A 57671-nucleotide genomic window follows, 5' to 3' on the forward strand; every position below is an offset into this window, starting at 1 on the left:
CGGTGCGGTCCCGCACACAGGGGGTGACAAGCATGGGACGACTGTAATCGGCCCGAATGACCGCGTTGCGATCGGCCCCGGACCAGCCCGGACCGGTTCACCGACCAGTTCCCGACCGGTTCATCACGCAACGTACGCTGCGCCCCATGAAGATCACCGCTGACGCGCTGCTGTTCGACAACGACGGAACCCTCGTCTCCTCCATGGAGTCCGTGGTCCGCTGCTGGACCCGCTGGGCCGAGGAGTACGGAGTGACGGAGGAGTTCGCCCGGGTCGAGCTGCACGGCCGCCCGGCGACCGACATCATCGGCGATCTGCTCCCGGCCGACCGCGTCGCGGAGGCCCGTCGGCGCATCGACGAGCTGGAGGTCGAGGACGTCCCGGGCGGGGTGCGGCTGCTGCCCGGCACCCTCGACCTGCTGGCCGGGCTGCCGCAGGAGCGCTGGGCCGTGGTGACCTCCGCGGGCCGCGCGCTGGCCGGGGCCCGCCTCGCCGAGGCCGGGATACGCCCGGGGCTGCTGATCACCGCGGACGACGTCACCCGCGGCAAGCCGGACCCCGAGCCGTTCCTGCTGGCCGCCGGGAAGCTGGGCGCCGACCCGGCCCGCTGCGTGGTCTTCGAGGACGCCCCGGCCGGGCTCGCCGCCGCCCGGGCCGCCGGGATGCGGACCGTGGCGTTGGCCACAACGACCAGCCGGGAGGAGCTGGACGCCGACATCGTGGTGGCGGACCTGTCGGCCGTGTCGGCACGGGCCGTCGACGGGGGAGTGGAGATCGTCGCGGGGGAGTGACACCCGACCGGAAACGACCCCTATTGTCCACGGACTGGTCTTCTCTGTCCGTCATACGGACAGGGTTGATCGGCCCGTCAGGGTCTCTGGTTTACTGGCGGCCATGACCACGACGAGCTGCCGCACCCCTGCGACCGAGGCGATGATGACGCCCGGTGCTCGTTGTCGGTGCCGAATGTGTGACCGCTGAGGGCCCCCGCCTGAGCCTCGCGCCCCGAAGCGAGACCCGCTGAGCCATGTCCGCGCGCCCGCGTGCGGACCGGCCTGCCCCGCGTCACCGGATCCCGAGCCGCGCCCACACACGCGCACGCCCTCGGCCCGCCCACGCCGCTTCCGTAAGGAATGAACCGTGCCCGGCGGCACAACCGCCCTGCACTCAACAGTGACGGAAACCCTGTGATCACCACTACGGACCTGACAAAGGTCTACCGCTCACGAGGCCGCGAGGTCACCGCCCTCGACGGCGTCGATCTGCATGTCCGCGAGGGTGAGGTGTACGGCGTCGTCGGTCAGAGCGGCGCCGGGAAGTCCACCCTCATCCGCTGCGTCAACCTCCTGGAGCGCCCCACCTCCGGCACGGTCACCGTGGCCGGTCAGGACCTCACCGCGCTCGGCGGGCGGGGGCAGCGAGCCGGTTCCGCGCTGCGCCAGGCGCGCAGCCGCATCGGCATGGTCTTCCAGCACTTCAACCTGCTCTCCTCGCGCACGGTGCGCGACAACGTCGAGCTGCCGCTGGAGATCCTCGGCGTCTCCGGCAAGGAGCGCACCCGCAAGGCCCTGGAGCTGCTGGACCTGGTCGGCCTCGCCGACAAGGCCAAGGCGTACCCGGCGCAGCTCTCCGGCGGCCAGAAGCAGCGCGTCGGCATCGCCCGCGCGCTCGCGGGCGACCCGAAGGTGCTGCTGTCCGACGAGGCGACCTCCGCGCTCGACCCCGAGACCACCCGCTCGATCCTCCAGTTGCTGCGCGACCTCAACCGGCAGCTGGGTCTCACCGTGCTGCTGATCACGCACGAGATGGACGTCGTGAAGACCATCTGCGACTCGGCCGCGCTGATGAGCGGCGGCCGGATCGTGGAGTCCGGCAAGGTCACCGAGCTGCTGGCCACCCCCGGCTCCCAGCTGGCCCAGGAGCTGTTCCCGGTCGGCGGGGTGCCCTCGGCCGAGGACCGCACGGTCGTGGACGTGACGTTCCAGGGCGAGGCCGCGGCGAAGCCGGTGATCTCCCAGCTGTCGCGTACGTACAACATCGACATATCGATCCTCGGCGCCGCGATGGACACCGTCAGCGGCAACCAGGTCGGCCGGATGCGCATCGAGCTGCCCGGCCCGTTCGAGGAGAACGTCGTGCCGATCGGCTTCCTGCGCGAGCAGGGCCTCCAGGTCGACGTGGCCGATGTGGACGCGTCGAAGACCGCCGTGCTCAAGGAGGGCGCCAAGTGACCTGGTCCGAGATGCAGCCCCTGTTGCAGCAGGCGTGTCTGGAGACGCTCTGGATGGTCGGCTGGTCGGCGGCCATCGCGATCCTCGGCGGGCTGCCGCTCGGTGTGCTGCTGGTGCTCACCGACCGGGGCGGTGTGCTGCCGAACGTGGTCGTGAACAAGGTCGTCGGCCAGGTGGTCAACATCGCGCGCTCGATGCCGTTCATCATCCTCATGGTCGCGCTGATCTCCTTCACCCGCGCGATCGTGGGCACCACCATCGGCCCCGCGGCCGCGATTGTGCCGCTCGCGATCGGCGCCATCCCCTTCTACGCCCGCCTCGTGGAGACCTCGGTGCGCGAGGTCGACGGCGGGCTGGTGGAGGCCGTGCAGTCGATGGGCGGCTCCACCTGGACCGTCGTACGCAAGGTCCTGCTGCCCGAGTCGCTGCCGTCGCTGATTTCCAGCGCGACCACGACGATCGTCGCGCTCATCGGCTACTCGGCGATGGCCGGAACGGTCGGCGCGGGTGGTCTGGGCGACCTCGCCGTCCGCTACGGCTACCAGCGGTTCGAGACCGAGCTGATGTGGATCACCGTGGCCATCCTCGCGGTGGTCATCTCCGTCATCCAGTTCGCCGGTGACCTCGCGGCCCGCGCGCTCTCCCACCGCAGCCCCGCCTCGGCCGCGCCCCGGCTGGTGCTGCTGCGCTCCCGGCAGACCCGGAGCGCCGAGACCGCCGGGACCCCGGCCGCCGACCCGGCCGAGAAGGCCGGGACCGACGAGCCGGACGAGCCCGCCCAGCTGACCAAGACTCCCTGAACCCCGTCCCCCGAAAGGCACTTTTCGTGCGTAACACCCTCAAGACCACCGCCACCCTGCTCGCTGCCGCCGTGCTCGCCGCGGGTGCCTCCGCCTGCTCCCCGCCGAGCAAGGGCGGCACCGACAAGAACGGCCCCCTGCTCGTCGGCGCGAACCCCGTCCCGCACGCCGAGATACTGAACTACGTCAAGGACCATCTGGCGAAGAAGGAGGGGCTCAAGCTGGAGGTGAAGGAGTTCACCGACTACAACTCGCTGAACCCCGCCACCCAGGACGGCTCGGTCGACGCCAACTACTTCCAGAACAAGCCGTTCCTCGACGACTACAAGAAGAAGCGCGGCGGCGACATCGTGCCCGTGGTCACCGTGCACCTGGAGCCGCTCGGCCTCTTCTCGCACAAGGCGAAGAAGGCCGACGACCTCAAGAAGGGCGCCACCGTCGCCGTCCCCAACGACGCGGTGAACGAGGCCCGGGCCCTCCAGCTGCTGGACACCCACGGCATCATCAAGCTCAAGAAGGGCGCCGGCACCGAGGCCACCCCCAAGGACATCGCGGACAACCCCAAGGGCCTGAAGTTCAAGGAGCTGGAGGCGCCCCAGCTGCCGAGGTCCCTGGACGATGTGGACGCCGCCGTCATCAACGGCAATTACGCCATCCAGGCCAAGCTCAACCCGGCCAAGGAGGCGCTGATCCTGGAGTCCCCGGACAACAGCCCCTACGGCAACTTCCTCGCCGTGAAGAAGGGCAACGAGGACGACCCGCGGGTCAAGAAGCTCGCCAAGCTCCTCACCTCCCCGCAGGTGAAGAAGTTCATCAAGGACAAGTACGACGGATCCGTCCTCGCGTCGTTCTGACACATACCATTCTGAAAAGCGACCGACCGAACACGCAAGGCTCCGCATCCGGGCGACAATCGGATGCGGAGCCTTCCGTTTCCGCACCCCGTGCTGCATTTAGCAGGAGCGATGCTGCATGCTGGGCTCTTCGCCACGACTTTGAAACGACCCCGGTTACGGAGCGGCGCATGACATCCACTTTCCCGGACATCTCCATCAGCACCGAACGGCTGGTGCTGCGCCCGTTCGAGGAAGCGGACCTGCCCGCGCTCACGGACATGATGAACGACGAACTCGTCATCACCTGGAGCCGGGCCCCCTACCCGTACACCCACCGCGACGCACGCGACCAGGCGATGCGGCTCGCCCCCGCCGAACGCACCACGGGGCGCGGAATCGTCTTCGCGGTCGCCGAATTCCTCACCCAGCGGCTCGTCGGAATCATCCATCTGCGCAACACCGACTGGAAGGTCCTGGCCACCGAGGCCAGCTATATCACCGCCCCCTGGGCGCGCGGCGAGGGCTATGCCGTGGAGTCGGTGCTGGCCGTCGCCCGCTGGCTGTTCCAGGACCAGAAGTTCGAGCGGATGGAGCTGCGCACCGCCGCCGGGAACACCGCCGGCCAGCAGGTCGCCCAGAAGGTCGGCTGTATCAGCGAAGGAGTGCTCCGCAACGCCTACATAGCGCGCACCCAGATGGAGGACGGCGGCTGGACCGATCTGCGCACCGACCTCATCGTCTGGAGCCTGCTCCCCGAGGACCTGGAGGGCGCGCCCGAGCAACGGGACGAGACCGAGGGCATCAGCGTCTTCCCCACGTACTCCGAGTACACCGACTGGCGCTGAACCCCGGCGCGCCGCGCCTCCGGTGCGCCCCCGGCGCACCACCTCCGCCCCTGCCCCCGGTCCGGCGGCGCGGGCCGGGCGGGGTAACCTCTCCGGGCTGAGCACCTGCGGGCCGGCCCGCCCACAACCGCGATACGTGCGTCCACGGCACGCGCACCGCGGCGCACCCGCCACGGCCGCCGCGGCACGCCACCCGCGGTACGCCACCCGCGGCACCGCCCGCGCGCACCACGCACCGCGAGCGCGTGCACCAACCGCGACCGACTGCGACACATTGGGGAGACAGACGACGATGGCCGACCGCGTCACGGTGATCGGTTGGGACGGCTCCCCGCTCATGGACGTGGCCCGATCCGCCCTCGGCGCGGCCACCCTCGTGGCCGGTGCCGCCCACCACCTGGCGCTGCCCGAAGTCCCGCCCGGCGCCGAACGCATCCGGCTCGGCAGCGTGGACCTCGCCGCCCGCCGCATCGCCCAGCACCGCGGCTCGGCCGTGGTCCTGGCCGACGGCGACCCCGGCTTCTTCGGCGTCGTACGCGCCCTGCGCGCCCCCGAGCACGGCCTGGAGGTCGAGGTCGTGCCCGCCGTCTCCTCCGTCGCCGCCGCCTTCGCCCGGGCCGGGATGCCCTGGGACGACGCCCAGGTCGTCGTCGCCCACAGCCGCGACCTGCGGCGCGCCGTCAACGTCTGCCGCGCCCACACCAAAGTCGCCGTCCTCACCTCACCGGGCGCCGGTCCCGCCGAACTCGCCCTGCTCCTCGGCCCGGTGCACCGCACCTTCGTCATCTGCGAGGCCCTGGGCACCGAACGCGAGCAGGTCACCGTGCTGACCTCCGACAAGGCCGCCGACCACACCTGGCGCGACCCCAACGTCGTCATCGTCATCGGCGGCTCCGGCGTCGCCGCCCGCACCGGCACACCCACCGGCGCCGCCCGCGGCGCCCTCCAGAGCGGCGGCTGGATCGCCGGGCGCGACCCCGGCTACCCCGGCTCCGTACGCGGCTGGGCGCTGCCCGCCCCCGCGTACGCGACCGTGCTCGGCGAGCACGAGTCGCAGCAACTGCGCTCCTTCCAACTCGCCCGCCTCGGCCCCCGCGTCGGCGACCTGGTCTGGGACATCGGCGCGGGCAGCGGCGCCGCCGCCGTCGAAACCGCCGGGTTCGGCGCCGCCGTCATCGCCGTCGACCGCGACCAGGACGCCTGCGAACGCGCCGGAACCCTCGCCCGCCGCTTCGGCGTCCAGCTCCAGGTCGTCCACGGCACCGCGCCGGAAGTCCTCGAGGACCTGCCCGAGCCGGACGTCGTCCGCGTCGGCGGCGGGGGCGCACCCGTCGTCGCCGCGTGCGCCGCGCGCCGCCCCGAGCGCATCGTCACCCACGCCACCACCCGCGACGAGGCGGAGGCCATCGGCGCCGCCCTGGAGGACGGCGGCTACGGGGTCGAGTGCCTGCTGCTGCAATCCGTCGAGTTGGACACCCGGGTGTGGGCCGAACGCGAACGCGCGGTGGCCTTCCTCCTCTGCGGACACCGCCCGCACCAGTGATTTTGTCCCTGTGACGTTCGCCCCGAGCTTCGCCCCGGTGACCTTCCGGAAGCGTCGCGCGGGGTAGGCTGGCGGATCGTTGTACTGCCTGTGCCGCTGCCCGGTGTTCGGCGCTTTATCGGCCAAAGGCCGGAATGTGCCCCTTTCTTACCGGGCCGCGGTGGGCAAGCCTCGGGCGTGCTACGTGCCGCGCACGGCGCACGCTCGTTCTTGCTCACGGGGGCTTGCTCCCGGCGGTAGGCGGTTGGAAGGAGCACTAGCGATGGGCGAGGGGTACGCATGACCGACACCGGCCAGGTCCCGGGCGAGGGACTGCCGGAGAACGCAGGCGGACGACTCGGACAACCGCACCCGGCGGATGTCCACGCCCCGCCTGCCGACGCCGGTTACACCGAACAGCCGCAGCCCGGTGTTCCGCCCGGCGCCGGATACACCTTCCTCGACGGCCCCGAAACCGGCGGCGAGGAGGACGACCTGCTGCTGATGCCGGGCGCGCAGGGCGCGTGGAGCGAGCAGCAGGCCCAGTACGACCCGCAGGCCCCGTACGACCCGCAGAACCCGTACGACCAGCAGGCGCAGTACGAGCAGCAGATGATGCAGGCCCCGATGCAGCAGCCGTACCCGCAGCAGCAGGGCCACGGGCTGTACGAGGGCGGGGTGCTGGACCCCGGCATGGCCGCGTACGCCGACGCGCAGATGCCCGAGCCGCAGCCGGTGGCCGAGCCCCTGGCCGGGCCGGTCGAGCACCCGGCGCCGGAGCAGCCCGTCCAGCAGCAGCCCGCGCCGCAGCCGCCCCAAGCCCCCGCCGCACCCCCCACGCCGCCCCGCCGCCCCCTGCACATGGGCCCGCCCGTGCCCGACCACACCTCCGGCAGCGGCATCGTCCGTTCCCTCGCCGACCGCGGCCCGGCCGCCGCCCGGAACACCGCGCCGCCCGTCCAGCAGCCCCAGCAGGCGCCCCCGCCCGAGCCCGAGTACACCGGTGGCGTCGACTACGCCAGCGCCCCCGAGTACGCCGCCGGGCCGCAGTACTTCGCCACCCAGCCCCAGCCTGACGACCCCGGGCCGCTCCCGGGACCGCAGCTCGCCGACCTCCCGCAGATCGGCGACGCCCCGCCGCCCGGCGACGCCTGGGACCCCCAGCCGCCCGCGCCCATGCCCGCACCAGCAGAAACGGTCGGTCTCGGCGACCAGCCGCTGCCGCCGGAGGGCGCCCAGCCCGCGGCGATGGACCTGGGCTACGCCGACCCCGGCTACGCCGACCAGGGGTACGCCGACCAGGGGTACGCCGACCCCCAGGGCGGGACGCCCGCCCCGGAACCCGGGCAACCGGTCGTCGACATCCCGGCCCAGATCCAGCCGGGCATCGCCCCGGACCAACTCCACGCGGGCCCGCAGGCCGTCATCCCGGCCCAGATCCCCCACGATGACGCGGAGGCCCCACAGCCCTACGCCGACCCGACCGCCGTGGACCCGGGCCACGCGATAGTCGCCGACACGGAGGAGCAGCCCCCACCCGCCGATGCGGCCGCCGCCGAGGCGCAGGCCCTGCCGCCGGAGGCGGCGCCCGCTGACGCGCAGGCTCCGGCGGACCCGGCTGCGCCCGGCGAGGCTCCGGTGCCGGAAGCCGACGTGCACGCGGAGCCCGCCGACGGGCAGCTCCCGGCCGAGGCCGAGGTGCCGGAGGCCGATGGGCAGGCGCTGGCGGAGGCGCAGGCCCCGGCCGCCGAGGCACAGGTCCCGGCGGACCCGGCTGCGCCTGGCGAGGCTCCGGTGCCGGAGGACGTGCAGGTGGCGCCCGTCGACGGGCAGGTCCCGGCCGACGGGCAGGCCCAGGCTGGTCCGGTCGCCCCCGATGCGGTTCCGGCGGAGGCCGACGCGCAGGACCCGTCCGCCCCCGGCGAGGCTCAGGCCCCGGAGGCCGATGCTCAGGCTGCGCCCACCGAGGCGCAGGCCCCGATGGCCCCGGTTGCGCCGGGCGAGGTTCCGGTGCCGGAGGCCACCGAGCAGGCGGCGCCCGCGGGGGCACCGGCTGAGCCTGCCCCTGCCGAGATGCCCGTGGCAGAGGCCCCGGCTGAGGTCGACCCGGCTGCCGCTGACGTGGATTCGGTGCCGGAGGATGCCGACGGGCAGGCCCAGGCTGCCCCCGATGCGGCTCCGGCGGAGGCCGACGCTCAGGCCCCGACTGCCCCCACGGAGGCCCAGGTCCCGGCGGACCCGGGTGCGTCGGCCGAGGCCGAGGTGCCGGAGGCTGCCACGCAGGTGGCGCCCGCCGAGGCGCCTGGTGAGCCTGCCCCCGCCGAGATGTCCGCGGAAGAGGTCCCGGCCGCGACCGACCCCGCTGCCGCCGACGGGCAGGCCCCGGCCGACCCGGCTGCGCCGGGTGAGGTTCCGGTGCCGGAGGCCGACGCCCAGGGGACGTCTGCGGAGGCGCAGGCCCCGGCTGCCTCGGTCGCCCCCGATGCGGCTCCGGCGGAGGCCGACGCGCAGGACCCGTCTGCCCCCGGCGAGGCCCAGGTCCCGGCGGACCCGGGTGCGTCGGCCGAGGCCGAGGTGCCGGAGGCTGCCGCGCAGGCGGCGCCCTCCGAGGCGCCTGCCGAGCCGTCCGCGGCAGAGGCCCCGGCCGTGGCCGACCCGGCTGCGCCGGGTGAGGCTCCGGTGCCGGAGGCCGAGGGGCAGGCCGTGCCCGCCGAGGCGCCTGCCGAGCCCGCGGCCCCGGCCGAAGAGGGCGACCCCGAGGCCGAGGCTGCCGCCGACGCACAGGCTCCGGCACCGGAGGCCGACGCAGCCGCCGAGGAAGCCTCCGGCGAGGCCGACGCAGCCTCTGACGAGCCCGAGGGCGAGACGGCGGAGGCTCAGGACGAAGCCGTCGGCCAGGAGGCGCCCGACGCCGAAGCCACGGAACCCGAAGCGGCCGCTGACTCCGAGGCCACCGCGTCCGAGGACGACCCGTCCGACGCATCGGAGGCTCAGGACGAAGCCGCCGAAGGCGAGGCAACCACCGAGGCCCCCGACGCGGGCACCCCCGCCGAAGAGCCCGAGCAGGCCGAGCAGTCCGAACAGGCCGACGCCGCGGACCACAACAACCCCGAGGCGGACCCCACGGACCAGGAGCCAGCCAACCCGGAAGCCGCAGACCGCGAAGCCGCAGACCCCGAAGCCGCAGACCCGGAAGCCGCAGAAGACCCGGCGGCCGCCCCCGGGCCCCTCGCCAACCCCTTCGGCCCCCGCGCCGACGCCGGGTACGACGACGCCGAGCGCGCCGCCGTCCACCGCGTGATGCGCGAGCGCCGGGACATCCGTAACGGCTTCCGGCCCGACCCCATCCCGCACGAGGTGCTGCTGCGCGTGCTGGAGGCCGCGCACACCGCGCCCAGCGTGGGGCAGTCCCAGCCGTGGGACTTCGTCGTCATCCGCTCCGAGGAGACCCGGCGCACCATGCACGAGCTGGCGGCGCGCCAGCGCGACGCGTACGCCAAGTCCCTCCCCAAGGGCCGGGCCAAGCAGTTCAAGGAACTGAAGATCGAGGCGATCCTCGAGACGCCGATCAACATCGTCGTCACTGCCGACCCGACCCGCGGTGGCCGCCACACCCTCGGGCGGCACACCCAGCCGCAGATGGCGCCGTACTCCTCGGCGCTCGCCGTGGAGAACCTGTGGCTCGCCGCCCGCGCCGAAGGGCTCGGCGTCGGCTGGGTCAGCTTCTTCGACGAGCGCGAGATGGTCCGTACGCTCGGACTGCCGGATCACCTGGAGGCCGTGGCGTACCTGTGCGTCGGGTACGTGGACGAGTTCCCGGAGGAGCCGGAGCTGCTGCGGGCCGGGTGGTCCAAGCGCCGCCCGCTGTCGTGGGTCGTCCACGAGGAGACGTACGGGCGGCGCGCGCTGCCCGGTGAGGACCCGCACAACCTGCTGACGGAGACCCTCCAGGGCATCCGTCCGCTGGACGCCAAGGCGCTCGGCGAGGCGTGGGAGCGGCAGAAGCGGATGACCAAGCCGTCCGGGGCGCTCGGCATGCTGGAGATCATCTCCGCGCAGCTCAGCGGACTGTCCCGGCAGTGCCCGCCGCCGATTCCGGAGCCCGCCGCGGTCGCGATCTTCGCGGGCGACCACGGGGTGCACGCCCAGGGCGTCACCGCGTGGCCGCAGGAAGTCACCGGCCAGATGGTCGCCAACTTCCTGGGCGGCGGCGCGGTCTGCAACGCCTTCGCGAGCCAGGTCGGCGCCGAGGTGTGCGTCGTGGACGTGGGCGTGACGAGCGAACTGCCCTCCACCCCCGGCCTGCTGCCGCGCAAGGTCCGCGCGGGCACCGGCGACTTCACCACCGGCCCCGCCCTCACCCGCGAAGAGGTGCTGCGCGCCCTCGAAGTGGGCATCGAGACCGCCCGCGACCTGGTCGCCGCCGGGAACAAGGCGCTGCTCACCGGCGAGATGGGCATCGCCAACACCACCACCTCGGCCGCCCTGGTCTCCGTGTACACCGGCGCCGACCCTGCCGAGGTGACCGGCCGCGGCACCGGCATCAACGACGAGATGCACGCGCGCAAGATCGACGTCGTACGGCGCGGTCTGGAGCTGCACCAGCCCGATCCCGCCGACCCCATCGGCGTCCTCTGCGCCTTCGGCGGCCTGGAGCACGCCGCCATGGCCGGGCTGCTGCTGGGCGGCGCCTCCCTGCGTACCCCCGTCATCCTGGACGGGGTCAGCGCGGGCGCCGCCGCCCTCGTCGCCCGCGCCATCGCCCCCGAGGTGCTGGCGGCGTGCATCGCGGGCCACCGCAGCGCCGAGCCGGGCCACGTCGCGGCCCTCAACAAGCTGGGCCTGCGCCCCCTGGTCGACCTGGACCTCCGCCTCGGCGAGGGCACGGGCGCCCTGCTCGCCCTCCCCGTGGTGCAGAGCGCCGCACGGGCGATGCACGAGGTGGCCACGTTCGACTCCGCGGGAGTCACGGAGAAGAACTGACGTGCGCCCCCGCCACGTAGGGTGTCGGCGGGGGCCACGCCCCACCACTAGATCAGCCGCTCCAGCGCCGCAGCGGCAGGCATTCTGTACGAGGAGAGCCGCACCGCCATGTCCGAGAACTTCGCATACCCCGTCGGACTGCGCCTCACGGGGCGGCGCGTCGTCGTCCTCGGAGCGGGCCAGGTCGCCCAGCGTCGGCTGCCCGCGCTGATCGCCGCGGGCGCGGACATCCTGCTGATCTCGCCCTCCGCGACGCCCTCCGTCGAGGCCATGGCCGAGGCGGGGGAGGTGCGCTGGGAGCGCCGCCGCTACCAGGACGGAGACTTCGAGGGCGCCTGGTACGCGCTGATCACCACCGACGACCCGGCCGCCAACGCCGCCGCCTCCGCCGAGGCCGAGGCGCGCCGGGTGTGGTGCGTACGCAGCGACGACGCCGAGGCCGCCTCCGCGTGGACCCCGGCCACCGGGCGCAGCGAGGGCGTCACCGTCGCCGTGCTCACCGGGCAGGACCCGCGCCGCTCCGCCGCCGTGCGCGACGCCGTGGTCGAGGGCCTGCGCGACGGCACCCTCGCCGCGCCCCGCCACCGCACCCGCGGCCCGCAGGTCGCCCTGGTGGGCGGCGGCCCCGGCGACCCGGACCTGATCACCGTCCGCGGCCGCCGCCTGCTCGCCGAGGCCGACGTCGTGGTGGCCGACCGGCTCGGCCCCCGCGACCTCCTCGACGAACTCCCGCCGCACGTCGAGGTCATCGACGCCGCGAAGATCCCGTACGGCCGCTTCATGGCCCAGGAAGCGATCAACAACGCGCTGATCGAGCACGCCAAGGCGGGCAAGTCGGTCGTCCGGCTCAAGGGCGGCGACCCCTTCGTCTTCGGCCGCGGCATGGAAGAGGCCGAGGCGCTCGCCGAGGCCGGTATCCCCTGCACCGTCGTCCCCGGCATCTCCAGCTCCATCAGCGTCCCCGCCACCGCCGGGATCCCGGTCACCCACCGCGGGGTCGCCCATGAGTTCACCGTCGTCAGCGGCCATGTCGCCCCCGACGACCCGCGCTCCCTCGTCGACTGGTCCGCGCTCGCCCGCCTGCGCGGCACGCTCGTCCTCCTGATGGCCGTCGAGAAGATCGGCGCCATCGCCGCCGCCCTCGTCCACCACGGCCGGGGAGCGGACACCCCCGTCGCCGTCATCCAGGAGGGCACCACCGCCGCCCAGCGCCGCGTGGACGCCACCCTCGCCACCGTCGGGGACACGGTCGCCGCCGAGGGCGTCCGGCCGCCCGCGGTCATCGTCATCGGCGAGGTGGTCGCCGTCGGCTCCCGTCGGGCGTAACCACCGGTAACTTCCTCACGTCGCCGCATTGGCACGGCATCCAGGACAAGGCAGTATCACTCAAGTGGCTGATCTCATCACCGTCGATGATCCCGACGACCCGCGGCTGCGCGACTACACGGGTCTGACCGATGTGGAGCTACGACGCAAGCGCGAGCCCGCCGAAGGTTTGTTCATCGCCGAGGGCGAGAAGGTGATCCGACGGGCCCGCCTCGCCGGTTACGAGATGCGCTCGATGCTGCTGTCGTCCAAGTGGGTCGACGTCATGCGCGACGTCATCGAGGACGTCCCCGCCCCCGTCTACGCCGTCAGCCCCGAACTGGCCGAACGCGTGACGGGCTACCACGTCCACCGCGGCGCCCTCGCCTCCATGCAGCGCAAACCGCTGCCCGAAGCCGAGGAACTCCTCACGCACGCCCGACGCGTCGTGATCATGGAGTCCGTCAACGACCACACCAACATCGGTGCCATCTTCCGCAGCGCCGCCGCGCTCGGCATGGACGCCGTCCTCCTCTCCCCGGACTGCGCCGACCCCCTCTACCGCCGCTCCGTGAAGGTCTCCATGGGCGCCGTCTTCTCCGTCCCGTACGCCCGCCTGGAGACCTGGCCGCGCGGTCTCGAAGCGGTCCGGCACGCGGGCTTCAAGATCCTCGCCCTCACCCCCGACGAAAAGGCCACCTCCCTCGACGACGCCGCCCCCCACCGCCTCGACCGCGTCGCCCTGATGCTGGGCGCCGAGGGCGACGGCCTCTCCACCCAGGCCCTGATGTCCGCGGACGAATGGGTCCGCATCCCCATGGCCCACGGCGTCGACTCCCTCAACGTGGGCGCGGCGGCGGCGGTGGCCTTCTACGCCGTAACAACGGGCCGCCCAGAGGCGTAGGGGGGCTCCGCCCCCCGAACCCCCCGCCGGGGCTCCGCCCCGGCCCCCGCGTTCCGCCCGGTGGGCGGGTGCGCGGTCGGTGCGGTGGGTGGTGCCGGTGCGGGGCCTCCGGGGCGGGGTCCCGGACCGTATATTTACGGCGCCGCTGCCGTAGAACGTGGGGTGGGCCGGAAGTCCACGGCGCCACAAATACACGTCAGCGTCCGGAACCCCACCCCTGCGACCCCGCCCCTCCGCATCGCCGGCGCCCGCCCCCCGGTGGCAACGGGCCCACGGCGGCCCGGAGCCGGAGGGGCGCCAGGGGCGGGCGGCACCGACGGTCGGGGGAGGGGACCCACCCCGCCCAACGCCCGCCACCGGGCGGGCCGGAAACGGAGGAGGCTGGGGTCCGCCCCGCCGGGCGAACCGGAATCGGGCCGGAGCCCGGGCCCACCCGTCGGTAGTCGCCGATGAGGCAGGAGGAGGCGGGGGTGCCCAGCGCCCGCCCCGGCGGGCGAACCGGATCCGGCCGGAGCCTGGGGTCACCCGCCGGTGGTCGCCGATGATGCGGGCGCTGGGCGAACCGGAGCCGCGGGGCACTCGCCGGTGGTCGCCGACGATGCGGAGGGGGCGGGGTCGCAGGGGCAGGGTCCTGGACGCTGACGTGTATTTGTGGCGCCAATCGCCCGACGTTCACTCCGCGCTCTACGTCAGCGGCGCCGTAAATATACGGTCCAGGGCCCTGCCCCGGAGGCGCCGCACCCGGCACCCACCACCGCACCGACCGCGCAGCCCGCCGGGTCAGAGCCCGCCCTCAGGGCCTGCCTCAGCCGCTCCCGGCGCCCCCGGCGCCCCCGCCGGTCCCGCCGCACCCGACGCTCCCGCCGCCCCCGGCGCCGTAGGCGCCGTCGGTACGCCCAGGCCGCGCGGCGGCCCCTGGCAGCCCTGGGCCGCCGCGATGCCCAGCGCGACCAGCAGCGTCACCACCACGAAGACCGTCAGCCGCTGCCGCAGCAGCCGGACCCGGTCCGGGCTGCCGGGGCGGCGGCCGTTCGGGGAGGTGCGGACCGTACGGGCCGGGGGGCGCTGGCCGCCGCGGCGCGGCGCCGGGGGCCGCGCCGGGGTGTTGCGCCCCGCCGTACGCGCCGCCCCCGCACCGGGCGGCCCCGACCGCGGCGACGACGCCCGCGGTGCCGCCGCGCCCCGGGGCGGCGTACCCGCTCCGGGGCGGCGCTCCGTGTGCTGGTCCGCGTACGCGTCGGCGCGCCGCCCCGCGGGACGCCCGTCCGCGGCATGCCCATGCTGCGCACCGTGCCCATGGGGAGCCCCGGGCCCGTGCGGCGCATGCCCCTGCGGCGCATGCCCCTGCGGCGCATGCCCCTGCGGCGCATGCCCATGGGCCTCACGCGCCGCGATCTCCTTGAGCCGCAGCGAGAGCTGAAGCGTGGACGGCCGGTCCTCCGGGTCCTTCGCGAGGCACGCGTGCAGCAGCGGAGCCAGCGCATCCGGCACCCCCAGCAGCTGCGGCTCCTCGTGTACGACGCGGTACAGCATCACCTCGGAACTCCCGTGCCCGAACGGCGAATCCGCCGTCGAGGCGTACGCGAGCGTGGCGCCCAGCGCGAAGACGTCCGTCGCCGGGGTGACGGCCGCGCCCCGCACCTGCTCGGGCGCGAGGAAGCCGGGGGAGCCGACGGCCGTACCGACGTGGGTCAGCGTGCTGGCACCGGTGGCCCAGGCGATGCCGAAGTCGATGATGCGGGGGCCCTTGGGGGAGAGCAGGATGTTCGACGGCTTGAGGTCGCGGTGGACGACCCCCGCCTCGTGCACCGCCAACAGCCCCTCGGCCAGCGCGGACCCGATGGACGCGACGTGCGCGGCCGGCAGCGGGCCCTCCTCGTTCACCTTGTCGTGCAGGGAGGGGCCGGGCACGTACTGGGTGGCGAACCACGGCCGGTCGGCCTCCAGGTCCGCGGCCACCAGCCGCGCCGTACAGCCGCCGCGGATCCGCCGCGCGGCGGACACCTCGCGGGCGAACCGCGACCGGAACTCCCGGTCCTCCGCCAGATCCGGCCGGATGACCTTCAGCGCCACCCGCTGCCCGCGCCGGTCGGACCCGAGGTAGACGACCCCCATACCGCCCGCGCCGAGCCGCCGGTGAAGCCTGAAGGAGCCGACGACACGCGGGTCCTCGCGCCGGAGCCGCATCATCGCCATGTCCGTCCCCTACCTCCGGTGGGGAGCCCTTCTACCCCTTGGTGGGGAGCCCCATCCGCTGCCGTCTGCTGCCGATCCACTGCCGTCCGTCTGACGTGCACAGCTTACGGATTGACGGCCCCGCGCGCTGAGAGGCCGCGCATGCGTCGGCCTACGGATTGTCAGTGGTGCCTGGGATCCTGGAGAAGTGGGCCGGAATCGTGGCAATCCGTGCTCCGGTCTGCGCGTGCGTGATCTCAAAAGACCGTCTCAGAAGGGGGATTGAGGCCGTGAAGGGTGATCGTGTGGAGATAGTGGTGGACGCGGGCGACACGACGCGGACGTACGAAGTGGTGGCCGAGAGGGCGGGGCGGCGGGTCGAGACGGCGGTGCGTCGCGGGGTGGTGGAAGTGAGCGAAGTCACCCGAAACGGGTCCGTGGTGCGGACGGCCCGCTTCATGGCGAACCGGGTCCTGGCGCTGGTGGAGCAGCCGGTGCCGCGGGGCGCGGACGGGGACGGTGAGTAGGGGCCGTTCCGCCCCCGGAGGGGCCCGCTCCGGCGGACCCCTCCGGGAAGACCCCAAGTCCCGGGCGGATTTCTCCACCCAGGGGAGTACGAGGCCCGGTCCGGCGTCATCCTCCGGGAGGCCCGGCAAGCGGTACGAGGGCATGACGCCGGGGACCGGGGCGCGCGCCTAATGTTGAGGTCAAGCGGCGGGCGCAGCACTCGTCCCCCGAGGTCAGACGCTCGCCGCTCCAGATGTGACGGAGGAAGGACGATGGCGGACACGGTGGGACGCACGGTCGTCAGGGCGCGCAGGCGCGGGGCCCTCGACGCGTTCGGCAGCCCGCAGACCGGGACCCGCCATCCTCTGGTCGCGGCAGCGATAGTGCTGCCGCTGGCCGTCCTGCTGAGCATCGCGTTCGGCGGCTGGGAAGCCGTCGTCACACAGGCGTCGTCCGTGGCGGGAATGCTGGGGCGCTGAGCGCTCCAGGCCCGGGAGAGCGGCCCGGGCCGGGGACTTCCCGGCCATCAGCCCCGTGGGGACGGGGGTGCGGCGGACGGCACGAAGCCCGGACAGCTGGGGAGCTGTCCGGGCTCGCGCCGTTCCGGACACGCTGAACACCACGCAGACCACCAAGCTGAACGCAGACCACCAAGCTGAACAGGGCATACGACAAAGGGCCGGAGCGTCTCGCTCCGGCCCTCGGCCGGTCGGTGTGGACGATACTGGGATTGAACCAGTGACCTCTTCCGTGTCAGGGAAGCGCTCTCCCGCTGAGCTAATCGTCCCGGGACTGCGTGCGCGATACTGGGATTGAACCAGTGACCTCTTCCGTGTCAGGGAAGCGCTCTCCCGCTGAGCTAATCGCGCGGGTGTGGGGCCGCGAGGACCCCGGTGGGTGGGACCCGAGGGTCCCGAGTGGACGATACTGGGATTGAACCAGTGACCTCTTCCGTGTCAGGGAAGCGCTCTCCCGCTGAGCTAATCGTCCGAGGTGGAGACGGGATTTGAACCCGTGTAGACGGCTTTGCAGGCCGTTGCCTCGCCTCTCGGCCACTCCACCAGACGCAGGGGCGTGAACCCCCACTCCGAGCGGACGACGAGATTCGAACTCGCGACCCTCACCTTGGCAAGGTGATGCTCTACCAACTGAGCCACGTCCGCAGGTGTCGTTTCCCGGGGCGCTTCCGCGTCCCGGCGACGTGTTGAACTCTAGCGGATTCCGGAGCCAGCTCAAATTCCGTTTCCGCAGCGTGCTGCCCTGCTCACCTGGCAGCCACCTCGCCGCGGTCCCTCCCGCGACCCCCGTGACCAGGCGCCATAGACTCGCAAGCGTGCACGACCTGCCCCCTCTCGCCCGCTTCGGTGGCCTGCTCGCCACCGATCTTCGCGATGTGACCAGCGACCCCTCGGCTCTCGACACCGAGGGTTTCTGGGCCGTTGTCGCGGACTTCGAGGGGCGTGTGGTCTGTGCCCGCTTCGGTGACGTACGCCGCGAGCCGGTGCCCGCCCCTGTGCCCGCCCCCGCGCCGGGCGCCTGGCGCGGTCCCCGGCCCACCGACTGGACCTCCTCGCTGGACCGGGCCGGGTACACCGAGGGCGTGCGCCGCGTCCGCCGTCACATCGCGGCGGGCGAGGTCTACCAGGCCAATCTGTGCCGCGTGCTCTCCGCGCCGCTGCCCGACCCGTACGCGGCGGACGTGGACGCGCTGATCGCCCTGCTGGCCCGCGGCAACCCGGCCCCGTACGCGGGCACCGTGCGGCTGCCGGAACACGGTGTGGAGGTCGCCACGGCCTCGCCCGAGCTGTTTCTGCGCCGCTCCGGACGGACCGTCGAGTCCGGGCCGATCAAGGGCACCGGCCGCCACGCGGAGGACCTGCTGGAGAAGGACCACGCCGAGAACGTGATGATCGTGGACCTGGTCCGCAACGACCTGGGGCGGGTCTGCGCCACCGGCTCGGTGACCGTTCCCGCGCTCTGCGCGGTCGAGCCGCACCCCGGACTGGTGCACCTGGTCTCCACGGTCCGCGGCGAGCTGGCGCCGGGGGCGGGATGGGCGGAGCTGTTCGCGGCGGCCTTCCCGCCCGGGTCGGTGACGGGGGCGCCCAAGTCCAGCGCCCTGCGCATCATCGGGGAGCTGGAGACCGCGCCCCGCGGTCCGTACTGCGGTGGCATCGGCTGGGTGGACGCGGACCGCGGCACCGGCGAGCTGGCCGTGGGGATACGCACCTTCTGGATCGACCGGCCGTCGCCCGCCGACGCCGTGCTGCGGTTCGGCACCGGAGCCGGGATCACCTGGGGCTCCGACCCGGACCGCGAATGGGACGAAACCGAACTCAAGGCGGCGCGACTGCTCGCGGTAGCGTCGGAAGTACAGCAGCCGACGGGAAGGACCATGCGGTGACGATCTGGCTCGACGGATCCCTGCACGAAGCCGACAGCGCCCAGGTGTCGGTCTTCGACCACGGGCTGACGGTCGGCGACGGCGTCTTCGAGACGGTCAAGGCGGTGGACGGCCGCGCCTTCGCGCTCACCCGCCATCTCCACCGGCTGGCCCGCTCCGCACACGGCCTCGGCCTGCCGGAACCCGACCTCGACGAGGTGCGGCGGGCCTGCGAGGCGGTCCTCGCCGACAACCCCGTGCCGCTGGGGCGGCTGCGGATCACCTACACCGGCGGGTTCTCGCCCCTCGGCTCCGACCGTGGCACGGCGGACCCCACGCTCGTCGTCGCGCTCGTCGAGACCCACCGCCGGGCGGACACCACGACCGTGGTCACCGTCCCCTGGACCCGCAACGAGCGCGGCGCGCTGGCCGGGCTCAAGACCACCTCGTACGGCGAGAACGTGGTCGCACTCGCCCGCGCCCGGGAACACGACGCCACCGAGGCCCTGTTCGCGAACACCGTCGGCGGACTCTGCGAGGGCACCGGGACCAACGTCTTCGTCGTCCTCGACGGCGAACTCCACACCCCGCCGCTCGCCTCGGGCTGCCTCGCGGGCATCACCCGCGCCCTCGTGCTGGAGTGGGTGGGGGCGCGGGAGACCGAGCTGCCGTTCGACGTCCTGGAGCAGGCCGACGAGGTCTTCCTGACCTCCACCACCCGGGACGTCCAGGCCGTACGGCAGGTGGACGACCGGATCGTGCCCGGTACGCCAGGACCGGTCACCGCCAAGGCCATGCGGATCTTCACCGAGCGGGCGGCCGCCGACATCGACCCGTGACGCCCGCCGACCCGTGACGCCACGCCCGCCGGCCCCGGGCAAACGGAACGAAAGCCTCCCGCCGTAAACGTGATGACGTGCGCCCCGGGCCCGGGTACAACACCATCGTGACCACCACCCTGCGGCCCACCACGCCCGAGCGGCACACCGACGACGGCGGGCGCGCGCGCTCGTACGAGGTGTGCGTCAACAGCCGCCCCGTCGGCAGCGTCCGGCTCACCACCGACGCCCAGCTGGGCCCGTCCGTCGGCCGGATCGAGCACCTCCACATCGACACCGCGGACCGGCACCGCGGCCGCGGCACGGTCGCCGCGCTCGCCGCCGAGGAGGTGCTGCGCGGCTGGCGCTGCACCCGGCTGGTGGCGAGCGTCCCCGCGCAGGCGGCGACCGCCCTCGGGCTGGCGGCCGCGCTCGGCTACCGCGAGCGCGGGCGTGACCTGATGAAGCAGCTGAGCGAGCCGCCCGCGCTGCCCCCGGGCAGCGCGATACGGACCCTGACGGAGGCCGAGTACCCGGCCTGGCGGGCCCGTGGGCGCATCGACGTCGTCAACAGCCTCCTGGGCAGCGGGCTCGGTCAGGAGGCGGCCGAGGCCATGGCCGACGCGGGCTACGCGACGCTGCTGCCGCACGGCCCGGCGACCCTTGGAGCCGTCCTGCGGGTCCTCTCCCACGCCGAACGGGACGTGGGCACCGTCTGGGTCGCGCTGCCCGCGGAGGAGCCCGACGCCCGGGAGCGGGGCGCGGCGTTCGTCTACTCCCTCGACGTCGCCGAGGAGCACCGCGGCCACGGCCACGGCCGGACCCTGATGCTGGCCGCCGAGCGCGACAGCCTGGCCGCCGGGGCGCGCCGCCTCGGTCTGCACGTCGTCAGCGGGAACACCCCGGCGCGGCGGCTGTACGAGTCGCTGGGCTACGAGGCGGTCGAGTACCACCTCATGAAAGAGCTGCTCTGACCGCTGATCTATCCGCGCTCGGCCAGCAGCCGGGCCGCGATCTCCTCGATCCGTTCCCGCAGCCCCTCCTGGCTCTTGCCGCCGTCCAGCCGCTCGCCGCCGATCACATACGTCGGGGTGCCGGTCACCCCGATCGCCTTGCCCTCGGCCTGGTCCGCGTCGACGATCAGGATGTGCCGGCCGTCGATCAGCGCGGTGTCCATCTCCTCGGCGTCCAGGCCCAGTTCCCGCGCCACGTCGACGAGCAGCAGCTCACCCCGGGCGCCCAGCTCGTCGGTGCGCTCCAGCACGGCTTCGACGTACGGCCAGCCCTGCCCCTGCGCCACGGCCTCCTCGGCGGCCTGCGCCGCCGCGTGGGCGTGCCGGTGGCGCTCCAGCGGGAAGTGCCGCAGCCGGATCTCCAGGGCGCCGCCGAAGCGCTCGCGCAGGGCGCGCACGTCCGTCAGCGCGGTACGGCAGTCGGGGCACTGGAGTTCGCACCACACGTCGAGTACGGGTCGGGCGGGATCGGTGTCGCTCATGGAGGTCAGTCTTCCAGCCCCCGCGGACTCCTCCGAACCCGGAGATGACCCTGATCCCGCGCCCCGGCTGTGGCCCTTGCCGCCCTGTGGGGTGCACGATGGACATATTGACCCATCGGCGGGAGGAACCGATGCTGACCGACACCATCTGCGCCGCGCTGTCCGCGGCCGGTCTGGGCATCGCCGGTCTGACCGCGTACCGCAAGCGCTTCCGGACCGCGGCCCGGATAGCGGCCTACGCGCTGCTGCCGGTGGGCCTGGCGATGACCGGAATCCTGGACTGGCTGACCGATCTGGTCTTCAACCCGACCGTCTGGGCGGGCTTCGGCCTGCTCGGGCTCTCCTGGCTGCTGTTCATGGTGAGCCGGGCGGCCGAGCGCCGGGCGGGCGGCACCCGCAAGGAGCGGCGTGCGGCCGCCGCCGCGGAGCGGGACGGGGCGCTGGCTCCGGGAGCCTCGGAACCCGCCCTGGGGCCCGGTCGCGGGGCCACCGGAGCGAAGGCGGCGGGCAAGGGAAAGCCGACCACGGCAAGCAGCTCCGGTACAGAAGATTTCTCAGACATCGAGGCCATTCTCAAAAAGCACGGGATCTGACAAGCTCCCGATCAAAAATCGCTCGTCGGTCGCAGCGGGGGTTCGGGCTGCGCCATGATCTCCGGCGAGATGCTGCAATCACCCGGGGAGCAATCCCCTATCGAAGGACCCCCTGTTCCACCGAGCGACGAGCCGCGCGGCTGCCTGTTCGCCCTCTCCCAGCCGCCGCTGATGCTTTTCCTCGCCTTCATAGGCATGCTGCTCTTCGGTACCGCGCTCCATGACCTCTACCGATGGTGACGGGACCCGGCGGCACGGCGCCCCGCCGCGCACCCCTGGGCTCAGCCCGCGGCCTCCTTGCGCCGCGCGCGATACGCGGCGACGTGCAGCCGGTTTCCGCAGGTGCGGCTGTCGCAGTAGCGCCGGGAGCGGTTGCGCGACAGGTCCACGAAGGCGAACCGGCAGTCCGGGGCCTCACAGCGCCGCAGCCGCTCGTGTTCGCCCGCCACGACGAGGAACGCCAGCGCCATGCCGCCGTCGGCCGCGAGATGGTCGGCCAGGGACGCTCCCGGGGCGAAGTAGTGCACATGCCAGTCGTAGCCGTCGTGGTCGGTGAGCCGGGGCGTGGTCCCGGCCGCCGCGATCATCGTGTTGAGCAGTTCGGCGGTGTGCCGGGTGCCGTTACCGGCGGTGGCGAAGACCTCGGTGAACCGGGCCCGTACGGACCGTACGGCGGTCAGGTCGCGCTCACCGAGCGTGCCGATGTCGCTGATGGCGTTGCGCTCGACGAACCGGCGCAGCGCGGCGACGTCCGCGAGGCGATCCTCGCTCTCGTCCCCGGGTGGCGCGGTGTTCACCAGGTCGACGACCGCGTCGAGCGCGCACTGGGTGTCGTGGTTGATCAGCACGATTGGCTCCCTGGCCCGCTGGGTCGGCGGTGCTCCTCGACTGCCCCTCCGATGCGCTCGACTCTAGCGGCGCCGGGCCCGGAACGTGACACGGCCGTGTCCGCTCCGGAGCGTGACACGGAGCGTGACGCGGCGGTGCCGCCGCCGCGGACGGTTCCGCGGCGGCGGCACCGCCGCCTGCCTCTGCCACTTTTTCGGGATGTCACTGCCGGGATGTTCACTACCGGAATCTCGCGTACCGGCTCGCGCCGTCTCCCCGAGTCGGACGGCCGCGCTCAGCTCTCGTCGGGTCTCAGCTCTCCGCCAGGATGTGGGAGAGCTCTGTGTCGAGGTCGAAATGGCGGTGTTCGGTGCCGGGTGGCACAGCGGCGTCGGTCCGCTTCAGGAACGACTCCAGGGCCCGCGCCGGGGCCTCGAGCAGAGCCTCCCCCTCCGGGGAGCTCAGGGCGATGCAGACGACGCCCTGGCCGTGGCTACGGGATGGCCACACTCTGACGTCGCCGGTGCCGGTGGGCCGGTGCAGGCCCTCGGCGAGAAGGTCGCGGGCGAAAACCCATTCGACCGTCTCTTCGGCTCCGGTGTGGAAGGTGGCGTGCACGGCGTAAGGGTCGGCCGTGTCATACCGCAGTCCCGCGGGTACAGGCAGTGAGGACTCGCTCGACACAACGAGGCGCAGGTGCAGCTCGCAGCTGACCGTGGTGTTCATAAGCGCCAGGGCCTTTCGCTCAGTGTGCGCTCGGGGATTCGCACGTCGGCGAAATCGACATGCCACCTACGGTGCCGTTGTAAACCCCTCTGACCGTTTTGCGGGTCTTCCGATAGCTCCAGCGGCCGAGTCGCGGGCCCGCCGGTGCCGCCATTACGGTGACTTCGGCGTATCGGGTAGGTTGGGTCACATGAATGCGGAGAGTGACGAGCGACGGGCGGGTGCCGTGCCACCGGCGCCCGAGGTCGCGACGGGGGGCAGTGCGTCGGAGGAGCCGGTTTTCGGCTCCCGGGCGCCGCAGTTCATCAAGCGGTCGCGCACGCTGCACCTGAGCTGGCAGGTCGGGGTCTTCATCGTGGGCCTCGCGGTCGTGGTGGCGGGCATCATCATGCTGCCGCTGCCCGGTCCCGGCTGGCTGGTGATCTTCGGCGGAATGGCGATCTGGGCGACCGAGTTCGTCTGGGCGCAGTTGGTGCTGCGCTGGACGAAACGCAAGGTGACCGAGGCGGCCCATCGCGCCCTGGATCCGAAGGTGCGCAAGCGGAACATCATCCTGACCACGATCGGGCTGGTGATCTGTGCCGTGGCGCTGACCGTGTACGTGTGGAAGTTCGGCCTCGTCATGCCCTGGAAGATCAAGGAGTGACCGGTGGCCGTCGGTCGGCCCGGTGCCCGGGCCGACCGTGATGGTCATGAGCACGGTCCGGCATGCGCTAATGTTGGGCGTGCGCCCGGGCGATTAGCTCAGCGGGAGAGCGCTTCGTTCACACCGAAGAGGTCACTGGTTCGAACCCAGTATCGCCCACCCCGGACCGAGGGCCCGGAGGCTTCACGCCTCCGGGCCCTCGGTGTTTTCGTACGCGTGAAGTGCCCGGTGAGGCGTCGTGGGTGCCCCGTGGTTGAAGCGCTTCCGCATCGATCCTGTCCGAACCGTTGACGTACGCGGCATCGATCCCTAACTTGGCCCGGCAAGCGCTTACCTAAAACGTTTCAAGCTTGGTTCTGGGGGCAGCTCGGACAGACCTGCCCGGGGAGGGGCGTGTCATGAGTGCTCGGCGATGGACGGCCAGGGCGAGAGGGCTTCGGGGGGCCGCGGCGGGGCTGGTCGCGCTGGGGCTGCTGGCCACCGGCTGCGGCGGCGACGGCGGCAGCTCGTCCGGAGGGAAGGTGACCATCCGTTACGCCTGGTGGGGCGCCAAGGACCGGTCCGTCATGATCAAGAAGACGGTGAAGCTCTTCGAGAAGAAGCACCCGAACATCACCGTGAAGACGGACTTCGCCGAATACGCCGACTTCTGGAGCAAGTTCAATACCCAGGCCGCCGGCGGCAATGCGCCGGACGTCTTCCAGAACTCGTACGCCTTCCTGCGCAAGTACGGTGACAAGAATCTTCTCCTCGATCTCAACAAGCAGGTCAAGGAGGGCAATCTCAACCTGAAGGGTTTCCGGGACGGCCTGGAGAAATCCGGGGACATCGACGGAAAGCTCTACGGGGTGCCGGTCGGCGCCAATACCTTCGGCTTCTTCTACAACCCGGCCGCCTTCAAGAAGGCGGGCGTCACCGTCAAGGACGGATGGACGTGGGACGACTTCTTCGCCGCCGCCAAGAAGGTGCGGAAGTCCGACGGCACGCTCTACGGCGCCAGCGACAACGCCGGTGTGATGTACCTGTACGACCTGTATCTGCGTCAGCACGGCAAGGCGTTCTTCACCGAGGACAAGAAGCTCGGCTTCACCAAGGGCGACCTCAAGCAGTGGTGGAACACCTGGCAGCAGCACTCCAAGGTGGGTGAGCTGGTGCCGGGCAAGAAGACCGAACAGGCCAAGCCCAAGGCGACGATCAGCGCCAACCTGTCGGCCGCCGAGTTCACCTGGGACAACTTCATGGTCCGCTTCGCGGCCGAGACCGACACCCCGCTCGAACTCGGTCCGCTGCCGACCACGGACGGCAAGAAGACCGGCCAGTACCTCTCCTCGCTGATGCTCAGCGGCTCGGCCCGCACCCAGCACCCCAAGGAAGTCGCCCAGCTCATCGACTTCATGACGCACGATCCCGAGGTCGGCAAGATCATGGGCTACAACCGAGGCATCCCGGCGACCACCGCGCAGTACGAGGCGTACAAGCCCACCGGCGTCGACGCCAAGATCGCCGCGTATGAGAAGAGCGTGGCCGGGAAGCTGGAGCCGATCACTCCGCATCCGGCCGGCACCGATGTCGCAGAGGCCGCCTTCCTGCGCACCTACACCGATGTCACGGTCGGCCAGAGCTCCGTGGACAAGGCCGTGGACCAGTTCTTCGACGAGGCGGAATCCGCGCTCGGCTCGTGAGGAGAGCATCCGTGACACGAACCACGACGCGCGCGGCGGAGAAGGGGGCGGAGCGGTCGGCCGCCCCGCCCCGGCCCGAGGCCCGCAAGGGTGCCGCGCCGGACGCTCCGGGCGCGGCGGCCGGACGGCGGTCCGGCCGCCGGGAAACCCTGGCGGGCTACCTCTTCCTGACGCCCTGGTGCATCGGGATCCTGCTGCTCACGCTCGGCCCGATGCTGGTCTCGCTCTATCTGGCGTTCACCGACTACACCCTCTTCGACTCGCCCCGCTGGGTCGGGTTCAAGAACTTCCGGGAGATGTTCCAGGACGACCGGTGGTGGACGTCGGTCGAGGTGACGCTGAAGTACGTCCTGATCGGCACCCCGCTGAAGCTGCTGGCCGCGCTGGGTGTGGCGCTGCTGCTGGTCAAGCCGCGCAAGGGACAGGGCTTCTACCGCTCGGCGTTCTACGCGCCCTCGCTCATCGGTGCGAGCGTGAGCATCGGCATCGTCTGGCGGGCGATCTTCAACGACGACGCGATCGTCGACAAGTCGATGAGTCTGTTCGGCTGGGACGTCGGCGGCTGGATCGGGGATCCCGACTGGGCCCTGCCCACGCTGATCACGCTGACCGTCTGGCAGTTCGGCGCCCCGATGGTGATCTTCCTCGCCGGGCTGAAGCAGGTGCCGCGCGAGCTGTACGAGGCGGCCGAGATGGACGGCGCGGGGGCGTGGCGGCGCTTCCGCTCCATCACCCTGCCGATGATCTCCCCGGTGCTCTTCTTCAATCTGCTGCTGGAACTCATCCACTCCTTCCAGGTCTTCACCTCGGCGGTCGTGCTCGCGGGCTCCGGCACCAACACCGGCGGCCCGGGCGACTCGCTGCTGGTCTACGGCTGGTACCTGTACGAACAGGGCTTCCGGAACCTGCGCATGGGCTACGCCGCCGCGATGGCCTGGATGCTGATGCTCGGCATCGGCCTGGTGACCGCGGTGCTGTTCAAGACCCAGCGCGGCTGGGTGCATTACGAGGAGGACGCCCGGTGACCACTCCCTCGACCTCCCTGACGTCTTCGAAGTCCCTGACCGGCTCGGGGCGGGCGCGAATCCGCTCGGTGGCCTGGCACGTGGGCGCGCTCGCCGTGCTGGCCGTGATCCTGTACCCCGTGGTGTGGGTGATCGGTGGTTCGTTCAAGCCCGGCGACAAGATCATCGGCAGTCTTCAGCTGCTGCCCACCGATCCGATCACCGAGAACTACCGGAGGCTCGGCGACGGCATCGCCGACGTCCCCGTCACGACCTTCTTCACCAACTCGCTGTTGCTGGCGGTCGGTTCGGTGATCGGGGTGCTGTTCTCCTGCTCGCTGGCGGCGTACGCGTTCGCCAGGATCCGGTTCGCGGGGCGGAACGCGCTGTTCACGCTCATGATCTCCACCCTGCTGCTGCCCTTCCAGATCTTGATCATTCCGCAGTACATCCTGTTCCAGAAGATGGAACTGATCAACACCTATGTCCCGCTGCTGCTCGGCAAGTACCTGGCGGCGGATGCCTTCTTCGTCTTCCTGATGGTGCAGTTCATGCGGGGCCTGCCCCGCGAGCTGGACGAGGCGGCGCGGCTCGACGGCTGCGGTCATCTGCGCATCTACTGGAACATCGTGCTGCCGCTGTGCCGTCCGGCCCTGATCACCAGCGCGATCTTCACCTTCATCTGGTCCTGGAACGACTTCATCGGCCCGCTGCTGTATCTCAACGAGCCCGACAAGTACACGGTCTCGATGGGGCTGAAGCTCTTCATCGACCAGGACAGCGTCGCCGACTACGGAGGCATGGTCGCCATGTCGCTGGTGGCCCTGCTGCCGGTGCTGCTGTTCTTCCTCGCCTTCCAGCGCTATCTGGTCGAGGGCGCCTCGACCTCCGGGCTGAAGGGCTGAGGGGTCCGCCGTGGAGCGAGCGATACGGAAGCCAGAGCGGCCCTCGCGGCGGCCAGGCCCTGTCCGGCGGATCTCCGCGGGGCCGCGACGCCTGGCACCGCACCTCGCTGCGTTGTCGGAGTCGTCCGAGTACGCCCAGTACGAGGACGATCCTCCGCCTTGCGATGTACGGCACCAGACGCCGCGGCCTGATCCACGAAGATCCGCCGGGCAGGGCCTAGTGCGCTTCTCGCTGTTCGCCGAGTGCCTGCTGACCGGGGTCTGGGTGGTGCTCGCCGCGCTGCCGCTGCTCACCCTGCTCCCGTCGTTCGCCGCCGGATGCGCGCATCTGCGCCGCCATCTGGACGGCGAGCGCTCCACACTGCGGGACTTCGTTTCCGGAGTGCGGGAGGCGACCCGTGGCGGCTGGCGCTTCTCCCTGCTGTGGTGGGCGGCGCTCGCGCTGCTCGCCTTCGATCTGCGCGTGGCCCGCACCGGCGCCCTGCCGGGCGGGCCGGCCCTGGTCGCCGTGAGCGTGGCGGGCACGCTCGCGGTGATCGTCCTGGGGCTGCGGACGGCCGCCGCGTGGCGGCCCGGCACCGGCTGGGCCGCCGTGGCCCGTACCGCCGTACGCCGCGGACTGGCCGCCGACCCCGGCGGATCGCTGCTGCTGGCGGGCGGGCTGGCGGTGGTCACCGTCGCCGCCTGGCAGATGCTGCCGCTGGCCGCCCCGGCGGTGGGCGCCCTCGCGGCCTGTGCGGTCGCGGTCGAGCGCCGCGCCCGCGTCTGACCCGGCGGCGCCCGTTCCTGCGCTGCCACCCCGCCCCGTACGCGCTCATGTCATGCACCTGCCCCGCAGCCCCCGTACGAAAGGTGAGAGCGACATGCCTCCGATTCCCCGGCGCAATCTCCTCAAGGCCGCCGCCGCCACCGGCGCCGCCGTCCCGTTCTCCTGGATGCTCGCGCAGAACGCCCCGCAGGCGGCCGCCGCCGACCGGGCCGCGGGCCGGGCCGCCGAGGACGCAGCCGCCGACGAACCCGTGAAGATCACCTGGCTGGAGGAGGGCGGCCTCGGCGCCGCCGCGGGCAGCACCTTCGGCGTTCCCTGGCCCAAGGGCGCCCACCCCGCCGACCGGACGTTCGCGCTCACCACGGCCGACGGCAAGGACGTCCCCCTCCAGACCTGGGCCACCGCCTACTGGCCCGACGGCTCGCTCAAATGGACCGCGCACGCGGCGGGGGAGGGGCTGGGCGACGGCACTGCCTACCGGCTCACCACGGATAAGCCCGCCGCCCCCGCCAAGAAGGTCACCGTCACCGAGAAGGGCGGCAGGATCACCGTCGACACCGGCGTGATCAAGGCCGTGATCGGCAAGGACGGCGAGAAGCTCGTACGCTCCGTCACCCGCGGCAGCACCGAGATCGCCCGCGACGGCCGCCTCGTCCTGCTCCGGCAGGGCGACATTGACGACGGCGACCACGGCAGCGCCAAGTGGGACCGGTTCGAGGGCGAGATCAGCGCCGCCAAGGTCGAGCAGAAGGGCCCCGTCCGCGCCGTCGTCCGCATCGACGGCAAGCACCGCAAGGGCGGCCGCGGCTGGCTCCCCTTCAGCGTCCGGCTGTACTTCTACGCGGGCGCCGACTCGTTCCGCATGGTGCACACCATCACGTACGACGGGGACCAGAACAAGGACTTCATCCGCGGCCTCGGCGTCCGCTTCTCCGTCCCCATGCGCGACGAGGCGTACGACCGCCACATCCGCATCGCGGGCGAGGGCGAGGGATTCCTCACCGAGGCCGTCAAGGGCATCACCGGACTGCGCCGCGACCCCGGCGCGAGCGTCCGCAAGGCCCAGGTCAAGGGCGAGAAACTGGCCGACCCCGCCACCTGGGACCAGCGGGTCACCAGCCGGCTGCACCTCATCCCCACCTGGGGCGACTACACCCTCTCCCAGCTCTCCGCCGACGGCTTCACCCTGCGCAAGCGCACCAAGCCGGGCCACGGCTGGATCCCCGCGGGCGGCGGCGGCCGGGCGTCCGGCTTCGGTTACGTCGGCGGGGTCAGCGGCGGGCTCTCCTTCGGGCTGCGCGACTTCTGGGAGAAGTTCCCCGCCCAGCTCGACATCCGCGGCGCCGCGGGCGACGAGGCCGAGGTCACCCTGTGGCTCTGGTCGCCCGAGGCCCAGCCCATGGACCTGCGCTTCTACCACGACGGCCTGGGTCAGGACACCTACGCCGAGCAGCTGGAGGGCCTCAACATCACGTACGAGGACTACGAGCCGGAGTTCGGCACCCCGTACGGCATCGCCCGCACCAGCGAGCTGACCTTCTGGGCCAACGCCGCCACCCCCAGCGCCGACACCCTCGTCCAGCAGGCCGCCGCCCTGCGCACCCCGCCGCAACTCGTCGCCGGACCCGCCGACCTGGTCCGCGCCAAGGTCTTCGGCGGGCTCTTCTCACCCGTCGACCGATCCACCGCCGCCAAGGCGAAGATCGAGGACCGTCTCGACTTCCTCTTCGAGTACCACAAGGGCCAGGTCGAACAGCGCCGCTGGTACGGGTTCTGGGACTACGGCGACATCATGCACACCTACGACCAGGACCGGCACCAGTGGCGGTACGACGTCGGCGGCTACGCCTGGGACAACTCCGAACTCTCCCCGGACCTGTGGCTCTGGCTGGCGTATCTGCGCTCCGGGCGCGCCGACATCTACCGCTTCGCGGAGGCCATGACCCGGCACACCGGCGAGGTCGACGCCTACCACCTGGGCAAATGGACCGGACTCGGCACCCGGCACGGCGTCCAGCACTTCGCCGACAGCGCCAAGCAGCAGCGCATCTCCACCGCCCTCTACCGCCGCTACCTCTACTTCCTCACCGCCGACGAGCGGATCGGCGACATCATGCACGCCCTCGTCGACTCCGACGAGTCCTTCCTCGTCCTCGACCCGCAGCGCAAGGTCCGCCCCGACCCCGACTACAAGCCCGACCGGCACGCCCTGTCCATCGGCTTCGGCACCGACTGGAGCGGACTGGCGGGCGCCTGGCTCACCGAATGGGAGCGGCGCGGGCCCCAGGCCGAGAAGGCCGAGGCCCGGCTGCGCAGCACCATGGAGACCATCGCCGCCCAGACCAACGGCTTCGTCCAGGGCGCCGCGCTGTACGACCTCGACACCGGCAAGTACGCCATCGACGACAAGCCCAAGGTCAGCGTCTCCCACCTGTCCGCCGTCTTTGGCCTGGTCGAGGTGTGCGCCGAGGTCATCGACCTGATCGACATGCCGAAGTTCAAGGAGGCCTGGCTCGACTACTGCCGCTACTTCAACGCCACCAAGGCCGAGCAGAAGGCCCGCTACGGCACCGACTTCGGCTCGCTGATCCTGGTCCAGGGCCACTCGCGGCTCGACGCGTACGCCGCCGTCCAGCTGAAGGACGACACGCTGGCCGCCCGCGCCTGGCAGAAGTTCACCGAGTTCCACGAGGGCGACGGCTACCCCGAGGACTCCGTCAGCTGGAAGAGCACCAAGGTCACCGGCCCGGATGTGCTGGTGCCCGGCGTCGAGGCGCCCTGGGTGAGCACCAACGCCACCGCGCAGTACGGCCTCGCCGCCATCCAGAACCTGGCCCTGCTCGGCGACAAGCTGCCCGGCTAGCCGCACACTGAGGACATGGACTGGTGCCACTACCGCTTCCGCAGCCGATGGGACCTCGACGCACCGCCCGCCGCCGTCTTCGCGGCACTGGCGGACGGCGACGGCTACCCGCGGTGGTGGCCCCAGGTCCGTGAGGTGCGGCGGATCGACGACCGCACCGGCATGGCCCGCTTCCGCTCCCTCGTCCCGTTCGACCTGCGCCTCACCGTCACCGAGGCGCACCGGGACGCCGCCCGGGGCACGCTGCGGATCACCCTCTCCGGCGATCTGGAGGGCTGGGCCCGCTGGACGGTCACGGCGCGCGGCGCGGGCACCCGCGCCCTGTTCGAGCAGGACGTGGTGGCGCGCAAGCCGCTGCTCCGCCGCTTCGCGGTGCTCGGGCGGCCGCTGTTCCGCGCCAACCACGCCCTGATGATGCGCGCCGGGTGCCGGGGACTGCGGGCCCGGATGCTCGACCGGCGGCCCGGCCGGAATCCGGTTTGAACCGCACCTCGCCCGACCTGTATTGTTCAGGTCGTTCCACCGGGGAAGACCCCGGAAGAACACACCCGGGCGATTAGCTCAGCGGGAGAGCGCTTCGTTCACACCGAAGAGGTCACTGGTTCGAACCCAGTATCGCCCACCAATCCGGGGCCGGACCGCCAGCAGGCGGTCCGGCCCCGGTGTTTTCCGGGCTTGCCACCGCCGGACATGGGTACCCGCGAGGCTCTCGCGGATGAATCGGAGGGGAACCCCATGGCCATCGCCACCGCAGCCGTCCTGTCCCTGGACTGCGCCGAGCCCGAAGAGCTGGCCAAGTTCTACGCCACCGTGCTCGGCGCCGAGATCACGCCGGTGACCGTCCTCGACCGGATCGACATCGCCGTCCCCGGCGGGACGCGCATGTCCTTCCTCCGGGACCACGGGTACGCCCCGCCGAGCTGGCCCCGCCCGGACGACTCCCAGCAGGCCCACCTGGAACTGCTGGTGGACGACATGGACGCCGCCGAACGCCAGGTCGTCGACCTGGGGGCACGGCCGCTGGACACCAAGGACAACGGCGGCCCGAACGACGTCCGCCTCTACTCCGACCCGGCCGGACACCCGTTCAGGCTCCGGCACGTCTGAGGCAGCGGCAGGGGCCGAGGCAGGGGGCGCTGTTACGCCGCCGCCGGAAGGTCCGGACGCAGCGGCCACGCCGGGTCGCAGACCTCATCCGAGCCGTTGAGCGCGAACCAGGCCTGGAGGCCGCGCGCCTGCGCCGCGTACCAGGCCGTCTGCCGGGCGTGCAGCTCACTGGGCGTCAGCTTCTCCAGCCGTGACGCGTAGCGGCGGCCCACCGCCCGCACGACCTCCAGTGCGGCCATGGCGTCCGCCGCCGCGTCGTGCGCGCCCGCCAGCTCGACGCCGTAGTGCGCGCACAGATCGGTGAGCGTGCGGCGGCCCTTGCGATAGCGGTCCAGGTGCTTGTCCAGCACCCGGGGATCGAGAACGGACAGCGAACGCAGCGACAGATAAGTCGCCAGGGTGGCATTGCGGTGCCGCTTCAACTCGCGGTCCAGCAGCGTCAGATCGAACGGCGCGTTCATCACCACCACCGGGGTGCCCCGCGCCGTCTGCTCGGCGAGCGCCCGCGCCACCTCGTCCATCACCGGCGCGGGCCACCGGCCGTGCTGCTGGAGATGCGTGTCGGTCAGCCCGTGTATCTCGGACGCGGCCCGCGGCACCGGTATGCCCGGACTCACCAGCCAGCGCCGCACCTCCGGCAGACTTCCCGCGCCGCGCTGGACGACGAGCGCGGCCGAGACGATCCGGTCGTGCTCGACGTCGATCCCGGTCGTCTCCGTATCGAACGCGGCGAGCGGCCCCTCGAACCAGGACGACATGGCCTCAACTCCTCGTGCATACGTGCCCCATGACCTCCGGATCCCGCCCCGACCTGGTGATACCCGGAGGGAGGTGGTCGAACCACCGCTGTTTGCACGCCATGTGACGGGGAGACAACTCAGGTGTACGGACACCGGCGACGACCGGAAGGCGTCACGCACATGGCGCTCGCGCAGCCCGACCCGGCCCCGTCGGCGAGCGGTCTGCTGCCCGAGCGGACCACACCCCCGCGCGGCCACATCGCCACCACCGCCTGCATGGAGACGTTGCAGGTCGGCTATCTGCATGCGGTCGCGGCGGCCGCGGGCTGCTCGCTCGCGCAGCCCTTCCCGGACCACGGCATCGACTGGCACGTCAGCCACAGCGCGCCCGGCCACGCCGTGGACGACGAGGTGACGATCAAGGTGCAGCTCAAGGCCACGTACCAGTTGGCACCGCATCCGCCCGGCCCGACCTTCGCCTTCACCCTCGACAACGAGCACCTGGTCAAGCTCGCCCGCAGCCCGGTCTCCGTGCACAAGATCCTCGTGGTGATGATCGTGCCGCGCGACCGGGACGACTGGATACGGGCCGGGCACGACCGTCTGGCACTGCGGCACTGCTGCTACTGGATCAACCTGGCGGGCCACCCGGTGACGGGCCGCCGCCGGACCACCGTGCGGATCCCGACCTCGCGGATCTTCGACGACCGCGCGCTCTGCGAGATCATGACCCGGGTCGGGGCGGGAGGGAGACCCTGATGGACCGCGACCCTCTGACGCACCGCGACCCCTTGATGAGCCGCGCCGCCCTCATGGACCGCGGCCCCGCGCCCCGCCCCGACGCGCCCGCGCCGCACCCCGACGAGGTGGACCCCGCCGTCCTCGGCGCGCTGCTCGCGCGGCACGGCTGGCACCGCCGCGGCGGCGCCCGGGGGCGGTACGCCCGCTGGACGCCCCCGGGCGAGCTGCCGGGCACCAGCCTGCTCGTGCCCGAGCGCCGCGACTTCCCCGACAGCGTCGACCTCCTCGGCGAGGCGCTGCTCGCCCTGGCCCGCAGCGCCGCGCCGTCCGCCCGCGAGGTGCTCACCGGCCTCGCCGTGCCCAGCGATGAGATCCGCTGGTGGCGCGAGGTGCCCGAGTCCCACGGCGGCACCGCCGCCTGGCCCGCGCAGGAACGGCTGCGCGCCGCAGCCCGGGCCACCCTGCTGGCCGGGGCGCTCGCCGCCCGGGCCAGGGCCGGGTACTACGGCGCGCGGCACCGCCGGGCGGCCGAGGCGTCCCTGGAACGCGTGCTGACCGGCCCCGCGGGCGCCGCGACCGGCGGCCATCAGCTGACCGTCTTCGTCCCCGTCGAGGACGGCCGGGCCACCACCGCCACCCTGCTGCGCGCCCTGTACGCGCTGCGTGACGCCGTCGACTACCAGCGCGCCACCGGCGGGATGGAGGCGTTCGACGCGGCCGTGGCGGCGGGGGTGAGCCGCGAGCTGACCGAGGCAGTCGTGGCGCTCGTCCAGGGCACCGAGGGCGCCCGCATGGCCCTGGAGTGGTCACCGGCCGCCGGTCCGCCGCCGGGGTTCTCCACCCGGCCCGAACCGGTCGCGTTCACGCCCGGTGACCTGCCGGGGCTGCGCGAGGCCGGGGCCCGCTACGTACGGGACGAGCCGTCCGTACCCGTGCGGGTCACCGGCGCCGTGGTGCGCCTGGGCCGTGCCGGGCCGGGCGGCCCCGGGACGGTGCGGCTGCGGGTGCTGGCCGGGGCGGACGTGGCGCGGCTGCGGATCGTGCTGGACGAGGACGACTACCGGATCGCGGGCCATGCCCATCTGGTCGGGCTGCCGATCCGGGTGAGCGGGCGGCTGGAGAGCCGCGGCGGCTTCCGGCGGCTGAGCGGGGCCGGTGGCGTCGCCCCGGTACGGGTGGACGACGCGGAGCGGGACCGGCTGCTCAAGTCGCTCCAGGAGAACCTGGACTTCTTCGAGGAGGCGTGCGGCGAGGAGGCGTGCGGCGAACCCTGATCGCGCCGGGGCGCCGCCTTCGCCGGTCGCGCGGACAACCGTTTCGCGGTCGGGCCGGTCGGCTCGGTACGATTCTCGCTGCGCGGCATTCGCCGCGGGTAGCGATCCTTCAGTCAGGAGAGACCGGTGTCAGACGTCCGTGTGATCATCCAACGCGATTCCGAGCGGGAAGAGCGCGTGGTGACGACGGGCACTACGGCGGCGGACCTCTTCGCCGGCGACCGCTCGATCGTCGCCGCGCGCGTGGCCGGGCAGCTGAAGGACCTGGCGTACGAGCCCGCCGACGGCGAAGAGATCGAGCCGGTGGAGATCACCAGCCAGGACGGTCTGGACATCCTGCGCCACTCGACCGCGCATGTGATGGCGCAGGCCGTGCAGGAGCTGTTCCCGGAGGCCAAGCTCGGCATCGGCCCGCCGATCAAGGACGGCTTCTACTACGACTTCGACGTCGAGACCCCCTTCCAGCCGGAGGATCTCAAGCGCATCGAGAAGCGCATGCAGGAGATCCAGAAGAGGGGCCAGAAGTTCTCGCGCCGTGCGGTCTCCGACGAGGCCGCCCGCGAGGAGCTGGCCGCCGAGCCGTACAAGCTGGAGCTGATCGGCCTCAAGGGGTCGGCCGCAGACGCCGCCGAGGGCGCGTCCGCCGAGGTCGGCGCGGGCGAGCTGACCATCTACGACAACCTCGACGCGAAGTCCGGCGAGCTGTGCTGGCGCGATCTGTGCCGCGGTCCGCACCTGCCGACCACCCGCACCATCCCGGCCTTCAAGCTGATGCGCAGCGCCGCCGCGTACTGGCGCGGCAGCGAGAAGAACCCGCAGCTCCAGCGGATCTACGGCACCGCCTGGCCGACCAAGGACGAGCTGAAGGCGTACCTGGAGTTCCTGGCGGAGGCCGAGAAGCGCGACCACCGCAAGCTGGGCGCCGAGCTGGACCTGTTCTCCTTCCCGGACGAGCTGGGCTCGGGCCTGGCGGTCTTCCACCCGCGCGGTGGCGTGATCCGTAAGGAGATGGAGGAGTACTCGCGGAAGCGGCACGAGGAGTCGGGGTACGAGTTTGTCAACACCCCGCACATCACCAAGGCCAAGCTCTTCGAGACCTCCGGCCACCTGCCGCACTACATGGACGGCATGTTCCCGCCCATGGAGTTCGAGGGCCAGGACTACTACCTCAAGGCCATGAACTGCCCGATGCACAACCTGATCTTCAGGGCGCGCGGGCGGTCGTACCGAGAGCTGCCGCTGCGGCTGTTCGAGTTCGGCACGGTCTACCGGTACGAGAAGTCCGGCGTCGTCCACGGCCTGACCAGGGCCCGGGGCTTCACCCAGGACGACTCGCACATCTACTGCACCAAGGAGCAGATGGCCGATGAGCTGGACAATCTGCTCACCTTCGTGCTGGACCTGCTCCGCGACTACGGTCTGAACGACTTCTACCTGGAGCTGTCCACCCGCGACGACTCCGACAAGTTCATGGGCAGCGACGACCAGTGGGAAGAGGCCACCGAGGAGCTGCGCAAGGCCGCCGAGAAGCAGGGCCTGGAACTGGTCATGGACCCGGGCGGCGCGGCCTTCTACGGCCCGAAGATCTCGGTCCAGGCGAAGGACGCCATCGGCCGCACCTGGCAGATGTCGACCATCCAGGTCGACTTCAATCAGCCCGCCAGGTTCAACCTGGAGTACACGGCCGCGGACGGCTCGCGCCAGCAGCCCGTCATGATCCACCGGGCGCTGTTCGGGTCGATCGAGCGCTTCTTCGCGGTCCTGCTGGAGCACTACGCGGGCGCCTTCCCGGCCTGGCTCGCCCCCGTCCAGGCGGTGGGCATCCCGATCGGCGACGGCCATGTGCCGTACCTGGAGGAGTTCGCCGCCCAGGCGCGGGCGAAGGGCCTGCGGGTGGAGGTCGACTCGTCGTCCGACCGGATGCAGAAGAAGATCAGGAACGCCCAGAAGTCCAAGGTGCCGTTCATGGTCATCGCCGGTGACGACGACGTGGCGGCCGGGGCGGTCAGCTTCCGCTACCGCGACGGCTCGCAGAAGAACGGCATCCCGGTCGATGAGGCGATCGCCGAGATCATCGACGTCGTGGAGCGCCGGGTCCAGGTGTGACCCGAACCCCGAGGGGCGGTCCCGTGCCGGGGCCGCCCCTCGGGGCATCCCCGGCCGCCGGGGACGAATATGCTGGCCCGCATGACGAGTGAGCCGGAACAGCAGATCGGAGTGGGAACGCCGGACGCGTTCCAGCGCCTGTGGACGCCCCACCGGATGGCGTACATCCAGGGCGAGAACAAGCCCAGCGGCCCGGGGGCGGGCGATGGCTGTCCGTTCTGCTCCATCCCGGACAAGTCCGACGAGGACGGCTTGATCATCGCCCGGGGTGAGCGCGTCTACGCCGTGCTCAATCTGTACCCGTACACCGGCGGTCACCTCATGATCGTCCCGTTCCGGCACCTCGCCGACTACACCGAACTGGACTCCGAGGAAACGATCGAGCTGGCGGAGTTCACCAAGACCGCCATGACCACGCTGCGCACCGCCTCGGGCGCGCACGGTTTCAACATCGGGCTCAACCAGGGCACCGTCGCCGGGGCCGGGATCGCGGCCCATCTGCACCAGCACGTGGTGCCCCGCTGGGGCGGCGACAGCAACTTCATGCCGGTCATCGGCAACACCAAGGTGCTGCCGCAACTGCTGGCCGACACCCGCCGGTTGCTCGCCGAGGCTTGGCCGAAGCGGTAGCGCACCCCTGGCCATGGGCCCGGCGGCACCGCCGCCGGGCCCCACGACTTACGCGTCGTACAGGTCGGCCTTCTTCGGGGAGGCGTCCTGGACCTGGCCGCTGAGGGCCAGCGAGCGGCTGCCGAAGCGCTCGGTGTCCACACCGTGGTGCTTGAGCACGCCGATCGCCGCCTCGTGGACCACCCGCAGCACGGGGGCCGCCGTCCGCAGCGCGTCGTCCGCCATGAACCGGTGCCGCCAGGGCTTGTCGGCCCAGGCGTGGCGCAGCCCGAACGGCTCCGGCAGCACGAGCTTGCCGCCGAGGTGGTCGAGGATCGGCGGGTACCAGGTGAAGGGGGCGCGCGCGGCGAGCCGCACCACCTCCTGGGGCTTCACGAGCGGCAGCGGGACCGACTTGGTCTCCCAGAACCGGAAGGTCTTGGCGACCGTCTTCGAGGGCGCCGAGGGCTTGCCGAAGAACAGCGGGTGCACCGGGCCCAGCGCATGCCCGGTGACCTCGATCCGCAGCGTCTTGTGCAGCAGCGTCACCGTGATCATGAGTGTGATCACCAACTGGCCGTCCCACAGCACGAACTGCACGCCCAGGTAGTGCCGGTCACCGGCGCCGAACTGCTGCTGATCGCAGATCCGCTGGAGCTCGACGCCCTTTATCTGGAAGCCTTCCTCCTCGGAAGTGCCGCCGCGCTCGACCGACTTGGCGCCCTCGGTGATGGCGGAGACCACCCAGTGGCGCACCTGGGGCGGGGCGGTGAAGCCGCCGGTGTGCAGCGGGGTGCGTTCCAGCATGCGCAGCTGGTCGTGGATCGCCCGTATGACGTCCCAGCTGCGGAAGGGGTCGATCTCCTTGTCGGGGTCGGCCGACACCAGGTCCTCGGCGAGCTGCCAGCTGCCCCAGCGGGTGCCCATGCCGAGTATGCCCTTGGCGCCGGCGTAGAAGACCACGTTGCTGTACTGCTCGGCGGTGAGCTTGTGCAGTGACTTGCGCAGCACCTCGGCGGAGGTCTGGCCCGGGTGGTTGGGCACGGTCTCGGGGACCTTGGCGCCGACTCCGGTGCCCGAGACCAGCCCGCCCCAGTAGTCCCGCAGCTCCTTGGCGGTGCGCTCGCAGATCTGCTTGGCGATGAACCAGCCGATCACCGGCGCGACCACCACGCCCCGCAGATATATGCCCCAGAAGCCGTTGAACGGCAGCTTGATCAGGAAGATGAGGACGAAGATGCCGAGCGCCGCCATCAGGGCGGTGCCCAGCGCTCCCATCCGCTTGTCCTGGGCGCCGGCCACCGAGCGGCGCAGCTGGAAGGCGCCGAGCCACAGCAGCGCCCCGGGGAGGAACAGCAGCCCGAAGATCACCATGACGACGGTGAGGCGGGCGTCCCGGACCTTGCGGATCCGGTTGGCGGCCAGGCAGTGCTCGACGATCGTCTGGGGTTCGGTGCCGAAGGACTGGATCACCTGGTTGCGGCCGCCGCCGAGCATGCGCAGCTGCACGGCGCGCGAGAACGCCTCGCCCAGGTTCGGCTCGAACAGCGAGATCTTGGGCGCCTTCACCTCCGAGACCGTCCACTCGGAGTTGGCCTCCAGCAGCTTCGCCACCGGGTCGTCACGATAGGCGGCGGAGGCGAGCGCCTGTGTCGCCGCCGTCTCTCCCGCAGACCCGGACAGGGGCACCTGTGCCCCGGGACTGAAATCGAATCCGTCCGTCACCAACGCCCCCAATACCGCACGCTGCTTGCGCTGCGACCTCAGCGTATCGGGGGTGCGTACCGCCTGTCGCCAGGGCGTGGTGGCCTGTGGATAACTTCCCCGCTCACGGGCGCGCGCCGACCGCCGTCCGCCCCGACCGAGTTGGGGCGGACGGCGTACGACGGCCCGTGAACCAGGCCCTGTCCGGCGGATCTCCGCGGGGCCGCGACGCCTGGCACCGCACCTCGCTGCGTTGTCGGAGTCGTCCGAGTACGCCCGGTACGAGGACGATCCTCCGCCTTGCGATGCACGGCACCAGACGCCGCGGCCTGATCCACGAAGATCCGCCGGACAGGACCTAGGTGTGCTGTCCGGGGACGTTGGTGACGGGCGACTCGCCGTGAGTGGTGCTTGAACGAGGCGAGGGCCTTCTGGTTTCGGTGTGGATTGCGACATCTACCACCGGCACGCAGGAGGCCCTCGTTGATCCACCGTAACGCCCCGCTGACTCCGACCGGCAGGCTGCGTCTGGCCCGCTGTGTCGTCGAGGACGGCTGGCCGCTGCGCCAGGCCGCCGAACGGTTTCAGGTCAGCCATACCACCGCAGCCCGCTGGGCCGGACGCTACCGCCGCCACGGGGCAGCGGGTCTGCAGGACCGTTCCAGCCGCCCCCATCACTCACCCCGCCGGACGCCCGCCTGTGTGGAGGAGCGGGTGCTGCGGATGCGCCGTGAACACCGGATCGGCCCGCTGCGGCTGGCCGCCCGTTCTGGCGTCGCCGCCTCCACCGCTCACCGCATCCTTCAACGCCACGGCCTGCCGCCGCTGGCCGCGCTGGACCGGGCCACCGGCGAACCCGTCCGCCGCTACGAACGCTCCCGCCCCGGCGAGCTGGTCCACATCGACGTCAAGAAGCTCGGCCGCATCCCCGACGGCGGCGGTCACAAAGTCCTGGGCCGCGTGGCCGGCCGCAAGAACAAGAGCGGGACCGGTTATGCCTTCCTGCACACCGCGCTGGATGACCACTCCCGCCTGGCCTACACCGAGAACCTGTCCGACGAGAAGGCGGCCACCTGCGCGGCCTTCCTACGACGAGCTGCCGCCTGGTTCGCCGCACGCGGCGTGACCGTCGAGCGGGTGCTGACCGACAACGCCTGGGCCTACAGTAAGAACACCTGGCGGCAGACCTGCCGTGACCTGGGCATCAGCCCCCGCTGGACCCGCCCCTGGCGCCCGCAGACGAACGGGAAGGTCGAACGCTTCCACCGCACCCTGCTCGATGAATGGGCCTACCAGCGGCCCTACACATCAGAAGCCGAACGGCAGGCCGCGTTTCCCGACTGGCTGGACTGGTACAACTTCCACCGACCCCACACCGGAATCAGCGGCCACACCCCAGCCAGCCGCATCACCAACCTCTCCGGACAACACACCTAGACGAGTAAGTCCGAAGGCTTGGTCAGTGGTCGTAGGCGATCAGTGATCGGGTGATGGATCGGCCTGTGGCGCGGTTGTGCCAGATCGCGGCCGTCATGGCCAGGATCCGTTGTCCGACACGGGCGAGGACGCCGGCGGGGGTTCTCGCTCCGTGGCGCTCGAGGTCGAGCTGGCCCTTGAGGGTGTCGTTCACCGACTCGATGAGCTGGCGGATGGGCTTGAGCAGGTATTCGCCGGGCCGCGGCTTGTGGGAGCGGTAGCTGGGCCGCAGGAGGGTCAGGCCGTGCTCGGCCAGGAAAGCGTCGAGGTGCTTGGACACGTAGCCCTTGTCACCGATGATCGTCTGCCCGGGGTGTGTGGCCAGCAGGTCTTGGTCGCCGGTGAGCATGTCGGCCAGCACCTCGCGTTCGTCGATTTTGGGGTTGGCCAGGGCCCAGGCGATCGGCAGGCCGCCGGGCGTGCACACAAGGTGGAGCCGCAGGCCCCAGAAGAACCGGGAGTGGGAGGGGCAGTAGCCGTACCCGGCCCAGCCGGCCAGGTCGGAACGCTTCACGGTGGGCCGTGAGCGGGCGCACTCCACCGGTGTGGAGTCCACGATCCACACGTCGTCGTGCCACAGGTCGCTGTCGCGGGCGAGTGTGCGGATGAATGTGCTGATCAGCGTGTTCCCGGCTCGCAGGCGCTTGTTGTAGCCGGACTGTCCGGGCAGGTAGGGAAACTCGGCGGCCAGGTGGGCGCGTGCGAAGCGCAGCCATCGGGCTTCGGAGACGAAGCCGAGCAGGGCCTGCATGACCGCGAGGGTCAACAGCTCGGCGTCCGTCAGTCTGGGTGGGCGGCCCCATCGCCGCGTTCCTGCCAGAGCGTCATCGATCTTCACGTACAGTGCTGTCGCGAGGGTCTCGAGGTTTGTCGTCACAAACGAACCAACGAGACCCTCGCTTCATGCGCCCGGAGACTTCGGACTTACTCGTCTAGGCCCCGGCCCCGGCCCGTTCGCCGCGTACCCGCTCGGCGACCTGCGGCGGCATCGGCTCGTGCCGGGCGTAGGAGCGGCTGAACCGCCCGGTGCCGTGCGACAGCGACCGCAGGTCGACCGCGTACCGGCCGATCTCGATCTCCGGGACCTCCGCCTGGATCAGGGTTCGGCCGCCGCCCGACTGTTCGGTGCCGACGACCCGGCCGCGCCGCCCTGACAGGTCACTCATGACGGCGCCGACATAGTCGTCGGAGATCAGGACGCCGACCTTGACCACCGGCTCCAGCAGCTCGATCGAGCAGTCGGCGGCCGCCTCGCGCAGCGCGAGCGCACCCGCCGTCTGGAACGCGGCGTCGGAGGAATCCACCGAGTGCGCCTTGCCGTCGAGCAGCGTGATCCGCACGTCGACCAACGGGTTTCCGGTGGAGACGCCGCGCGCCGCCTGGGCCCGTACGCCCTTCTCGACGGACGGGATGAACTGCCGGGGCACCGCGCCGCCGACGACCTTGTCCACGAACTCGATGCCCGAGCCGCCCGGCAGCGGCTCCACCTCGATCTCGCAGATCGCGTACTGGCCGTGCCCGCCGGACTGCTTGACGTGCCGCCCGCGTCCGGCGGCCTTGCTGCCGAACGTCTCGCGCAGCGCGACCTTGTACGGCACCGCGTCCACCTGCACCCCGTACCGGGCGCGCAGCCGCTCCAGCGCGACGTCCATATGGGCCTCGCCCAGGCACCACAGCACCACCTGGTGGGTGTCCGGGTTCTGCTCCAGCCGCATCGTCGGGTCCTCGGCCACCAGCCGCGACAGGCCCAGCGACAGCTTGTCCTCGTCCGCCTTGCTGTGCGCCTCGATGGCGACGGGCAGCAGCGGGTCGGGCATCTGCCAGGGCTCCATGAGCAGCGGCCGGTCCTTGGCCGAAAGCGTGTCCCCGGTCTCGGCGCGGGTCAGTTTGGCGACGCACGCCAGATCGCCCGCGATGGCCTGGGACAGCATGCGCTGCTGCTTGCCGAACGGCGTGGACAGGGCGCCCACACGCTCGTCGACGTCATGGTCCTCGTGGCCGCGGTCCTCCAGGCCGTGCCCCGAGACATGCACCGTCTCATCCGGGCGCAGCGTCCCGGAGAAGACCCGGACCAGCGAGATCCGGCCGACATACGGATCGGAGGAGGTCTTGACGACCTCGGCGGCCAGCGGGCCGTCCGGGTCGCAGGTCAGCGCCGGGCAGGCGGCGCCCTGCGGGGTGGTGACCGCGGGTGCCTCGCGCTCCAGCGGGGTCGGGAAGCCGCGGGTGATCAGCTCCAGCAGCTCGGTGGTGCCCAGGCCCTGCCGGGAGCCGCCCGCGGCGGGCGCGGCGGCCAGCACGGGGTGGAAGCTGCCGCGGGCGACGGCCTTCTCCAGGTCGTCGATCAGCGTCTTGATGTCGATCTCCTCGCCGCCCAGATAGCGGTCCATGAGGGTCTCGTCCTCGCTCTCGGCGATGATCCCCTCGATGAGCCGGTCGCGGGCCTCCGCGACCAGCGGTACCTGGCCGTCGGTGGGCGGGGTCTCGGTCCGTACGCCCGAGGAGTAGTCGTAGACCTGCTGGGAGAGCAGGCCGATCAGCCCGGTCACCGGGGCGTGCCCGTCCGGGGCCGGTTCGCCGCGCAGCGGCAGGTACAGCGGCAGGACGGCGTCGGGGTCGTCGCCGCCGAAGGTCCGGCGACAGATCTCGGTCATTTCCTCGAAGCTGGCGCGGGCCGCCTCCAGGTGCGTGATCACGATGGCGCGCGGCATCCCGACCGCCGCGCACTCCTCCCACACCATGCGGGTGGCGCCCGCTATGCCCACGGCGTCCTGGGCCGCCGAAACGACGAAGAGGGCCGCGTCTGCTGCTCGCAGACCGGCCCTCAGCTCCCCGACGAAGTCGGCATAACCTGGGGTATCGAGGAGATTGATCTTCATCCCGCCCCATTCGACGGGGACCAGGGACAGCTGCACCGAGCGCTGCTGCCGGTGCTCGATCTCGTCGTAGTCGGAGAGGCATCCGCCGTCCTCGACCCGACCGGCCCTGTTGATCGCGCCGGTCGCCAGCGCGAGGGCCTCCACCAGCGTCGTCTTCCCGGACCCGCTGTGGCCGACCAGCACCACATTCCGCAGGGAGCTGGGCCGGTCGGCCGCCGCTGCCCTTCCGGCGGCCCCTGGGTGTGTGTTCGTCTTCTCGCCCATGTGTCTCGCCTCCAGGTCGACACCTTGCGATACTTCGAGCTTTCCACCGAGGTCACGGTGCGTCCATACGTCGCACATCCGGGCATCCCGCGGGAGGGGCGTGGGAGCGGTCCGACAGGTGCGCGGCGGCCCGGTGGCGCCTGGCTACGATGGGCCCGCCGGTGGCCTCTTGGCCATCCGGCCCGTATCGACCACCGGGAAGGCCATGCTGAACAAGTACGCGCGTGCTTTCTTCACGCGTGTTCTCACACCGTTCGCCGCCCTGCTCATCCGCCTCGGCGTCAGCCCGGACGCGGTGACGCTCACCGGAACCGGTGGTGTGATCGCGGGTGCGCTGGTCTTCTACCCCCGGGGCGAGTTCTTCTGGGGCACCGTCGTCATCACGCTCTTCGTCTTCTCGGACCTGATCGACGGCAATATGGCGCGGCAGCTGGGCCGCTCCAGCCGCTGGGGCGCGTTCCTCGACTCGACGCTGGACCGGGTCGCCGACGGGGCGATCTTCGGCGGTCTGGCGTTGTGGTACGCGGGCGGGGGCGACGACAATGTGTTGTGTGCGGTGACGATCTTCTGTCTCGCCAGTGGCCAGGTGGTCTCGTACACCAAGGCGCGCGGCGAGAGCATCGGGCTGCCGGTGAACGTCAACGGGCTGGTGGAGCGCGCCGAGCGGCTGGTGATCTCGCTGGTCGCCTGCGGCCTCTCCGGCCTGCACATGTTCGGTGTGCCGCACATCGAGATCCTGCTTCCGATCGCGCTGTGGATCGTCGCCGTCGGCAGTGCCGTGACCCTCGTACAGCGCGTGGTCACCGTGCGCCGGGAGGCCGCCGAGGCGGACGCCACGGAGCGCGCGGTACCCCAGGGGGGCGAGACGCGGTGAAGGACAGGCTGACCGACGCGCTCTACGGGCTCGGCTGGAGCACGGTCAAGAAGCTCCCCGAGCCGGTCGCCGTGGCGCTGGGGCAGCGCATCGCCGACCAGGCGTGGAAGCGGCGCGGCAAGGGCGTACGGCGGCTGGAGGCCAATCTCGCGCGCGTCGTCCCCGAGGCCTCGCCGCGGCGGCTGGCCGAGCTGTCCCGGGCGGGCATGCGGTCGTACATGCGCTACTGGATGGAGTCCTTCCGGCTTCCGACGTGGAGCGCGGAGCGCATCCGCGGTGGCGTGGAGATCAAGGACGCGCACTACCTGGTCGACGGGCTGGCCAGTGGCCGCGGGGTGGTCGCCGCCCTGCCCCACATGGGCAACTACGACCTCGCCGGGGCCTGGGTCACCACCAAGCTGGGGGTGCCGTTCACCACGGTCGCGGAGCGGCTGAAGCCGGAGTCGCTGTACGACCGCTTCGTCGCCTACCGCAAGGGGCTGGGCATGGAGGTGCTGCCGCACCAGGGCGGCAGCGCGTTCGGGACGCTGGCACGGCGGCTGCGGGCGGGCGGGCTGGTCTGTCTGGTGGCCGACCGGGACCTGTCCGCCTCCGGGGTGGAGGTGTCGTTCTTCGGCGAGACCGCGAAGATGCCCGCGGGCCCGGCGCGGCTCGCGGCGCAGACCGGCGCGCTGCTGCTGCCGGTCACGCTCTGGTACGACGAGTCCCCGGTCATGCGGGGGAGGGTCTACCCGCCCGTGGAGGTGCCGGAGAGCGGCACCCGGGAGGAGCGGACCGCCGTCATGGCCCAGCAGGTCGCCGACGCCTTCGCCGAGGGGATCGCCGAACACCCGGAGGACTGGCACATGCTCCAGCGGCTGTGGCTCGCCGACCTGGACCGGGGCCCTGGCGGCCCGGGGCAGGGTTCCGGAGACCCGGATCAAGATTCCGCAGACCGGGATCAAGATTCCGGAAACCGGGATCAGGGTCCCGGAAGGGAGAAGGCGTGAGGATCGGGATCGTCTGCCCCTACTCCTGGGACGTCCCGGGCGGAGTGCAGTTCCACATCCGCGACCTGGCGGAGCACCTCACCCGGCGCGGCCATGAGGTCTCCGTCCTCGCCCCCGCGGACGACGAGACGCCGCTGCCGCCCTACGTCGTCTCCGCGGGGCGCGCGGTCCCGGTGCCGTACAACGGATCCGTCGCCCGGCTCAACTTCGGCTTCCTGTCCGCCGCCCGGGTGCGGCGCTGGCTGCACGACGGCGCGTTCGACGTCATCCACATCCACGAGCCCACCTCGCCCTCCCTCGGGCTGCTCGCCTGCTGGGCGGCGCAGGGGCCGATCGTCGCCACCTTCCACACCTCCAACCCCCGCTCGCGGGCCATGATCGCCGCGTATCCGATCCTCCAGCCCGCGCTGGAGAAGATCAGCGCGCGGATCGCGGTCAGCGAGTACGCGCGGCGGACCCTGGTCGAGCATCTGGGCGGCGACGCCGTCGTCATCCCCAACGGCGTCGACGTGGGCTTCTTCGCCGACGCCGAGCCGAAGGAGGAGTGGCAGGGTGACACGATCGGGTTCATCGGCCGCATCGACGAGCCCCGCAAGGGGCTGCCGGTGCTGATGCGCGCCCTGCCGAAGATCCTCGCCGAGCGGCCCCGGACCCGGCTGCTGGTCGCCGGGCGCGGCGACGAGAAGGAGGCGGTCGCGGGCCTGCCCGAGGAGCTGCGGGACCGGGTCGAGTTCCTGGGGATGGTCAGCGACGAGGACAAGGCGCGCTTCCTGCGCAGCGTGGACGTGTACATCGCGCCCAACACGGGCGGCGAGAGCTTCGGCATCATCCTGGTCGAGGCCATGTCGGCGGGCGCACCGGTCCTCGCGAGCGACCTGGACGCCTTCGCCCAGGTCCTGGACGGGGGAGCGGCCGGTGAGCTGTTCGCGGGCGGGGACGCGGACGCGCTGGCGGCCGCCGCGGTACGGCTGCTGGGCGACCCGGACCGGCTCGCCGAGCTGCGGGAGCGGGGCAGCCGCCATGTGCGGCGCTTCGACTGGTCGACCGTGGGGGCGGACGTCCTGGCGGTCTACGAGACGGTGACGGACGGTACGTCCTCGGTCGACGCCGACGACCGCGTCGGCCTCCTGACCCGCCTGGGTCTGACCCGGGACTAGGACCGATCCCGCGAGCGGCAGACGGTAGCGTGGCGCGGCGTGAGCACACTGATCTGGGTCGCGGTCGCGCTGGTGGTCGTCGCCGTCTATCTGAGCTGGACCGCGGGGCGTCTGGACCGGCTGCACAGCCGTCTGGACGCGGCGCGGGCGGCGTTGGACGCGCAGCTGCTGCGCCGCGCTTCCATCACCCAGGAGCTGGGCACCGCCGGAGTGCTCGACCCCGCCTCGTCGATGGTGCTCTACCAGGCCGCGCACGCCGCCCGGCAGGCCGAGGAGGAGCACCGTGAGGTCGCCGAGAGCGAGCTGAGCCAGGCGCTGCGGGCCGTCTTCGAGGAGCCCGCGCAGGTCGAGGCGGTGCGGGAGGCGCCGGGCGGTGAGGCGGCGCTGGAGGAGCTGGCGGAGGCGGTGCGCCGGGTGCCGATGGCGCGGCGGTTCCACAACGACGCGGTGCGGGCGGCGCGGGCGCTGCGCCGCCACCGCAAGGTGCGCTGGTTCCGGCTGGCGGGCCATGCCCCGTTCCCGCTGGCGTTCGAGATGGACGACGAGCCTCCGGCGGCCCTGGTGGCGCGCGCGGCGCACTGAACCTTCGAGCCACCGGCCTTCGATTGGCCCTTGCCGGGGCCCGTCCCGAGCGGGTTTGGTTGATGCGTGTACCACACACGTCCATGACCCGAGCCGGATGGCCGGGTCATGAACAGGTATCGAACGGCCCTACGATGGGTTCATCGCACTTTTCACTATCGAGTGAGGTCAAACCGTGTCCACCACGTCCGCCAGCACGTCCCCGTCCGCAGAGAATCCGGCGGCTCCCGCGACCGGCACCGCCCGCGTCAAGCGCGGCATGGCCGAGCAGCTCAAGGGCGGCGTGATCATGGACGTCGTCACGCCGGAGGAAGCCAAGATCGCCGAGGACGCCGGTGCCGTCGCGGTCATGGCGCTGGAGCGGGTTCCGGCCGACATCCGCAAGGACGGCGGCGTGGCCCGGATGTCCGACCCGGACATGATCGACGGCATCATCAGCGCGGTCTCCATCCCGGTCATGGCGAAGTCCCGGATCGGCCACTTCGTCGAGGCGCAGGTGCTCCAGTCCCTGGGCGTCGACTACATCGACGAGTCCGAGGTGCTGACCCCGGCCGACGAGGTCAACCACAGCGACAAGTGGTCCTTCACCACCCCCTTCGTGTGCGGTGCCACCAACCTGGGCGAGGCGCTGCGCCGGATCGCCGAGGGCGCGGCGATGATCCGTTCCAAGGGCGAGGCCGGCACCGGCAACGTCGTCGAGGCGGTCCGTCACCTGCGCCAGATCAAGGGCGAGATCGCCCGGCTGCGCGGCCTGGACAACCACGAGCTGTACGCCGCGGCCAAGGAGCTGCGCGCCCCGTACGAGCTGGTCGCGGAGATCGCGCAGACCGGCAAGCTGCCGGTCGTGCTGTTCTCCGCCGGTGGTGTCGCCACCCCGGCCGACGCCGCGCTGATGCGTCAGCTGGGCGCGGAGGGCGTCTTCGTGGGCTCGGGCATCTTCAAGTCCGGCGACCCGGCGAAGCGCGCCGCGGCGATCGTGAAGGCGACCACCTTCTACGACGACCCGAAGGTCATCGCGGACGCGTCCCGCGACCTGGGCGAGGCCATGGTCGGCATCAACTGCGACACCCTCCCCGAGGCCGAGCGGTACGCCAACCGCGGCTGGTAACCACAGCATCGACGCGTCCGGTGGACGGCCCGCGCCGCCCGCGGGCCGTCCACCGACGCGTATCCCCTGACATTCGAGAGGTCCCCGTACCGTGTCCGAGACGTCCGAGACCCCCCTCGTCGGCGTGCTCGCCCTCCAGGGCGACGTCCGTGAGCATCTTGCGGCGCTCGCCGCGGCCGGCGCCCAGGCCCGGCCGGTGCGCCGCCCCGAGGAGCTGGCCGAGGTCGAGGGTCTGGTGATCCCCGGCGGCGAGTCCACCACCATGTCCAAGCTCGCGGTGATCTTCGGGCTGCTGGAGCCGCTGCGCGAGCGCATCCGGGCGGGCCTGCCGGTGTACGGCACTTGCGCCGGTATGATCATGGTCGCGGACAAGATCCTCGACGGCCGGGACGACCAGGAGACCCTGGGCGGCATCGACATGATCGTGCGCCGCAACGCCTTCGGCCGCCAGAACGAGTCCTTCGAGGCCGCGGTCGACATCAAGGGCATCGACGGCGGCCCGGTGGAGGGCGTCTTCATCCGCGCGCCGTGGGTCGAGTCGGTGGGCGCCGGCGCCGAGGTGCTGGCGACGTACGACGGTCACACGGTGGCGGTCCGGCAGGGCAATGTCCTGGCGACGTCGTTCCACCCGGAGCTGACCGGCGACCACCGGGTGCACGCCCTGTTCGTCGACATGGTGGGGGCCGCACGCTGAGCGGCGATCCCGGTAGGATCGCAGGCGTTCGTACAGCATTGGGTAACGCGAAGGAGACAGGCGGATGTCCGGCCACTCTAAATGGGCTACGACGAAGCACAAGAAGGCCGTGATCGATGCCAAGCGCGGCAAGCTCTTCGCGAAGCTGATCAAGAACATCGAGGTCGCGGCCCGGATGGGCGGTGCCGACATCGAGGGCAACCCGACGCTCTTCGACGCCATCCAGAAGGCCAAGAAGCAGTCGGTTCCGAACAAGAACATCGACAGCGCGGTCAAGCGCGGTGCCGGTCTTGAGGCGGGCGGCGCCGAGTACGAGACGATCATGTACGAGGGCTACGGCCCCAACGGTGTCGCGGTGCTCATCGAGTGCCTGACCGACAACCGCAACCGCGCCGCCTCCGACGTCCGCGTGGCCATGACCCGCAACGGGGGCTCGATGGCCGACCCGGGCTCCGTGGCCTACCTGTTCAACCGCAAGGGCGTCGTCATCGTCCCCAAGGGCGAGCTGACCGAGGACGACGTGCTGGCCGCGGTGCTCGACGCGGGCGCCGAGGAGGTCAACGACCTCGGCGAGTCCTTCGAGGTCCTCAGCGAGGCCACCGACCTGGTCGCGGTCCGCACCGCGCTCCAGCAGGAGGGCATCGACTACGACTCGGCCGACACCAACTTCGTGCCCACCATGCAGGTGGAGCTGGAGGAGGAAGGCGCGCGCAAGATCTTCAAGCTGATCGACGCGCTCGAGGACAGCGACGACGTGCAGAACGTCTTCGCCAACTTCGACGTCTCCGACGACGTCATGGCCAAGGTCGACGCCTGAGACACATCGCCTGAGGGCGCATCAGCACACGCATGGCGGGCGGGTCGGCGGGGACACACCCCACCGGCCCGTCGGCGTTGTCGGACGGCGTTGTCGGTGGCAGCCGCTAGCCTGCGGGAGCAGATGCAGGAACAGATGACCGAAGCGCGATGAGGGGAGGGGCGCGGTGCGGGTGCTCGGTGTGGACCCGGGGCTGACCCGGTGCGGCATCGGCGTCGTCGACGGGGTCGCGGGCCGCCCGCTGCGGATGGTGGGCGTCGGCGTCATACGGACCCCGGCGGACGCCGAGATCGGCGACCGCCTCGTCCTCGTCGAGCGCGGCATCGAGGAGTGGCTGGACGCGCACCAGCCCGAATTCGTCGCGGTGGAGCGGGTGTTCAGCCAGCACAACGTGCAGACCGTCATGGGCACCGCCCAGGCCAGCGCCGTCGCCATGCTCTGCGCGGCGCGCCGCGGGCTGCCGGTCGCGCTGCACACCCCCAGCGAGGTCAAGGCGGCCGTCACCGGCTCGGGGCGCGCCGAGAAGGCGCAGGTCGGCGCGATGGTCACCCGGCTGCTGCGGCTGGACGCCCCGCCCAAACCGGCCGACGCCGCCGACGCCCTGGCGCTCGCCATCTGCCACATCTGGCGCGCCCCCGCGACCAACCGGCTCCAGCAGGCCGTCGCCGCCCACCGCACCCCGCGCGCCCCGCGCTCTCCGCGTTCCACGAAAGGCCGTATTACATGATCGCGTTCGTCTCCGGTCCGGTCGCGGCCCTCGCCCCGAACACCGCCGTCATCGAGGTCGGCGGTGTCGGGATGGCGCTCCAGTGCACCCCGGGCACCCTGTCCGGGCTGCGGGTCGGCGAGGCGGCCCGGCTGGCCACCTCGCTCGTGGTCCGTGAGGACTCCCTGACGCTCTACGGCTTCGCGGACGACGACGAGCGCCAGGTCTTCGAGCTGCTCCAGACCGCCAGCGGGGTCGGCCCCCGGCTCGCCCAGGCCATGCTGGCCGTGCACGCGCCGGACGCGCTGCGGCTCGCCGTCTCCACCGGTGACGAGAAGGCGCTCACCGCCGTCCCCGGCATCGGCAAGAAGGGGGCGCAGAAGCTGCTGCTGGAGCTGAAGGACCGGCTCGGCGAGCCGGTCGGCACCACGGTGCCCGCCGCCCGACCGCCCGCGGCCGCGGGCTGGAGCGATCAGCTGCACACCGCCCTGGTCGGCCTCGGCTACGCCACCCGGGAGGCCGACGAGGCGGTGTCCGCCGTCACCCCGCAGGCCGAGGCGGCCCTCGCCGAGGGCGGCGCGCCGCAGGTGGCGCAGCTGTTGCGGGCCGCCCTCCAGACCCTGAACCGCACCCGCTGACCGGCCGCCGGCGCGCAGTGCCGCGCCCGGCCGGACCGGCTCGATGAGACCTCGCGAGGCGAAACGCAGTGAACTGGGACGAGACCGCACCGGCCGACGCCGACGACGCCCTGTCCGGCGCCCTCCCCGGCGGCGCGGGCAGTCGGCTGGTGGGCGCCGACGCCGACGGGGACGACCAGGCGGTGGAGGCCGCCCTCCGCCCCAAGGACCTGGGGGAGTTCGTCGGCCAGGAGCGGGTCCGTGAGCAGCTGGACCTGGTCCTCAAGGCGGCCCGGCAGCGCGGCGGCACCGCCGACCACGTGCTGCTCTCCGGTGCGCCCGGGCTCGGCAAGACCACCCTCTCGATGATCATCGCGGCCGAGATGGGCGCCCCGATCCGCATCACCTCCGGCCCGGCCATCCAGCACGCGGGCGACCTCGCCGCGATCCTCTCCTCGCTCACCGAGGGCGAGGTGCTGTTCCTGGACGAGATCCACCGCATGTCCCGGCCCGCCGAGGAGATGCTGTACATGGCGATGGAGGACTTCCGCGTCGACGTCATCGTCGGCAAGGGGCCCGGGGCCACCGCCATCCCGCTGGAGCTGCCGCCGTTCACCCTGGTGGGCGCGACCACCCGGGCCGGGCTGCTGCCGCCCCCGCTGCGCGACCGATTCGGCTTCACCGGGCACATGGAGTTCTACGCCCCCGCCGAGCTGGAGCGCGTGATCCACCGCTCCGCCCGGCTCCTGGAGGTGACCATAGAGCCCGAGGGCGCGGCCGAGATCGCCGGGCGCTCCCGCGGCACGCCCCGTATCGCCAACCGGCTGCTGCGCCGGGTGCGGGACTACGCCCAGGTCAAGGCGGACGGCGTCATCACCCGGGAGATCGCCGCGAGCGCCCTGGCGGTCTACGACGTGGACGGCCGGGGTCTTGACCGGCTGGACCGGGCGGTGCTCAGCGCCCTGCTCAAGCTGTTCGGCGGCGGCCCGGTGGGCCTGTCGACCCTGGCGGTCGCGGTGGGGGAGGAGCGTGAGACGGTGGAGGAGGTCGCCGAGCCGTTCCTGGTGCGCGAGGGCCTGCTGGCCCGTACGCCCCGGGGCCGGATCGGGACCCCCGCGGCCTGGGAGCACCTGGGCCTCACCCCGCCGCAGCGCGGCACCGGGGGCGGCCAGAGCGGCCTGTTCGAGGCGTGAAGGCGCGTATTCTCCGGCTTCGTGGCGTGAAGAGCGAATAATGGCGGGGTCAGGAACCCGGGTGCCACGCCGGGCGTTGTTCCATAGGTGCGGGCTCGCTTAGACTCCGCCGATGCCGTCCGTATGCCGTCCGTTCTTCCGTACGGCATACCCACCCCCGTAGACCAGGCCGCGCCCCAGCGGTCGTGTGAAGGATCTCCGTCCCGTGAATATCGTGACTCTCCTGCCGTTCATCGTGCTCATCGGGGCCATGTTCCTGATGACTCGGTCGGCCAAGAACAAGCAGCGCCAGGCCGCACAGATGCGCGACACCATGCAACCGGGTACCGGCGTGCGGACCATCGGTGGCATGTACGCGACGGTCAAGGAGGTCCACGACGACACGGTCCTCCTCGAGGTGGCCCCCGCCGTTCACGCGATCTACGCGAAGAACGCGATCGGCGCCGTCCTCTCCGACGCCGAGTACAACCACATCGTCCACGGGATCGACCCCGATGACAGCGCTGACGAGGCCGTCGACGGCGCCGACACCCCTGTCGTCCCCGACGACGCCTCCTCGCTGACCACCACGCCCGCGGGCGGCGCCGACTCCGCCGACGCGGCGAAGGCGGCCGGTGAGCCGGAGGGCGAGAAGGCCGACGCCAAGAAGATCGACCTCGGTAAGAACGACGCCGACGCGGCCGACGCGCCCGAGGACGAAAAGCGGGACGGCGGCGCCGACGCGAAGTAGTCCTGATGTGTGAACCACGGCGTGCCACCGCTCGGCGCGCCGTGATTCATGGACGCTCTAGGCTCCGGCGGGGGCACACCCCCACAAGACTTCGTGGCCGCCCCGCGCGCATCCGCTGCGGGGCGGTTGGACAGGGAGATACGACAAGGTGGCAGCACCGAAGAAGGGCCGCAGGTCCCCCGGGTCACAGGGCAGGCCCGGGCGCGCGCTGGCCGTGATCGTGATCGCCATGGTGGCGCTCATCGGGGGGATGTTCCTCTCCGGTCACACCACACCGCGGCTGGGCATCGATCTGGCGGGCGGCACCAGCTTCACGCTGGAGGCCAAGAACCAGCCGGGCAAGCCCAACGCGATCAACACGGCCAACATGAACACCGCCGTCGGCATCATCGAGCGGCGGGTCAACGGTCTGGGTGTGTCCGAGGCCGAGGTCCAGACGCAGGGCGACAAGCACATCATCGTGAACATCCCCAAGGGGACGAACGCGAAGCAGGCCCGGCAGCAGGTCGGCACCACCGCCCAGCTGTACTTCCGGCCGGTGATGACCACCACGTCCGGCGGCAAGACCAAGCAGCCCAGCACCACCCCGTCGCCCTCCGCGAGCGCGCCGAAGGGCACGTCGGACAAGGGCGGCCAGAGCGGCAGCGAGAAGCCCAAGGGCTCGCCCACCCCGACCTCCACCACCCAGGGCCGTGCCGTGCCCGAGGCGCTGAAGGCCGACAAGGCGGCGCCGACCCCCACCCCGTCCAAGACCCCCGAGAGCGGCGAGACGGGCAAGCCCTCGGACGCCCCCAGCCAGCCCAGCCAGGACGACCAGGAGAAGCTGGCCAAGGACTTCGCGGCGCTGGACTGCACCAAGCCGGCGGGGCGTGCCGCGGCGGCCGAGAAGGCGGCCAACAGCAAGCCGACCGAGCCGATTCTGGCCTGTAGCCAGAAGGGCGACTCCAAGTTCGTCCTGGCCCCCTCCGAGGTCGAGGGCACCGACGTCGACGACGCCTCGTCCGTCTTCGAGAGCCAGAACGCCTCGGGCTGGATCGTGCAGCTCGACTTCAACAACAAGGGCGCCAAGAAGTTCGCCAAGGTGACCGGCGAGCTGACCAAGCAGCAGTCCCCGCAGAACCGCTTCGCGATCGTCCTGGACGGCGAGGTCGTCTCCGACCCCGAGGTCACCCAGGGCGCCATCACCGGCGGCCGGGCCACCATCTCCGGCGGCTTCACCCAGCAGAGCTCCGCGGACCTGGCCAACGTGCTGTCCTTCGGTGCGCTGCCGCTGTCCTTCGACATCGCGGACGAGACCACCGTCTCCGCGGCCCTCGGCGGCGAGCAGCTCCAGGCCGGTCTGATCGCCGGTGCCATCGGCCTCGCCCTCGTGGTGATCTACCTGGTCGTCTACTACCGCGGACTGTCGCTGGTGGCCATGGCGTCCCTCGCGGCCTCCGCCATACTGACGTACACGATCATGGTGCTGCTCGGCCCGGGCATCGGCTTCGCGCTGAACTTGCCTGCCGTCTGCGGTGCGATCGTGGCGATCGGTATCACCGCCGACTCGTTCATCGTCTACTTCGAGCGGATCCGTGACGAGATCCGGGAGGGCCGCTCGCTGCGCCCGGCCGTCGAGCGCGGCTGGCCCCGGGCCCGGCGCACCATCCTGGTCTCCGACTTCGTGTCGTTCCTCGCCGCCGCGGTGCTCTTCATCGTGACCGTCGGCAAGGTGAAGGGCTTCGCGTTCACCCTGGGGCTGACCACGCTGCTCGACGTCGTCGTGGTGTTCCTGTTCACCAAGCCGCTGATGACCATCCTCGCCCGCCGCCCGTTCTTCGGGAACGGCCATCCGTGGTCCGGTCTGGATCCCAAGCGCCTCGGGGCCAAACCACCGCTGCGCCGCCGTCGTCCCGCCGCCCCCGGCCCCGCCGACACGAAGGAGGCGTGAGATGTCGCGACTCGGCAATCTCGGCGCCAGGCTCTACCGAGGCGAGGTCGGCTACGACTTCGTCGGCAAGCGGAAGATCTGGTACGCCATCTCGATACTGATCACCATCACGGCCATCGCGGGCCTGGCGGTGCGCGGCCTCAACATGGGCATCGAGTTCTCCGGCGGCGCGGTCTTCAACACCCCGAGCAGCAAGGTCTCGGTCTCCCAGGCCCAGGAGGTGGCGGAGAAGGCGTCCGGCGGCCACACCGCCGTCGTCCAGGAGCTGGGCCGCGGCGGCCTGCGGATCCAGATCAGCGAGCTGGGCACCAAGGAGGCCGTGCCGGTCCAGGAGAACCTGGCCAAGGAGCTGGGCGTCAAGACCGACAAGATCGACACCCAGCTGGTCGGCCCGAGCTGGGGGGAGGAGATCGCCGGAAAGGCCTGGCAGGGCCTCGCGATCTTCATGGTCCTGGTGGTGATCTATCTCGCCATCGCCTTCGAATGGCGCATGGCGCTGGCCGCCCTGATCGCCCTGATCCACGACCTCACCATCACCGTCGGTGTCTACGCATTGGTCGGCTTCGAGGTCACCCCGGGCACCGTGATCGGTCTGCTGACGATCCTCGGTTACTCCCTCTACGACACCGTCGTGGTCTTCGACGGTCTCAAGGAGGGCTCCAGGGACATCACCAAGCAGACCCGCTTCACCTACGCCGAAGTGGCCAACCGCAGCCTCAACTCGACCCTGGTGCGGTCCATCAACACCACGGTCGTGGCCCTGCTGCCGGTCGGCGCGATGCTCTTCATCGGCGGCGGTCTGCTCGGCGCGGGCATGCTCAACGACATCTCGCTCGCCCTGTTCGTCGGCCTCGCCGCCGGTGCGTACTCCTCGATCTTCATCGCCACCCCGCTGGTCTCCGACTTCAAGAGCCGTGACCCGCAGATGAAGGCGCTGGCCAAGCGGGTGCGCGCCAAGCGCGCCGCGGCCGCCAAGGCCGAGGCCGAGCGCGAGGCGAAGGACGAGGACCACCCGGCCGCCGAGGGCGACGACCCGGACCTGGAGGACGCCGCCCCGGCCGGAGTCGTCGGCCAGCGCCGCCAGCCCGCCTCCCGCAACCGGGGCCGCGGCCGACCGTCGGGGAAGCGCCGATGAGCGAGCAGGCAGCGGAGACGGCCCTGACGGCGGCCGCCGGACCACTCGGCACCGAGGAGCTGCGCGGGCTGCTGCTCAGCCGGATCCAGGACGTGCCGGACTACCCGCAGCCGGGCGTGATGTTCAAGGACATCACGCCGCTGCTCGCCGACGCCGCGGCCTTCTCCGCGCTGACCGAGGCGCTCGCCGAGCTGTGCGTGCGGCACCGGGCGGACAAGGTCGTGGGCCTGGAGGCGCGCGGCTTCATCCTCGCCGCCCCGGCCGCCGTGCGCGCCGGGATCGGCTTCGTACCGGTCCGCAAGGCCGGGAAGCTCCCCGGGGCGACCCTGGGGCAGGCGTACGAGCTGGAGTACGGCACCGCGGAGATCGAGATACACGCCGACGCGCTGGAGCCCGGCGACCGGGTCCTGGTCATCGACGACGTGCTCGCCACCGGCGGCACCGCCGAGGCCTCCCTCCAGCTCATCCGGCGGGCCGGCGCCCAGGTCGCCGGTGTCGCCGTGCTCATGGAGCTGGGCTTCCTGGAGGGCCGCAGACGCCTGCTGAGCGCGCTGGACAGCGCCCCGCTGGAGGCCCTGATCACGGTCTGACCGGAATCCGCCGACACCGCCGCCGGAGGGCGGGGACCTGCGCGAGAAACAGGTCCCCGCCCTCCGTCGTTCCCCGGTCCCCCCGGCCGAGAGGCAAGCGGAGTGGCGGGATCGATACCATTGGCACCCCGACCCCCGGGGTCCGGACCGCTTGAGGAGTGCTCTCTTGCCAGACGAGGCCCAGCCGCTCTCCCCCGGAGTCCGTCCCGCTCCGGACGCGACCACCGCCGCCGAGCAGACGACGGCGGGCTCCGCCACGCCCGGAAACGGCGCGGACCGTCCGGCACCGGCGTCCGGCGCCCCCGAGCAGACGCGGCCCAAGCCCCCCGCGGTGGAGCGCGGCGGCGAGCTGCGGCCCGCCCCGGCCGCGCCGCGCACCACGCAGAGCCCGGCCCCGCGTTCCGGCTCGTCGAACCGTGTGCGGGCCCGCCTGGCCCGCCTCGGCGTGCAGCGCTCCAGCCCGTACAACCCGGTCCTGGAGCCCCTGCTGCGCATCGTGCGCGGGAACGACCCCAAGGCGGATGGCGCGACCCTGCGCCAGATCGAGCGCGCGTACCAGGTGGCCGAGCGCTGGCACCGCGGCCAGAAGCGCAAGAGCGGCGATCCGTACATCACCCACCCGCTCGCGGTGACCACGATCCTCGCCGAGCTGGGTATGGATCCGGCCACGCTGATGGCCGGGCTGCTGCACGACACCGTCGAGGACACCGAATACGGCCTCGACACCCTGCGCCGCGACTTCGGCGATCAGGTCGCCCTGCTCGTCGACGGCGTCACCAAGCTGGACAAGGTCAAGTTCGGCGAGGCGGCCCAGGCCGAGACCGTGCGC

General features: G+C 71.8%; 52 protein-coding genes and 7 tRNA genes (1 of these 59 only partly in view). 46 read left to right on the forward strand and 13 right to left on the reverse strand.

Annotation, left to right across the window (positions count from 1 at the left end; all coding sequences use genetic code 11):
• Positions 1-146: 146 nt before the first annotated feature.
• The 9 genes from HYQ63_RS34780 to HYQ63_RS34820 all read left to right on the forward strand — a co-directional run bounded on the left by HYQ63_RS34780 (position 147) and on the right by HYQ63_RS34820 (position 13426).
• Positions 147-791: an HAD-IA family hydrolase gene (locus HYQ63_RS34780; RefSeq protein ID WP_179937720.1), complete on the forward strand. Its 645-nt coding sequence runs from the start codon at positions 147-149 to the stop codon at positions 789-791.
• Positions 792-1187: 396 nt separating this feature from the next.
• Positions 1188-2231: a methionine ABC transporter ATP-binding protein gene (locus HYQ63_RS34785; RefSeq protein WP_179937721.1), complete on the forward strand. Its 1044-nt coding sequence runs from the start codon at positions 1188-1190 to the stop codon at positions 2229-2231.
• On the forward strand, positions 2228-3031 hold the full coding sequence (locus HYQ63_RS34790; protein ID WP_179937722.1) for a methionine ABC transporter permease: 804 nt from the start codon (positions 2228-2230) through the stop codon (positions 3029-3031). Before HYQ63_RS34785 ends, HYQ63_RS34790 begins: the two co-directional genes overlap by 4 nt.
• 26 nt (positions 3032-3057) lie before the next feature.
• Positions 3058-3885, forward strand: a complete 828-nt coding sequence (locus HYQ63_RS34795) for a MetQ/NlpA family ABC transporter substrate-binding protein (protein ID WP_179937723.1) — start codon at positions 3058-3060, stop codon at positions 3883-3885.
• 170 nt (positions 3886-4055) lie between these two features.
• Positions 4056-4712 carry a GNAT family N-acetyltransferase gene (locus tag HYQ63_RS34800; RefSeq protein WP_179937724.1) on the forward strand — a complete coding sequence of 219 codons (657 nt, stop codon included), beginning with the start codon at positions 4056-4058 and terminating at the stop codon, positions 4710-4712.
• Positions 4713-5004: 292 nt separating this feature from the next.
• Positions 5005-6255 (forward strand): precorrin-6y C5,15-methyltransferase (decarboxylating) subunit CbiE, encoded by a 1251-nt coding sequence (gene cbiE / locus HYQ63_RS34805; protein ID WP_179937725.1) that lies wholly within the window; start codon positions 5005-5007, stop codon positions 6253-6255.
• Between the two features lie 279 nt (positions 6256-6534).
• Positions 6535-11217 carry a nicotinate-nucleotide--dimethylbenzimidazole phosphoribosyltransferase gene (gene cobT, locus HYQ63_RS34810; protein ID WP_179937726.1) on the forward strand — a complete coding sequence of 1561 codons (4683 nt, stop codon included), beginning with the start codon at positions 6535-6537 and terminating at the stop codon, positions 11215-11217.
• 108 nt (positions 11218-11325) lie between these two features.
• Positions 11326-12543: a uroporphyrinogen-III C-methyltransferase gene (gene cobA / locus HYQ63_RS34815; RefSeq protein WP_179937727.1), complete on the forward strand. Its 1218-nt coding sequence runs from the start codon at positions 11326-11328 to the stop codon at positions 12541-12543.
• A gap of 64 nt (positions 12544-12607) precedes the next feature.
• Positions 12608-13426, forward strand: a complete 819-nt coding sequence (locus HYQ63_RS34820; RefSeq protein ID WP_179937728.1) for an RNA methyltransferase — start codon at positions 12608-12610, stop codon at positions 13424-13426.
• A 780-nt stretch (positions 13427-14206) separates the two neighbouring features.
• On the opposite strand, the gene HYQ63_RS34825 is transcribed toward HYQ63_RS34820, so the two are convergent.
• Complete coding sequence (locus HYQ63_RS34825; protein WP_179937729.1) at positions 14207-15622, reverse strand: serine/threonine-protein kinase; 1416 nt, start codon at positions 15620-15622, stop codon at positions 14207-14209.
• A 269-nt stretch (positions 15623-15891) separates the two neighbouring features.
• Between HYQ63_RS34825 and HYQ63_RS34830 the strand changes: the two genes are divergently transcribed.
• Together HYQ63_RS34830 and HYQ63_RS34835 are read left to right on the forward strand one after the other, a co-directional pair.
• Positions 15892-16128, forward strand: a complete 237-nt coding sequence (locus HYQ63_RS34830; protein WP_123100528.1) for a hypothetical protein — start codon at positions 15892-15894, stop codon at positions 16126-16128.
• A gap of 252 nt (positions 16129-16380) precedes the next feature.
• A complete protein-coding gene (locus tag HYQ63_RS34835) occupies positions 16381-16587 on the forward strand; it encodes a hypothetical protein (RefSeq protein ID WP_179937730.1) in 207 nt (68 codons plus the stop codon).
• Between the two features lie 236 nt (positions 16588-16823).
• Here HYQ63_RS34835 and HYQ63_RS34840 read toward each other — a convergent pair.
• The 5 genes from HYQ63_RS34840 to HYQ63_RS34860 form a co-directional block, all read right to left on the reverse strand.
• A tRNA-Val gene (locus HYQ63_RS34840) sits at positions 16824-16895 on the reverse strand.
• A 10-nt stretch (positions 16896-16905) separates the two neighbouring features.
• Positions 16906-16977: transfer RNA gene (locus HYQ63_RS34845), tRNA-Val, on the reverse strand.
• A 49-nt stretch (positions 16978-17026) separates the two neighbouring features.
• Positions 17027-17098: transfer RNA gene (locus HYQ63_RS34850), tRNA-Val, on the reverse strand.
• Between the two features lies 1 nt (position 17099).
• A tRNA-Cys gene (locus tag HYQ63_RS34855) sits at positions 17100-17170 on the reverse strand.
• A gap of 28 nt (positions 17171-17198) precedes the next feature.
• Positions 17199-17271: transfer RNA gene (locus HYQ63_RS34860), tRNA-Gly, on the reverse strand.
• Positions 17272-17441: 170 nt separating this feature from the next.
• Here HYQ63_RS34860 and HYQ63_RS34865 point away from each other — a divergent pair.
• The 3 genes from HYQ63_RS34865 to HYQ63_RS34875 all read left to right on the forward strand — a co-directional run bounded on the left by HYQ63_RS34865 (position 17442) and on the right by HYQ63_RS34875 (position 20283).
• Entirely contained in the window at positions 17442-18512 is a 1071-nt protein-coding gene (locus HYQ63_RS34865) for a chorismate-binding protein (RefSeq protein ID WP_179937731.1), read from the forward strand.
• A complete protein-coding gene (locus HYQ63_RS34870; protein WP_179937732.1) occupies positions 18509-19330 on the forward strand; it encodes an aminotransferase class IV in 822 nt (273 codons plus the stop codon). The genes HYQ63_RS34865 and HYQ63_RS34870 overlap by 4 nt, the downstream gene beginning before the upstream one ends.
• Before the next feature lie 107 nt (positions 19331-19437).
• Positions 19438-20283: a GNAT family N-acetyltransferase gene (locus HYQ63_RS34875; RefSeq protein ID WP_179937733.1), complete on the forward strand. Its 846-nt coding sequence runs from the start codon at positions 19438-19440 to the stop codon at positions 20281-20283.
• A gap of 8 nt (positions 20284-20291) precedes the next feature.
• On the opposite strand, the gene HYQ63_RS34880 is transcribed toward HYQ63_RS34875, so the two are convergent.
• Positions 20292-20804 carry a DsbA family protein gene (locus tag HYQ63_RS34880; protein ID WP_179937734.1) on the reverse strand — a complete coding sequence of 171 codons (513 nt, stop codon included), beginning with the start codon at positions 20802-20804 and terminating at the stop codon, positions 20292-20294.
• Between the two features lie 131 nt (positions 20805-20935).
• Here HYQ63_RS34880 and HYQ63_RS34885 point away from each other — a divergent pair, with 131 nt between their 5' ends.
• Positions 20936-21397 carry a hypothetical protein gene (locus HYQ63_RS34885; RefSeq protein ID WP_179937735.1) on the forward strand — a complete coding sequence of 154 codons (462 nt, stop codon included), beginning with the start codon at positions 20936-20938 and terminating at the stop codon, positions 21395-21397.
• A 54-nt stretch (positions 21398-21451) separates the two neighbouring features.
• Entirely contained in the window at positions 21452-21637 is a 186-nt protein-coding gene (locus HYQ63_RS34890; RefSeq protein ID WP_009713678.1) for a hypothetical protein, read from the forward strand.
• Between the two features lie 41 nt (positions 21638-21678).
• Here HYQ63_RS34890 and HYQ63_RS34895 read toward each other — a convergent pair whose 3' ends face one another.
• Positions 21679-22245, reverse strand: a complete 567-nt coding sequence (locus HYQ63_RS34895; RefSeq protein ID WP_179937736.1) for a CGNR zinc finger domain-containing protein — start codon at positions 22243-22245, stop codon at positions 21679-21681.
• A 292-nt stretch (positions 22246-22537) separates the two neighbouring features.
• Complete coding sequence (locus HYQ63_RS34900) at positions 22538-22951, reverse strand: SsgA family sporulation/cell division regulator (protein WP_003959770.1); 414 nt, start codon at positions 22949-22951, stop codon at positions 22538-22540.
• A 190-nt stretch (positions 22952-23141) separates the two neighbouring features.
• On the opposite strand from HYQ63_RS34900, the gene HYQ63_RS34905 reads away from it, so the two are divergent.
• The 10 genes from HYQ63_RS34905 (at position 23142) to HYQ63_RS34950 (ending at position 31927) form a co-directional block, all read left to right on the forward strand.
• The gene (locus HYQ63_RS34905) at positions 23142-23597 is read left to right on the forward strand and encodes a TIGR02611 family protein (RefSeq protein WP_179937737.1); all 456 of its coding nucleotides are present in this window, start codon (positions 23142-23144) and stop codon (positions 23595-23597) included.
• A gap of 87 nt (positions 23598-23684) precedes the next feature.
• A tRNA-Val gene (locus tag HYQ63_RS34910) sits at positions 23685-23756 on the forward strand.
• Positions 23757-23995: 239 nt separating this feature from the next.
• Positions 23996-25279: an ABC transporter substrate-binding protein gene (locus HYQ63_RS34915; RefSeq protein ID WP_179937738.1), complete on the forward strand. Its 1284-nt coding sequence runs from the start codon at positions 23996-23998 to the stop codon at positions 25277-25279.
• A gap of 11 nt (positions 25280-25290) precedes the next feature.
• On the forward strand, positions 25291-26304 hold the full coding sequence (locus tag HYQ63_RS34920; RefSeq protein WP_179937739.1) for a carbohydrate ABC transporter permease: 1014 nt from the start codon (positions 25291-25293) through the stop codon (positions 26302-26304).
• A 17-nt stretch (positions 26305-26321) separates the two neighbouring features.
• A complete protein-coding gene (locus HYQ63_RS34925; protein WP_257232688.1) occupies positions 26322-27188 on the forward strand; it encodes a carbohydrate ABC transporter permease in 867 nt (288 codons plus the stop codon).
• A 220-nt stretch (positions 27189-27408) separates the two neighbouring features.
• Positions 27409-27957, forward strand: coding sequence for a hypothetical protein (locus HYQ63_RS34930; RefSeq protein ID WP_179937741.1), 549 nt, complete (start codon positions 27409-27411; stop codon positions 27955-27957).
• Between the two features lie 94 nt (positions 27958-28051).
• Positions 28052-30820 carry a Tat pathway signal sequence domain protein gene (locus HYQ63_RS34935; RefSeq protein ID WP_179937742.1) on the forward strand — a complete coding sequence of 923 codons (2769 nt, stop codon included), beginning with the start codon at positions 28052-28054 and terminating at the stop codon, positions 30818-30820.
• Between the two features lie 15 nt (positions 30821-30835).
• The gene (locus HYQ63_RS34940; RefSeq protein ID WP_179937743.1) at positions 30836-31303 is read left to right on the forward strand and encodes an SRPBCC family protein; all 468 of its coding nucleotides are present in this window, start codon (positions 30836-30838) and stop codon (positions 31301-31303) included.
• A gap of 67 nt (positions 31304-31370) precedes the next feature.
• Positions 31371-31445: transfer RNA gene (locus HYQ63_RS34945), tRNA-Val, on the forward strand.
• 110 nt (positions 31446-31555) lie between these two features.
• Positions 31556-31927 carry a VOC family protein gene (locus HYQ63_RS34950; RefSeq protein WP_179937744.1) on the forward strand — a complete coding sequence of 124 codons (372 nt, stop codon included), beginning with the start codon at positions 31556-31558 and terminating at the stop codon, positions 31925-31927.
• A 32-nt stretch (positions 31928-31959) separates the two neighbouring features.
• Here the strand turns inward: HYQ63_RS34950 and HYQ63_RS34955 are convergent, their stop codons facing one another.
• Entirely contained in the window at positions 31960-32685 is a 726-nt protein-coding gene (locus tag HYQ63_RS34955) for an exonuclease domain-containing protein (protein WP_179937745.1), read from the reverse strand.
• Positions 32686-32847: 162 nt separating this feature from the next.
• Between HYQ63_RS34955 and HYQ63_RS34960 the strand changes: the two genes are divergently transcribed.
• The 4 genes from HYQ63_RS34960 to HYQ63_RS34975 all read left to right on the forward strand — a co-directional run bounded on the left by HYQ63_RS34960 (position 32848) and on the right by HYQ63_RS34975 (position 37418).
• Entirely contained in the window at positions 32848-33426 is a 579-nt protein-coding gene (locus tag HYQ63_RS34960; RefSeq protein WP_179937746.1) for a DUF4365 domain-containing protein, read from the forward strand.
• Positions 33427-33479: 53 nt separating this feature from the next.
• On the forward strand, positions 33480-34682 hold the full coding sequence (locus HYQ63_RS34965; RefSeq protein WP_179940827.1) for a hypothetical protein: 1203 nt from the start codon (positions 33480-33482) through the stop codon (positions 34680-34682).
• 126 nt (positions 34683-34808) lie between these two features.
• Entirely contained in the window at positions 34809-36788 is a 1980-nt protein-coding gene (gene thrS, locus HYQ63_RS34970; RefSeq protein ID WP_179937747.1) for a threonine--tRNA ligase, read from the forward strand.
• Between the two features lie 69 nt (positions 36789-36857).
• On the forward strand, positions 36858-37418 hold the full coding sequence (locus tag HYQ63_RS34975) for an HIT domain-containing protein (RefSeq protein ID WP_179937748.1): 561 nt from the start codon (positions 36858-36860) through the stop codon (positions 37416-37418).
• A 48-nt stretch (positions 37419-37466) separates the two neighbouring features.
• Here HYQ63_RS34975 and HYQ63_RS34980 read toward each other — a convergent pair whose 3' ends face one another.
• Positions 37467-39122, reverse strand: coding sequence for a hypothetical protein (locus HYQ63_RS34980; protein ID WP_179937749.1), 1656 nt, complete (start codon positions 39120-39122; stop codon positions 37467-37469).
• 462 nt (positions 39123-39584) lie between these two features.
• Between HYQ63_RS34980 and HYQ63_RS34985 the strand changes: the two genes are divergently transcribed.
• Entirely contained in the window at positions 39585-40538 is a 954-nt protein-coding gene (locus tag HYQ63_RS34985; RefSeq protein ID WP_179937750.1) for an IS481 family transposase, read from the forward strand.
• Positions 40539-40560: 22 nt separating this feature from the next.
• Here the strand turns inward: HYQ63_RS34985 and HYQ63_RS34990 are convergent, their stop codons facing one another.
• Complete coding sequence (locus HYQ63_RS34990; protein WP_179935202.1) at positions 40561-41454, reverse strand: IS982 family transposase; 894 nt, start codon at positions 41452-41454, stop codon at positions 40561-40563.
• 55 nt (positions 41455-41509) lie between these two features.
• Positions 41510-43720: an elongation factor G-like protein EF-G2 gene (locus HYQ63_RS34995; RefSeq protein ID WP_179937751.1), complete on the reverse strand. Its 2211-nt coding sequence runs from the start codon at positions 43718-43720 to the stop codon at positions 41510-41512.
• A gap of 205 nt (positions 43721-43925) precedes the next feature.
• Between HYQ63_RS34995 and pgsA the strand changes: the two genes are divergently transcribed.
• The 15 genes from pgsA to HYQ63_RS35070 form a co-directional block, all read left to right on the forward strand.
• Positions 43926-44594, forward strand: a complete 669-nt coding sequence (gene pgsA, locus HYQ63_RS35000) for a phosphatidylinositol phosphate synthase (protein ID WP_179937752.1) — start codon at positions 43926-43928, stop codon at positions 44592-44594.
• Positions 44591-45583 carry a phosphatidylinositol mannoside acyltransferase gene (locus HYQ63_RS35005; RefSeq protein WP_179937753.1) on the forward strand — a complete coding sequence of 331 codons (993 nt, stop codon included), beginning with the start codon at positions 44591-44593 and terminating at the stop codon, positions 45581-45583. The genes pgsA and HYQ63_RS35005 overlap by 4 nt, the downstream gene beginning before the upstream one ends.
• Positions 45580-46740, forward strand: coding sequence for a glycosyltransferase family 4 protein (locus tag HYQ63_RS35010; protein WP_179937754.1), 1161 nt, complete (start codon positions 45580-45582; stop codon positions 46738-46740). Before HYQ63_RS35005 ends, HYQ63_RS35010 begins: the two co-directional genes overlap by 4 nt.
• Positions 46741-46779: 39 nt before the next feature.
• A complete protein-coding gene (locus tag HYQ63_RS35015; RefSeq protein ID WP_009713659.1) occupies positions 46780-47322 on the forward strand; it encodes a hypothetical protein in 543 nt (180 codons plus the stop codon).
• 175 nt (positions 47323-47497) lie between these two features.
• Complete coding sequence (pdxS, locus tag HYQ63_RS35020) at positions 47498-48430, forward strand: pyridoxal 5'-phosphate synthase lyase subunit PdxS (RefSeq protein WP_009713658.1); 933 nt, start codon at positions 47498-47500, stop codon at positions 48428-48430.
• A gap of 91 nt (positions 48431-48521) precedes the next feature.
• Positions 48522-49124 (forward strand): pyridoxal 5'-phosphate synthase glutaminase subunit PdxT, encoded by a 603-nt coding sequence (pdxT, locus tag HYQ63_RS35025; protein ID WP_179937755.1) that lies wholly within the window; start codon positions 48522-48524, stop codon positions 49122-49124.
• Between the two features lie 64 nt (positions 49125-49188).
• Positions 49189-49941 (forward strand): YebC/PmpR family DNA-binding transcriptional regulator, encoded by a 753-nt coding sequence (locus tag HYQ63_RS35030; protein ID WP_179937756.1) that lies wholly within the window; start codon positions 49189-49191, stop codon positions 49939-49941.
• 166 nt (positions 49942-50107) lie between these two features.
• Positions 50108-50668, forward strand: a complete 561-nt coding sequence (gene ruvC / locus HYQ63_RS35035; protein WP_179937757.1) for a crossover junction endodeoxyribonuclease RuvC — start codon at positions 50108-50110, stop codon at positions 50666-50668.
• Positions 50665-51285 carry a Holliday junction branch migration protein RuvA gene (gene ruvA, locus HYQ63_RS35040; protein WP_179937758.1) on the forward strand — a complete coding sequence of 207 codons (621 nt, stop codon included), beginning with the start codon at positions 50665-50667 and terminating at the stop codon, positions 51283-51285. Before ruvC ends, ruvA begins: the two co-directional genes overlap by 4 nt.
• Positions 51286-51353: 68 nt before the next feature.
• Entirely contained in the window at positions 51354-52457 is a 1104-nt protein-coding gene (gene ruvB / locus HYQ63_RS35045) for a Holliday junction branch migration DNA helicase RuvB (protein WP_123107902.1), read from the forward strand.
• A gap of 205 nt (positions 52458-52662) precedes the next feature.
• Positions 52663-53187, forward strand: coding sequence for a preprotein translocase subunit YajC (yajC, locus tag HYQ63_RS35050; protein WP_179937759.1), 525 nt, complete (start codon positions 52663-52665; stop codon positions 53185-53187).
• A 148-nt stretch (positions 53188-53335) separates the two neighbouring features.
• A complete protein-coding gene (secD, locus tag HYQ63_RS35055) occupies positions 53336-55117 on the forward strand; it encodes a protein translocase subunit SecD (protein ID WP_179937760.1) in 1782 nt (593 codons plus the stop codon).
• Position 55118: 1 nt separating this feature from the next.
• On the forward strand, positions 55119-56252 hold the full coding sequence (secF, locus tag HYQ63_RS35060; RefSeq protein ID WP_179937761.1) for a protein translocase subunit SecF: 1134 nt from the start codon (positions 55119-55121) through the stop codon (positions 56250-56252).
• Positions 56249-56842 (forward strand): adenine phosphoribosyltransferase, encoded by a 594-nt coding sequence (locus tag HYQ63_RS35065; RefSeq protein WP_234364972.1) that lies wholly within the window; start codon positions 56249-56251, stop codon positions 56840-56842. The genes secF and HYQ63_RS35065 overlap by 4 nt, the downstream gene beginning before the upstream one ends.
• Positions 56843-57008: 166 nt before the next feature.
• Positions 57009-57671 carry the beginning of a bifunctional (p)ppGpp synthetase/guanosine-3',5'-bis(diphosphate) 3'-pyrophosphohydrolase gene (locus HYQ63_RS35070; RefSeq protein ID WP_179937762.1) on the forward strand. Its footprint extends 1866 nt past the window's final position, so the window shows 663 of its 2529 coding nt (coding positions 1-663); it begins with the start codon at positions 57009-57011; its stop codon lies beyond the right edge, outside the window.

Source organism: Streptomyces sp. Rer75, assembly GCF_013414305.1.
GTDB classification, from domain to species: Bacteria; Actinomycetota; Actinomycetes; order Streptomycetales; family Streptomycetaceae; genus Streptomyces; species Streptomyces himastatinicus.

Coding starts and splice junctions, on each gene's coding strand:
- HYQ63_RS35065 (WP_234364972.1), top strand. CDS start 56,249: ATGAGCGAGCAGGCAGCGGAGACGGCCCTGACGGCGGCCGCCGGACCA.
- HYQ63_RS34960 (WP_179937746.1), top strand. CDS start 32,848: ATGGCGCTCGCGCAGCCCGACCCGGCCCCGTCGGCGAGCGGTCTGCTG.
- HYQ63_RS35030 (WP_179937756.1), top strand. CDS start 49,189: ATGTCCGGCCACTCTAAATGGGCTACGACGAAGCACAAGAAGGCCGTG.
- HYQ63_RS34780 (WP_179937720.1), top strand. CDS start 147: ATGAAGATCACCGCTGACGCGCTGCTGTTCGACAACGACGGAACCCTC.
- HYQ63_RS34995 (WP_179937751.1), bottom strand. CDS start 43,720: ATGGGCGAGAAGACGAACACACACCCAGGGGCCGCCGGAAGGGCAGCG.
- HYQ63_RS34905 (WP_179937737.1), top strand. CDS start 23,142: ATGAATGCGGAGAGTGACGAGCGACGGGCGGGTGCCGTGCCACCGGCG.
- cobA (WP_179937727.1), top strand. CDS start 11,326: ATGTCCGAGAACTTCGCATACCCCGTCGGACTGCGCCTCACGGGGCGG.
- HYQ63_RS34890 (WP_009713678.1), top strand. CDS start 21,452: ATGATCTCCGGCGAGATGCTGCAATCACCCGGGGAGCAATCCCCTATC.
- cobT (WP_179937726.1), top strand. CDS start 6,535: ATGACCGACACCGGCCAGGTCCCGGGCGAGGGACTGCCGGAGAACGCA.
- HYQ63_RS34800 (WP_179937724.1), top strand. CDS start 4,056: ATGACATCCACTTTCCCGGACATCTCCATCAGCACCGAACGGCTGGTG.
- HYQ63_RS34900 (WP_003959770.1), bottom strand. CDS start 22,951: ATGAACACCACGGTCAGCTGCGAGCTGCACCTGCGCCTCGTTGTGTCG.
- HYQ63_RS34975 (WP_179937748.1), top strand. CDS start 36,858: ATGCTGGCCCGCATGACGAGTGAGCCGGAACAGCAGATCGGAGTGGGA.
- HYQ63_RS34915 (WP_179937738.1), top strand. CDS start 23,996: ATGAGTGCTCGGCGATGGACGGCCAGGGCGAGAGGGCTTCGGGGGGCC.
- HYQ63_RS34880 (WP_179937734.1), bottom strand. CDS start 20,804: ATGAGCGACACCGATCCCGCCCGACCCGTACTCGACGTGTGGTGCGAA.
- pgsA (WP_179937752.1), top strand. CDS start 43,926: ATGCTGAACAAGTACGCGCGTGCTTTCTTCACGCGTGTTCTCACACCG.
- HYQ63_RS34825 (WP_179937729.1), bottom strand. CDS start 15,622: ATGGCGATGATGCGGCTCCGGCGCGAGGACCCGCGTGTCGTCGGCTCC.
- secF (WP_179937761.1), top strand. CDS start 55,119: ATGTCGCGACTCGGCAATCTCGGCGCCAGGCTCTACCGAGGCGAGGTC.
- HYQ63_RS34965 (WP_179940827.1), top strand. CDS start 33,480: ATGGACCGCGGCCCCGCGCCCCGCCCCGACGCGCCCGCGCCGCACCCC.
- HYQ63_RS34950 (WP_179937744.1), top strand. CDS start 31,556: ATGGCCATCGCCACCGCAGCCGTCCTGTCCCTGGACTGCGCCGAGCCC.
- HYQ63_RS34935 (WP_179937742.1), top strand. CDS start 28,052: ATGCCTCCGATTCCCCGGCGCAATCTCCTCAAGGCCGCCGCCGCCACC.
- HYQ63_RS34955 (WP_179937745.1), bottom strand. CDS start 32,685: ATGTCGTCCTGGTTCGAGGGGCCGCTCGCCGCGTTCGATACGGAGACG.
- HYQ63_RS34885 (WP_179937735.1), top strand. CDS start 20,936: ATGCTGACCGACACCATCTGCGCCGCGCTGTCCGCGGCCGGTCTGGGC.
- HYQ63_RS34940 (WP_179937743.1), top strand. CDS start 30,836: ATGGACTGGTGCCACTACCGCTTCCGCAGCCGATGGGACCTCGACGCA.
- HYQ63_RS34835 (WP_179937730.1), top strand. CDS start 16,381: ATGGCGGACACGGTGGGACGCACGGTCGTCAGGGCGCGCAGGCGCGGG.
- ruvA (WP_179937758.1), top strand. CDS start 50,665: ATGATCGCGTTCGTCTCCGGTCCGGTCGCGGCCCTCGCCCCGAACACC.
- cbiE (WP_179937725.1), top strand. CDS start 5,005: ATGGCCGACCGCGTCACGGTGATCGGTTGGGACGGCTCCCCGCTCATG.